The sequence below is a fragment of the Pseudomonas sp. SZ57 genome, from assembly GCF_009495975.1.
Classification (GTDB): Bacteria; Pseudomonadota; Gammaproteobacteria; order Pseudomonadales; family Pseudomonadaceae; genus Aquipseudomonas; species Aquipseudomonas syringae.
This window is the reverse complement of record NZ_WIBD01000002.1, coordinates 288,082-344,332: the sequence shown is the minus strand read 5'-3', so window position 1 is coordinate 344,332 and position 56,251 is coordinate 288,082. Positions and strand designations below refer to the sequence as shown.

The window sequence follows — 56,251 nt, the reverse complement described above, 5'->3', positions numbered from 1 at the left end:
ATCTCGCACCTCTCGACCCCACGGAACCCCGTCTATGCGTGCCCTCGCTGAGCTTTCTTTCGATTTCGTCTGGCATTTGATGTTCACGGATGACAAGCAGCTCGACCAGGATCTGGCGGTGCGCTCGCTGGAAAATCTTTCCGATTACTTTTCGTTGATGTCCGACGAAGAGAAAAGGGCGTTCATTGCTGTGGCTCATGAACGCAAGGCGCGCCTTTTCGCTGTGCCCGATGCCGACGGCTACTCGCCGATACGTCTGGCCACCGAAGAGCAGGCGCAGTTTCTCGATCATGTGGTGTCCGGGCAGTTTTTCCAGCATTTCGAAGAGCCTTTGGCAGCGGATGCAAGCGAGCGCGTGGTGCCGATTCGCCGCTGAGCGGACCTGCGCCGCCCGGTTATTGCTCGACGGCTTCCGGCAGCCTGGCGATGACCTTGATCTCGAAATCGAAGCCATACAGCCAGGTCACACCGACGCCGGTCAGGGTCGGGTGCGGCGCGTCGCCCCAGAACTCGGGAATCACTTTCCATATCCGCTCGAACCTTGCCTCGGGATCGACAATGAACACCGTCACGTCGACCACATCTTCGAACGTGCAACCGGCCGCCAGCAGGATGGCATTCAGGTTGTTGAACGCCAGGCGCACCTGCTTTTCCAGATCCGGCTCGGGTGAGCCGTCTTCGCGGCTGCCGACTTGTCCGGACACGAATAGAAAACCATTGGAGCGTAGGGCGGGCGAATAGCGATTGCGCTCGTAAAGCGCCTGGCGGCCAGCTGGAAAAACGACGTCACGTTGGGTCATGGGTGTCTCCATCAACACTTGGGTACGAAAGCTGAAATCAGCGTTGAAGCCACAGTAGGGTCTTGCGTCAGCGCGATAAACGAGCAACCGTACTCAGCACTGTTTGGGAAACCCAAACAATCGACAGGCTGATGAGGCAAGACAGGCGGGGGCGAGGATGGATCGTTTCGACGCAATGCAAGCGTTTGCCCGCGTGGTGGAAACCGGCAGTTTCACCAAGGCTGCGGCTACGCTGCACATGAGCAAGACCAGCGTGACGCAACTGGTGCAGCAACTGGAGGCCCGTTTGCGGGTCAAGCTGCTCAATCGCACCACGCGCCGGGTCAACGTGACTGCCGACGGTGCGGTGTTTTACGAGCGCGTGGTCAGGCTGCTGGCCGACATGGATGACGCCGAGACCAGTCTGTCCAGTGCAGCGTCGCTGCCCAGAGGACGATTGCGCGTGGACGTGCCCAGCCCGCTGGCCAGCATGCTGCTGATGCCCGCCTTGCCAGGCTTTCATGCGCGTTATCCGGACATTCAGATCGATATGGGCGTCAGCGACCGTATGGTCGATCTGATTGGCGAGAACGTCGACTGCGTGGTGCGGGGTGGCGAAATAGCCGATCAGTCGCTGATGGCGCGGCGGGTGGGCGACCTGCAACTGGGCGTTTACGCCGCGCCGGAGTATCTGCAGCGCATGGGCACGCCTGTTCATCCGCAAGAACTCGAAGACTCGGCCCATCGCATCGTCGGCTATCTGTGGGCGCGCACCGGCAAGGCGCTGCCCTATGCCATGCACCGCGACGGGGAAAAGGTCCATGTACAGGGGCGCTATACGCTGGCGGTGGATGATGGCAATGCCTACGTTGCCGCAGGGTTGGCCGGAATGGGCATTCTCTGGCTACCGGACTATATGGCCAAGCCGTATCGGGAGCGCGGAGCCCTCATCCCGTTGTTCGAAGACTGGCAACTGGACAGCATGCCGATGTACGTGGCCTTCCCGCCGAACCGGCACATCAGCATCAAGGTCCGCGTGTTTATCGACTGGATCACCGAGCTGATGGCCGAGCATGCGCCTGTCACTCGGCCACCGACACGTCCTGCGCAATAGCGCGCCGCGGGTTCAACGCCGTGCCGACAGTTGCTGCGGGGCCAGAAATGCGTCATGAAAATAGTTGCGGAAGGCCTGCATGGCCGGGCTCAATTCACGTTCGCGGTGCCAGGCCAGGCCGACGCTCATGGGCGTTACCGTGTCGGTGACGGTGATCGTTTCGATACGCTTGCCTTCCAGCGACCAGGGGCGATGCACCAGATCGGAAAGGATCGCCACGCCGCTGCCGTTGGCGACCATGCTGCGTACGGCTTCCACCGAACTGGTGCGGATTCTGACGTTGGGCTGTTGCCCGGCCAGTTCCCAGTAGCGCATGGCGCTTTGTTCGGCTTCGTCGACGGTCAACAGGATATAGGGCTCCTGCGCGACGTCGGCGAGGCTGACAGAGGCGCGTTGGCACAGTGGGTGATGGCTGGACAGCCACAGGCGGCGCTCGGAGTTGAACAACGTTTCCGAGATGATATCCGGGTGAGTGATGTTTGCCGTCAGCACCACCGCCATGTCGAAGCGACCTTGCAGCAGGCCTTGTTCGATGGCTTGTCGTTCCTGCTCATGCACCTCGATGGCGACGTCCGGGTGCCAGTGTTCCAGGCGCTGCAAATGATGCGGCAGGAAGTAGCCGATGACCGTGTAGCTGGCGGCCAGGCGCAATACGCCGCTGGCGCGGATATCGGGCAGCGGGCTGTTCAGCGCATCATCGACGCTGCGCAGGATGACGTAAGCCCTGTTGAGAAAGTGGCGGCCTGCTTCAGTCAGGCTCATGCCCTGCGCCGAGCGCTGAAACAGCAGGGTGCCGAGCATGCCCTCCAGTTCCTTGATCGCCGTGGTGACCGCCGATTGGGAAATGTTCAGGTGAATAGCCGCCTGCGATATCTGCCCGATCTCGGCAGTTGCCACGAAATAACGGACCTGGCGCAGGGTCAGGGACATAAGCACTCCAGACAGAGGTTCTACTGGTCGGGGTATCTGTTTTTCAGAAGATAGCGTATCTGTTAATAGATCTACCCAAGGGGTGCGACTGAATTTAACGTGGTTTGCATGAAGCCGGATAGCCCTTTGTCCGGCCAGCCACAGGAGCAACAGCCATGCAGGTGGATTTCAACTCGGACATGGGTGAAAGCTTTGGCGCGTGGACCATTGGTGACGGCGTCGATACTGAATTGATGACCTTTATCAGCTCCGCCAATGTTGCGACCGGTTTTCACGCGGGTGACCCTGGCACCATGCGCCGCACGATCGAGCAGGCGAAACGCCTGGGCGTTGCCATCGGCGCACACCCGGGGTTCCGCGATCTGGTCGGCTTTGGTCGCCGGCATATCAACTCGACGCCTCAGGAACTGGTCGACGACATGCTCTACCAACTGGGAGCCCTGCGCGAACTGGCGCGGGTGCAGGGCGTGGCCTTGCAGCATTTCAAACCCCATGGTGCCTTGTACATGCACCTGGCCAGAGACGAAGCCGCAGCCCGCCTGCTGGTGGAAAACCTGCAGCGCCTGGAGCCCGATTTGCTGCTTTACTGCATGCCCGGTTCGGTTATCTGCAAGATCGCCGAGGAGCTGGGCCAGCCGGTGATCCGCGAGTTCTACGCTGATCGCGCTTACGACCTCAGCGGCTCCATCGTCTTCACCCGTCACGTACGCGCCCTGGACCCGACCGAAGTCGCAGCCCGCGTGGTGCGCGCGTGCCTGCAAGGTCTGGTGCGTACTGTCGAGGGTGAGGACCTGAGCATCGAATTCGATTCGATCTGCCTGCACAGCGACACGCCGGGCGCGCTGGACCTTGCAGAAGCGACACGCCTGGCGCTAGACGCTGCGGGCATCAAGGTGCGTGCGCCGCGTTGAATAAAAGGCATCGTGTGCACAGACGCACGAGCCGTGTTACTGATTTTTGCCTGCCGTTCTACAACGATTTCAAGAAAGGAACAGACATGGCTGATCCGATTCGCTACAGCTTTGGCGCTGATGAACATCTGTTCGCCGAGGTCAGTGACAGTATGTCGCTGGAGGCATTTTTCAAGGGGCTGGCGGTGACCCGTGCGGTCGAGCGTCTGGCGCTGGACGGTGTGCTGGACGTGTGCCTGGCCAACGCGTCATTCCAGATTCGTTTTGACCCGGACCGTATCGCACCGCACGTCTTACTCGAAGCGGTAAGGGCGGCCGAGGCCGGTGCGGTCGCCGAACGTACCTTGCAGACCCGGATCATCGAAATCCCGGTGCTGTACAACGATCCATGGACCCACGAAACCCTGATGCGTTTTCGTGATCGTCATCAGGACCCCGGTTCCACCGACCTGGAATACGCTGCACGCATCAATAACCTGGCGGATGTCGATGCCTTCATCGCCGCGCACAGCGGTGCACCGTGGTTCGTTTCGATGGTCGGTTTTGTCGCCGGTCTGCCGTTCATGTTCCAGATGGTGGAGCGCGAGCGTCAGCTGCAGGTGCCCAAATACCTGCGTCCGCGCACCGATACGCCCAAACACACACTCGGCCACGGCGGCTGCTTCGGCTGCATCTATTCGGTACGCGGAGCGGGCGGTTATCAGATGTTTGGCGTCACTCCCGCGCCGATCTATGACCCGCAGCAGAAGCTGGCCTACCTGAAAGAGCACATGGTGTTCTTCCGGCCGGGCGATATCGTCCAGTTCAAACCGCTTGACCGGCAAGCCTATGACGAGGCTGTCGCAGAGGTGGAAGCCGGGCGCTTCGACCTGCTCATCCGCCCGGTCGAGTTTTCGCTGGATGCCTTTCTGGCCGATCCGGTGGGCTATCCCAAGTCGTTGCAGGAGGTGCTGGCATGATCAAGGTGCTCAAACCCGGTCTGGCCACCTCGGTTCAGGACCTCGGTCGCGAGGGCTATTATCACCTGGGCATTCCGCCCTCCGGTGCGCTCGACCAGTACGCCCTCAGCGCCGCCAATCAGCTGGTCGGCAACCCACCCGGCGCTGCGGGGCTGGAATGCACACTGCTGGGGCCGGAACTGGAGTTCCAGTGCGATACATTGGCTGCAGTCTGCGGCGCGCACATGGCGGCGCGTCTCGACGGCGTGGAAATGCACCACGACACCGCCTTTGCGGTGAAGGCTGGGCAAGTGCTGCGTTTCGACTTCCCCAAGGACGGTGCGCGTACCTATCTGGCCGTCGCCGGCGGCATTGATGTGCCGCTGGTGCTGGGCAGCCGTTCGACTTACACATTAGGTGCGCTTGGCGGTTTTCAGGGTCGCCGACTGGCCGCTGATGACCAGTTGCCGATAGGCACACCCAGTGGCAAGGGACGCGCCGGGGCCAGCCTGCCGATGGCCTTGCGCCAATCGTTGGGCGGGGAAGTGTATCTGCGGGTGGTGCCGGGCCTGTATTACGAGCGCCTGACCGAATTTGCCGCCACCAGTTTTTTCTCCGAGCCCTGGAGCGTAGGGTCGGAAGCCGACCGCATCGGTTATCGCTTCAAGGGGGGCAGGGCGCTGACCTTCCAGCCCAGGGAGCAGCCCTTCGGCGCCGGTTCCGATCCATCCAATATCGTTGACAGTTGCTACCCGATCGGCTCGATTCAGGTGCCTGCCGGGCTGGAACCGATTGTGTTGCACCGTGATGCCGTGTCGGGCGGGGGCTACGCGATGATTGGCACGGTGATCAGCGCGGACCTGGACCTGATCGGTCAGATGCAACCCAATCAGACCGCCCGATTTGTGGCCGTAACGCTGGAGGAAGCGCTGGTGGCGCGCAAGTCCTACAAGAAGAAGCTGGCCTGCCTGAGCAAACTGTTTCCTTCCTGAGACCGTCAGTCGGTCTGCCCGGACTCCAGTTGTGCCCGCATCTTCGCGCGGCACACCTCGAGTATTTCGTCCGCCAGCGGCGAGTCATTCGGGCAGCTGCGTGACAGCAGCAACGCCCCCAGCGCATGGGCAAAGCGGTCGATGGTGTTTGCCCGCGCCTGTTTCCATTCTTCGTCGCCGGGTGCTGCCTGGTCGGGAGCAAGCGCTGCAAGCAGGCTTTCGATGCCGTCGGCGAAGGTCGCTTTGACCTCGCCCGACTGGCGCGCTGCATCGCCGCTCAGCGCGGCCATGGGGCAGCCCGTGCCAAGGTTGTCGCGGTGCTCTCGGGACAGGTAGTAATCGATGAACTGCGCTGGATCGATGCCGGTCGAGTTCGCCACCGTCTGCGAGAAGGCACAGGCCGCCGACTCGGCCATCAAGTCGGATTTGGAACCGAAATGCTTGTAGAACCCGCCGTGGGTAAAGCCCGCCGCTGCCATCAGGTCGGCCACCCCGACACCGTCATAGCCATGCTCGCGAAACTGGACGGACGCCGTCTCGACGATGTGTGCCCGGTTGGCCTGGGCCTGCGCCTTGGTGACTCTCATGCAGGTTGCCTCTTTGCCTGTCTGGTGGTGGCCATCTGGGCCTGGAAGAGGGTGAATATAGCATTGATGCTGACCGTCATCAAAACCGCTGATCGTCAGGATGCTGGCTGCAGGAGATGGCTGGCAAGCAACACGGATCTTCGCCCTCGCGTTGAAAGTGTTAGCGTGTTACCCGCGTTTTTCTTTGTAACAAGAAAGTTCAGACTAGTCGTCAACCTGTTTATGGCACACAAAGCCCCCAATGCTGATGGGCAGTTAGCCCCTCAGGAGAGAGCACTATGCATCGAACGAAAATTTCCGCCGCACTTGCCATGATTTCCGCAGCCACACTCGCTAGTTCGCTGGCCTACGGCGCGACCGCCATTCCATTGCCTGCCAGTGCGCCTGCTGACAAACCGATTGGCAAGCTCGAGCAGGTTCATGCCTTTTATGACGCGATGCCCACCGGTGTGACGGTGACTGAAACCGGGCGAATTTTCGTCAATTTTCCGCGTTGGGGTGACAAGGTGCCGTTTACCGTGGGCGAGATTCGTGACGGCAAAGTGGTTGCCTACCCTGATCTGGCGGTCAACAAGGAGAACCCCAAAGACCCCGGCGACGGGCTGATCAGCGTGCAGAGCGTGGTTGCCGATGGCAAGGGGCGTGTCTGGCTTCTGGACACGGCCGCACCGGGCTTTGCGTCTCCGCGTCGAGGCGGCGCCAAACTGGTTGCGGTGGACCTGGCCACCAACCGAATCGTCAAGCGCCTGGTGTTTCCGGATAACGTCATATTGCCCGGCACCTATGTCAACGACATGCGCTTTGACTTTCGCAAGGGAGCGGAGGGGACGGTCTATGTAACGGACTCATCCTTGAGCGGGCCGGGTGCGATCATTGTCATGGACATCGCCAGCGGTCACGCTGTGCGGCGCTTGAACGGGGCGCAGTCAACATCTGTCGATCCGGCTTTCGTACCCGTCGTCGAGGGTGTGGCCGTGCTGGGCGATGGCCCGAACGGAACGCGCAAACCGGTCGGCGTCGCCTCGGACGGCATTGCGTTGTCGGCAGACGGCAAGACACTGTATTTCTCGCCATTGTCCAGCCGCCATCTGTACGCCGTGGCCACCGAGTTGTTGAACGACAGCAAGGTCAGTGAGCAGCAGTTGGCAGCGGCGGTGCAGGACCTTGGTGAAAAAGGTGCTTCGGATGGCCTGGAAGCCGATGCCAAAGGCGCGGTATACGCAGGCGACTACGAGCATAATTCGATTCGCAAACGCCTGCCGGATGGTACCTGGCAAACAGTGGCACACGATCCGCGCATGCTGTGGCCTGACACCTTGTCGATCGGCCCGGATGGCTACCTGTACTTCATCGTCAACCAATTGCACCGCCAGGCCAACTTCAACGCCGGCCACGACAAGCGCGAAAAACCCTACAGCCTGCTGCGTTTGAAAATAGACGCTGCGCCCGCACCTACCCACTGATCGAATCGAATACCGGAGTATCGATAATGAACACACCTGCAAAGCCATTGGCCTTGATGGCAGTCCTGAAAGCCAGTGCCGGCAAAGAGTCGGCCCTGAAAACCGCATTATCGGCACTTGTGGAGCCGACCCGGGCGGAGCCAGGCAATATCGAGTACACACTGTTCGAAGCGCGCGATGAGCGCGGCACGTTCTATATGCGTGAATGTTTCAAGGATCAGGCAGCACTGGACGCCCATGTCGCCACGCCGCACTACCAACAGTTCGCGGCAGTCAGCGGCGAGTTGCTGGCAGAGCCGCCGCAGCTGATATTTCTCGATCAGGTATCGAGCTGAGTGTCCGAAAGGGCCCGGTCAGTCCGGGCCCATCCGCAGTGAGTTGATCAGTTCTGCGAAAGGGATGATAACGCACCGGACAGCGCAGCCACCCATTGCACAGCCAGCAAGATCACCAATCCCTTCGGCGCCCGCCGAATGAACCAGTACACCGTATTGAGCACCGCCGATATCAGATTGGCGAACCACAGTGCGGCAGCTGCAAGCACTCGATTTATTTGAGGCCAGTCGCCGTCCAGATTCAGAAAAAAGATAGCGATACAAACGCCAATAGCCATAATGGCAATTGATGCAAAGGCAATGTACCTGCTCAGGTAGAACGAGCTGAAGGGCATGCCCGTCTGGTTTTCCAATCCAGGGTAGGGTGCGGCAGGCATATCCATAAAGGCAGGGTGAATGGCTTTGTGAGGTGTCGCCTGGACGCCTGCGTGAGGCGCGGACGGTTCCGACTCAAGAAGACGGGTTTCAGGCTTTACTGAAGGTGGCGGACGGGCTTGATCAGATGCGTCATCCGGATGTGTACTGTTCATGGTGTTCGCTTCCTTTGCATGCTGCAGAGGTTATAACGAATGATTGGCGAATACGAGCCAAGGTAACCATGTCGGTTCGAACAGCAGACACGTCCTGCATCTGCTGTCCCGTTGCCTTAGAAAATATTGATCGGGTAACTCACGATCACCCGATGCTCATCGGAATCACGCTGGCTGGCGAATTCGGTGCGCAGTTGCGCGTGGCGTAGCGCGACGCTGAGGTTCTTTGCCGGACCGGACTGCACCACGTAACTCAGGGTGACGTTGCGTTCCCATTCCTTCTTGTCGCCGTCGGACGTCTGGATGTTCGAGCCGCTTTCATACATTGCCAGGAAGTTCAGGCCGGGGACGCCCAGTCTGGCGAAGTCGTAGCCGTAGCGAACCTGCCAGGTACGTTCCCCGGCGCGCTGGAATTTACCGATCATTGACTCGGTCATGAAGTAGGCAGTCGAGCCGTCACCCTGATTCAGCCAGACCGCGTCGCTGTCGCCGGTCACGGCCTGGTAACCCGCGGCGAACGTATGGCCATTGATCAGGTAGGTGAACTGGGCGCTGGAAAGGCGGCTGTCGACTTCACCCTTGGTGACGCCGTTGCCGTAATAGCCAACCGTGTAGAACGCCGGGTCGTGACCGTTGGCGCCGTCCGAGCGGTTGTCGAAATGGCGCAGGTCGGTGCGCAGGGTGCCCGGGCCCAGTTGCATGTCGTATTTCAGGCCCAGAAAGTTCTGCTTGTAGAAGTTTTCCAGGTTGCCGTAGTAGTACTGCAAGGTCAGGTCTTTGGTCGGTTTGTAATCGACGCCTGCGTAGTAGAACTTGTTGACGAACTCGCCGGTCAGCGGGTTGTTTGCACCCGGAATGGACATACCCATCTGATTGGTCGAACCACGGCCCATGACATGTTCCAGCTGGCCTGCGGTGAAGGTGAAGTCCTTCAGGTCGCCAGACTGAATCTGCCCGCCACGAAAAGTCTGTTGCAACATGCGGTCGGTGGACATCACCACCGGCAGCATGGGCACCAGCGTGCCGTATTTCAGTTCGGTCCTGGAGACGCGTGCCTTAAGCGTTGCCCCCAGGCTGCTGAATTCGTCGACCGCACGACCGTCGCTGTCTGTGGGGAAGATATTGCCGTTGAACGCCGTGCTTTGCGGGTTATAGTGACGGCCTTTGCCCGAGTCCAGACGAATGCCCAACTGGCCGAGTGCATCGACACCGAAGCCCACCGTGCCTGGCGTATAGCCCGACTGGTAGTTGAGCATGAAGCCCTGGCCCCACTCCTGCGTGTAGTTCGGATCGGCGGCGCCGCTGCGGTTGTCTGCGTTACTGAAGAAGTTGCGCGCAAGAATACTGGCCTTGCTGTCCTCCAGAAAACCTTCGGCGTAGCTCTGCTGAGCGATCAGCAGACCACAAAAGCCCGCAACGAAAGGGGTGGCGCGATTGATACGCTCCATCGGGATCATCCTCATGCTGTAATTAAGTGTTTTTTGAGAGGCAGAGTCAGGCGGCAGTCAGGTTTCTTGTTGTTTTTCAGGCGCAGGTGTTGCACATGAATCCGTTACAGGCGTTGCTGCACGGGGTACCTGGTGAAGGGTGACGCGAGGCAGACGATGCAGAACCAGCAGCGCGAGCACGCCCAGTCCGGCGCATGTCAGCAGCCCCGTGCCTACCGCCTGGGCGAGGGCGGTGCGGGCTATCAGCAGCGCCGCATCGACATTGGCGGGCGTGTGCTGCAGCAGAACCTGAGGGTCAGCCAGGCGCGGTAAGGCCGACGCCTGATCTGCTGCGTTCAGCGCACTTTGCAGGTTGGCGACATACAGCACCTTGACCAGCACGCCCATGGCCGCCGTACCCAGCAAACCGCCGACCAGCCGCAAGGACTGGGTCAGTGCCGTGGCAATGCCGAGAAATTGCCGTTCGGCGAGCGTCTGGGTGAACACGGTCAGGTTGAGCAGAATGAAACCCAGCCCCAGCCCCGCCAGCAGAATGAGCCCCAGCAAGGTGCTGAACCCGGCATGCAGCCCGACCAGTGCCAGGGCAATGCAGGCGACTGACAAGGCCGCGAACCCGGCGACCGGCAGCCGGTTGGGGTTGGCCATGCGTGTGACGATCCGGCTGTTAACGATGGCGCCCAGCGTAATGCTCAGCGCCAGCGGGGTAAGCAGTAACCCGGCGTCTTTTGGCGAGTAGCCGTAGCTGCCCTGCAAGAGCAGCGGCAGGTAAAAAAGAAGGGTGAACATGATGGCGCCGGCCAGCAGCGACATGATGAACAGCAGGCGGATGCTGCGGTTGGCGAACAGCCCCGCAGGCAGCAAGGCAAAGGCACAGCGGCGCTCCTGGAACCAGAGGCCGGCCATGGCCGCGAGGGTCACGGCGCCACAGGTCAGACTGATCGACAGAGAACGCTGGCCCAGCCATTCGACGAACAGTTGCAGGCTGCCCAGCGTCAATACGATCAATAAAGCCCCTAGCCAGTCGAGCCGAATCGCACCGGCAGAATGGGCTCGATACCCTTGCGGGCGATACCACGGCAGAAAGCGCCAGGCAAAGAACAAGGCAACCACGCCCAGGGGCAGGTTCAACCAAAAAACCGAACGCCAGCCAAACTCGCCGGACAGATAACCGCCCAATCCTGGGCCGATGGCATTGACCACGCTGAACATGGCGCTCAGCAACACCTGCCAGCGCAACCGCTGGCGAGTGTCGGGAAACAGCTCGGGCACACAGGCAAAGGCGGTACCGATCAACATGCCGCCGCCCACGCCTTGCAAGGCTCGCCCGATCACCAGCACCAACATGCTGTCTGCCAGTGCGCAGAGCAGCGAGGCCAGCGTAAAGATGACTGTTGCGGCCAGTACGAACGGTTTGCGTCCATAAAAATCGCCCAGCCGGCCAAAGATCGGGATGGTCACGATAGAGGCCAGCAGGTAGCCGGTGGCGACCCAGGCGTACAACTCGAAACCGTTGAGCTCGGCGACGATGCTGGGCAGTGCGTTGCCGATGACCGTCTGATCCAGCGCGGAAAGGCCCAGCACCAGTGATATGCCGAGCATGGCCAGCAAGGCCTGTTTGAAGGTCAGGGCTGGATGGCTCGGCGTCGTCATGTCGAGGTGCTCAGCGCAATGCAGCGACAGCAGTCGCCATGCGCGCGCAGCCGTCTTCAAGGGTTTCCAGGGCAGTAGCCGTAGACATCCGGAAAAACGGTGCCAGGCCATAGGCGGTGCCTGCGACAACGGCCACGCCCTGACTTTCCAGCAGGTACAGCACCACGTCTGTATCGGCTTCCAGTACCGAACCTGACGGTGTGGTTTTGCCGATCAGCGCGCCGCAATTGACGTAGAGATAGAACGCGCCTTCGGGCTTGATGCAGCTCAGGCCGTCAATCGCGTTGATCAGCTCAAGGCAACGATCGCGGCGCTGTTTGTAGACCTTGACGCTGTCGCTGACAAAAGACTGGTCGCCGTTGAAGGCAGCGACTGCGGCGGCCTGGCTCACCGAGCAGGCGTTGCTGGTGGACTGTGATTGCAGGGTCGCCATCGCCTTGATGATATCGTCGGGGCCTGCGGCGTAGCCGATGCGCCAGCCGGTCATGGCGTAGGTTTTCGACACGCCGTTGATGATCAGCACGCGTTCGCGCAGCGCCGGCTCGACAGTGAGCAGGTGGCTGAGCGGAGCGTGGTCGTAGCGGATGTGCTCGTAGATGTCATCGGTCATGACCAGCACGTGCGGGTAATCGAGCAGTACGTCGGCCAGCGCGCGCCATTCGGATGCGCTGTAGGTGGCACCGGTCGGGTTGCTCGGCGAGTTGAGCAGCAGCCAGCGGGTGCGCGGCGTGATCGCATTGCGCAGTTGCGTGGCAGTCAGCTTGAACTGATTTTCTTCCGGGCATGCCAGGGTCACAGGGCGACCGTCGCAGGCCAGAACCATGTCCGGGTATGACACCCAATAAGGCGCGGGGATCAGCACCTCATCGTCGACACCCAATGTCGCCGCGAATGCATTGAAGATCGCGGCCTTGGCACCACTGGTGACCACGATCTGGCCGGGCGCATAAGCAAGGCCGTTTTCACGTTGCAGCTTGGCGGCGATTGCCTCGCGCAGCGCCGTGGTGCCCGCGTTGAGCGTGTAGCGGGTTTCACCGTTCTCGATGGCGGCACAGGCGGCCTGACGAATGTGCGCCGGCGTGTCGAAGTCCGGCTCGCCAACCACCAGATTGATGATCGATTTGCCTGCGCGCCGCAGTTCATTGGCCCGATCGGCAGCAGCACTGCTTGGCGACGGTTTGATGCGGAGCACGCGGGCAGCGATGCGAGATGCGGTCACGTTGGCATTCCTCGTTGATGGCCTTGATGAGGAATACGTTACGAGCCAGCGAAGCGCTCGCCATAAGACGAGTTCGTTCTGGGTTGATAGGCAGCGCTTATGACCGCAGATGAACCAGCGTTGCACCAAAAACGGGCGGGCAATGGTTGCAGGGGGATCAGAGCCTGGGAAACCCGATCAGCGGAGACTGACATAGCAATTGCTTATGTCTGGTTTTCTGGAGCTGGCCTGGGTCTTGCTGAAGCCTCCTGATCGCGACTCTGGAGTGCAGCACCTTGAACCTTCGCCGTTTGAAATATTTCGTGAAAATTGTCGATATCGGCAGCCTGACTCAGGCTGCCGATGTGCTGCACATCGCACAACCTGCGCTGAGCCAGCAGTTGGTGACACTGGAGGCCGAGTTGCAGCAACAGTTGTTGATCCGCACCAAGCGCGGCGTCACCCCGACCGAGGCGGGCAAGGTGCTGTATGGGCATGCTCAGGTGATCCTGCGCCAGTGCGAGCAGGCGCAGAGTGACGTCAACGCCAGCGGTCTGGCTTTATCGGGGCCGGTGTCGGTAGGGCTGGCACCCGGCACTGCCGCTTCGACGCTGTCGCTGCCGTTGCTCAAACGCGTACGCGAGCGTCATCCGGGCATTCTGCTGTACCTCAATGAGAACTTTGGCACCACCCTCAGCGAGTTGATCATGAACGGGCGCATGGACATGGCCGTTCTCTATGGCGGGCGAGAGGTGCATGGCCTGAGTTTCGTGCCGTTGATACGCGAGCAACTGTATCTGGTGAGTGCCGAAGAGGCGCTCCAGGGCCGCGAGGAAATTCCGCTCAGCGAGCTGGCCGATATCGACCTGCTGTTGCCGCGCACCTACAACACTGTCCGTCGTCTGGTGGATGAGGCATTTGTGCGTATCGAGCGCAGTGCCCGGGTGGTCGCAGAAGTCGAATCTTCGACGACGCTGGCCGCAGCAGTGGCCGATCGATTCGGCTCGACCATTCTTCCCGAGTCTGCTGCACGGGTGCTGGCAGACACGCATGCGGTCAACCTGAGCCGCATTGTCGAACCCGAAATCGAAGCACCTCTCGCGCTGTGCCTTTCCGGGCACTTGCCGCTGTCGGTTCCGGCCCAGGCGGTCAAGGCGATCCTTCTGGAACTGGTCGCAGAGATGCGCGGCAACCGCCGCGCTCAATGATCCCGACGTCATAAGGGGCGCTTATCACCCCACAGTCAAACCGTCTTGGCGGTCAAAAACCTGCCTCGTTACATTGCCCTCAGCCACATTTCATTTGCCAGGCAAGGGCTGTTGCATGAAACCGGAACGTATCAAAGCACTTATCGACCTGATGGCCGAATCGGACCTGAGCGAACTGAGTCTGTGTGAAGGCGACGCGCAGTTGCGTTTGCTGCGCGAGCCCGCTCAGGTCGCCAATCGCGTCAATCCGGCTGTTGCGACAGCGCAGATGACGCCCGCAGCGCGCCCTGTTTCTGCGGCTCAGGCAAGTACGACGGCCGCCGTGCAACAGACACAGGCCTGCGCTTCGCTGTACGGGGTGTTGCACCTGACGCCGGCACCCGATCAGCCGCCTTTCGTCGAGATCGGCACGTCCGTCGAGGTGGGGCAGACCCTGGCCGTGGTCGAGGCCATGAAGATGTTTCATCCGGTGAAGGCTGAAGCGGCAGGGGTCGTGACTGCCATTCTGGTTGCCAATGGCGAAGAAGTTCAGGCCGGTCAGGCGTTGTTCAGCATTGCTTGATGGCCTTGAGCTGCCTTGCAGAGCGTCTTGCGGGTTCACCGATCAGGGGTTTTTGATGTTCGATAAAGTGTTGATCGCCAATCGTGGCGAAATCGCCCTGCGCATACAGCGCGCCTGCAAGGGCCTGGGCCTGCGTACGGTCGCGGTGTATTCCGAAGCGGATCGCGATGCCGGTTATGTACAACAGGCCGACGAAGCGCTGTGCATCGGTCCTGCCGCCGCAGGGCAGAGTTATCTGAATCAGGCGGCCGTGCTCTATGCAGCGCAACTGACCGGTGCTCAGGCGATCCATCCCGGCTATGGGTTTCTGTCTGAAAATGCCGCGTTCGCCGAACGCATCGAGCAGGCTGGCCTGACCTTCATCGGCCCCAGCGCTGCGTGCATTCGGGTGATGGGCGACAAGGTCGCAGCCAAGCGGGCGATGCGCGAGGCTGGCGTGCCGTGCGTACCCGGTCCGGACACCAGCATGCCCGACGATCCGCACGTCATCCTGCAAATCGCTCGCGACATCGGTTACCCGGTCATCGTCAAGGCCGCGGGCGGCGGCGGAGGGCGGGGCATGCGCGTGGTTCGGGAAGAGTCTCAGTTGCTCGATGCAATTGCGCTGACCCGCGAAGAAGCCCGACACGCCTTCGGCAATCCCGAGTTGTATATCGAGAAGTTTCTGGGTCAGCCGCGCCATGTCGAGATTCAGGTGTTATGCGATGCCTACGGCAATGCCGTCTGGCTCGGCTCGCGGGATTGCTCGATGCAGCGCCGCCACCAGAAGGTCCTTGAGGAGGCGCCTGCACCCGGCATCGACGCAGCAGTGATGGCCAGAGTAGGCGAGCGTTGCGCGCAGGCCTGCCGCCAGATCGGCTATCAGGGCGTCGGCACGTTCGAATTCCTCTTCGAAAAGGATGAGTTCTATTTCATCGAGATGAACACCCGCCTGCAGGTCGAGCACCCGGTAACGGAAATGACCTCCGGCATCGACATTGTCCAGCAGCAGATCCGCATGGCGATGGGCGAGCGGCTGAGTTTCAGTCAGGCCGACGTACGCGTTTCGGGCCATTCGCTGGAGTGCCGGATCAACGCCGAGGACCCGCGCAGCTTCATGCCGACGCCGGGGTTGGTCACCGGCTGGCAGATCCCCGGTGGTTTCGGTGTGCGGGTCGATTCACATGTCAGCCACGGCTACTGCGTTCCGCCTTATTACGATTCGATGGTGGCCAAGGTCATCACCCATGGCGCCAGTCGCGATGAGGCGTTGGCACGCATGCGTCTGGCACTGAGCGAAATGCACGTCGAGGGCATCTCGACCAACATCGCGCTGCATCGCGACATTCTGCAGGACCCGGTGTTCTGCAAGGGTGGCATGGACATTCATCACCTGGAGCGCTGGTTGCAGACAAGGAGCCAACCATGAGTCTCGTGCAGGCGCCTAATGCGCCAAGAATCACCTTGCTGGGAACCACCGCGTTGCTGTTCGAAGCACCCGGCGAGCTCGACCTGGCACCGCAGCAACGGATATGGGCACTGGCCCGTCTGAGCAAGGACTGGCCGCAGGTACGCGAGGCGGTGCCGGGGATGAACAACCTGATGCTGACCTTCGCGGCGCCACCACGGGACCTGGCCGGTCTGAAAACCCGTTTGCTGGAGACCTGGGAGCAGTGCCAGCCGCTGCCATTGCAAGGCCGGATCATTGAATTGCCGGTGGTGTACGGCGGTGATGGCGGCCCGCACATGGCTGATGTCGTCGCCCATACCGGGCTGGATATCGAAACCATCGCCAATCTGCACTGCGAGCCGCTGTACCCGGTGTACGCCTTGGGCAGCCATCCGGGTTATTGCTACCTGGGCGGCATGGACCAGCGCCTGGCAACGCCTCGGCGCAAGGTGCCGGTACTCGATATCGGTGCCGGGTCGGTCTCTATCGGTGGCGTTCAGACAGGTATTTCCGCGTCGGCCGGCCCCAGTGGCTGGAACACCATAGGACGCACGGAGATGGTGTTTTTTGATGCGGGCCAGCAGCCTCCGGCGCTGTTGCAACCCGGCGATCAACTGCGCTTGCGCATCGAGAGGATCATCCGATGATCGAAGTTATCAGCGCTACGGCACTGGCGACCGTTCAGGATCTTGGGCGACACGGCAGCCTCGGTTACGGCGTCGGCACGTCTGGCGCGATGGACACGCTGTCACTGCGGCTCGGCAACCTGCTGCTGGGCAACGATGAAGACGCGGCGGGCATTGAAATTCCGCTGTTCCCGTTCGAAGTTCGCTTTGCCGATGACTGCACCTTTGCGATCACCGGCGCCGCCTGCGCTGCGTCGCTCGATGGTGAGCGGCTGCCGGGCAATTGGGTCGCCCAGGCACGCAAGAATCAGGTGTTGCGGCTCAATTACCCGACAATGGGCAGCCGCGTGTATCTGTGCCTGGCCGGTGGCGTCGATGTGCCGTTGGTACTGGGCTCGCGCAGTACGCAATTGCGTGGGGCTTTTGGGGGCTGGCAGGGCCGTGCGTTGCAGCAGGGCGATGTGATTCCTGCGGGCGCTGCCAATGAGCCGCGTGCCAGTGATTTCGGGGTGCAATCGTCGGTGGCAGCCTTGCCGTTGTTGCTTGACGGGCTGCCGGCCATCCGCGTGCTGCCGGCTGCCGAATTCGACTGTTTCAGCGCCGAGGCGCAAGCAACGTTTTTTGCCGGCGAATGGAAAATCACCACGCAGAGCAACCGTTACGGCTACCGCATGGAGGGCACGCCCTTGCTTGCGCGCGAGGAGCTGGAAATCCGCTCTCACGGCATCGTGCCTGGCGTGATTCAGGTGCCCCACGGCGGACAGCCGATCGTGCAGATGCGTGATGCCCAGCCCAGTGGCGGTTATCCCAAGTTTGCCACGGTCATTGAAGCCGACCTGTGGCGCCTTGGGCAGGCGCCGATTGGCAGCAAGGTGCGTTTTGTGCAGTGCAGTTACGACGAGGCGGTCGAGGCGCTGGACACCAATCACGCTTTCATCGAAGACGCCCGGCGCATGCTCGCGCTGCGCAGCCTGCAAGGACATCGCTGATGAACATCAAAGAGATTCGCCAGCTGGCAGCATGGATTCGGGACGCCGGGCTTACTGTACTGGAACTGAAACGCCCGGGGTTCGAGCTGTTGATCCGCCGTGGCGAGCCTGTGCAGGCCTGTGCTGCGCCTTCTGCGCCACAAGTTGCCGCTGAACAGTCTGCGCTGACTGCGCATGTGGTGAGTGCCGATAACCCCGGCGTATTTGTGTCGAGTCATCCCGATGAACGCGACAGCTACGTGAAACCCGGCGATGCAGTGGCTGTGGGGCAGTTGCTGGGGCTGTTGCGTATCGGCCTGTTGTATCTGCCGGTGCGCAGTCATCAGGCAGGGCGCGTACTGCGCTTCCTGGCCGCCGAAAACGAGCGCGTCGGTTATGGCCAGCCGCTGGTCGAACTGGAGGAACATGAGCATGCGCATTGATCTGAATGCTGATCTGGGCGAGGGCTTCGGCCCTTGGACCATGGGCGAGGACGAGGCGTTGATGCCATTGATCTCCTCGGCCAACGTCGCCTGCGGCTTTCATGCCGGGGATCCGCTGATCATGGACAGTACGGTGCGCCGCGCCAAGGCGTTGGGCATCGATCTCGGTGCGCACGTCGGTTTTCCTGATCTGCAGGGGTTCGGCCGCCGCAGGATGAACATCGAACTCAAGGAGTTGTGCGCCATTGTGGTGTATCAACTCGGCGCTCTGGCCGGCCTTGCAGCCGCTTCCGGTTATCGCGTCACGCACATGAGTTTTCACGGCGCGCTGGGCAATATGGCCGCAGCCGATGCCGAACTGGCCGGGCCTTTGGTCAGGGCGGTCGCAGCTTTTGACCCGCAGTTGATCATCAGCTCATCCAGCAGCGCGGCCATCGAGCAGGCCGCCGAGGCGTGCAACCTGAGGGTGGCAACCACCTTTCTGGCTGACCGCGCCTATGACGAAAACTGTTTGCTGGTGCCGCGTGGCATTGCCGGTGCGGTGGTCAAGGACCCGGAGCAGGTCCGGGCCAGGGTTGCGCAACTGCTGCAGGACGGCACGGTCACGACCCTGAGTGGCAAGCGTGTGGCGGTCAACGCCCAGTCGATTCTGTTGCATGGCGACACGCCGGGGGCGGTGGAGCTGGCGCGCAGTATTCGCCTGAGTATCGAAGAGCAGGGCGGTGTCATCACCCCGGTTTCACAGTTGCTCGGGTCATAAGCGCAGCTTATCGCCACACAACCATTGTGTCTTGGTCGCTGCCCGTGACGCTCGTTAAAGTCCAGTACAAGGCGATCAGCATTAACAGCCAAGCGGCTGATCGACGCTTATTCAAGGAAACCCTGACATGCCTTTTTCCGATTACCAAACCGCGCTGGTCACCGGCGCTTCTTCCGGCATTGGCGAGGCCGTCGTCGAGCGGCTGTGTGCCGAAGGTCTGCAGGTCCATGCGCTGGCGCGCAGTGCAGACAAGCTGGCGGCACTGGCGCAGCGCACCGGTTGTATCGCGCACGCTATCGACGTAACGGATCTGGCTGGCCTGACGGCCCTGTTTCAGGCCCATCATTTCGATGTCGTGGTCAATAATGCCGGCGTCGACCGGCCCGGCTCGCTGCTCAAGGCGGACGCTGAAGGGATCGATCTGCTGGTCGATGTGAACCTGCGCGCGGTATTGCAGATCGCCAGGCTCTCGTTGCCAGGGATGGTCGAGCGTGATTGCGGGCACATCATCAACATCAGCTCGATCGCTGCCGCGTACAACTTCGGTGGCAACTCGACGTACCACGCGACAAAGGCGGCGGTGAGCATGCTGTCCCGGCAGTTGCGCATCGATGCCTTCGGCAAGCGCGTGCGGGTTACCGAAATCTGTCCGGGGCGCGTGGCGACGGATATCTTCGCCCACGTGCATGGCGACTCCGAGGAAGTGCGCAAGCGTTTCATCGAGGGCTATGAGCTGCCGGTGGCCAAGGACATTGCCGATGCGATCGCCTATGTGATTGCCGCGCCCATCGCAGTCAACATCGGCCACATGGAGATCACCCCGACGCTGCAGGTCCCCGGCGGATTGTCGACGGCGCGCCCGCAGGACTACGAAGGCTGAGGCTGCGTCTTCGAGGGCTGTACCCATCACGAGAGCGGCACCAGCCGCCATGCCATACCCGCGCCAGACTCACTGGCGCCTTGCTTCTGCCCTGGCTGAATGTCTATGGGAACAACCATGACGAGTAAATTCGATCTTTCAGCGATCCTGCAGGGCGAGTACGCCGAGCTGATCGTCAAGGGCATAGAAACGACCCTCCAACTGGCCTTGGTTGCCTGGTGTCTGGCCATGGCGGTGGCCCTGCTGCTGGTGTCGATTCGCCTGACCGGCAACAAGTACGCCGAGCGCCTGGTGGCGGCCTATGTGTCCTACCACCGCAATGTGCCGACGCTGGTGCAACTGATGCTCTGGTATTTCGGTATCCCCACCTTGCTGTCCGAAAGCACGCAGATCTGGCTGGCCAACTACAGCACCGAGTACCTGTTCTCGGTCATCGCCCTGGGGCTTTGCCAGGCGGCTTATTTCAGTGAAGACATCCGCAGCGGGTTACGCGCGATTCCGGCCGGGCAAGTCGAAGCGTCGCGCGCCCTGGGCCTGGGCTATGTGCGTTCGATGCGCTACGTCATCCTGCCGCAAGGGGTTCGCAACTGTTTGCCGTCGTTGATCAATCACACGGTCCTGTTGTTCAAGAACACCAGTCTGGTCATGGCCATCGGCGTGGTGGAGCTGACTTATGCCACCCGTGAGGTCGAGAACTACACCTTCCGCACTTTCGAAGCGTATCTGGTGGCAACCGTGGTCTACCTGGCCATTTCACTGATGCTGATGGGCCTGGGCGCGTTGCTGGCCCGGCAGTTCAGCAAAGCCATGGCGAGGTAGGCGGCGATGTTCGATGTCTTCACGATTGTTCGCGATAACTGGACCTTGCTGCTGGTCGGTCAATACCCCCATGGCCCGATGGGCGGCCTGATCTCGACGCTGATGCTGGCGGCGCTGGCACTCTTGCTGGCCTTTCCCCTGGGGCTGCTGTTGTCGCTGGCGCGGGTCTCACCGTGGCGCTGGCTGCGCTACCCGGCGACGGTCTGGGTCTATGTGATGCGCGGCATTCCGCTGCTGATGGTGATTTTCTGGACCTACTTTCTGGTTCCGTTGCTGATCGGGCATAACATCACCGGCTTCACCACCATGCTCTGCACGCTGGTGGTCTATCAGAGCGCTTATCTGTGCGAAATCATCCGCGGCGCTATTCAGGCGCTGCCCACCGGTCAGTACGAAGCCTCCCGCGCACTTGGAATGGGCTACCTGCGCACCACGGTCTGGGTGATCCTGCCGCAGGCGCTGTACAACGCCTTGCCGAGCCTGATCAGCCAGTTCATTTCGATCATCAAGGAAACGTCGCTGGGCTACGTGATCAACGTCCAGGAAGTGACCTTTGCTGCCAATCAGATCAATAACCAGCTGCTGACCAAGCCGTTTCAGGTGTTCTTCATCCTGGCGATCACTTACTACGTGCTGTGCTACGGCCTGACCCGTCTCGCCGCTGTGGTGGAGCAGCGGATTGCCCGCAAACGTGAAGGCGATGTATCGCCTGCGCCCATTCCCCGGCCTTTGACTACCGATAATTGAGGGTTGCCCAATGCATCCGATGATCATGTTTTCCAGGATCAATAAATGGTATGGCGAGTACCAGGCCCTGACCGATATCACCGCTGAGGTGCAGCGCGGCGAAGTGGTGGTGCTGTGCGGGCCTTCAGGCTCGGGCAAGTCGACGCTGATTCGCACCGTCAATCGTCTTGAGGACGTGCAGCAAGGCCAGATCCTGTTTGATGGCCGTGACGTGAACGGCACCGACGCCAACGTCAATCGGCTGCGCAGCCGCGTGGGTTTCGTGTTCCAGAGTTTCAATCTGTTTCCGCACCTGTCGGTGCTCGACAACATCATCCTGACCCCGACCAAGGTCCGTGGCCTGAAGAGCAGCGAAGCGCGCGCCCGCGCCATGGAGTTGCTGGATCGGGTAGGGCTGGCACACAAGGCCGGTGCCTACCCGGCGCAGTTGTCCGGTGGCCAGCAGCAGCGGGTGGCGATTGCCCGCGCGCTGGCCATGGAGCCGCCCGTCATGCTGTTTGACGAGCCCACCAGCGCACTTGACCCGGAAATGGTCGGCGAGGTGCTTGGCGTCATGAAAGGCCTGGCCAAAGAGGGCATGACCATGATGTGCGTCACCCACGAGATGAATTTTGCCCGGGAAGTGGCCGACACCATCTGGTTCATGGATGCGGGGCAGATCCTCGAAAAATCCAGCCCTGAGGTGTTCTTTCAGCAACCGAGCCATCCGCGTGCCCAGCGCTTCATTGCCGACCTGCGCAGCCATTGAGCGCAGGCACTGATTTCAGCGAATCACTCAATTCATTTCCAGGAGTCTCACCATGCGTATCAAGTCTGTATTGGCTGCACTGGCGTTGTCGCCGTTGGCTGTTTCAGCGGTCCATGCCGATCAGCTCAGCGATGTGATGAGCAAGAAAAGCCTGAGCTGTGGCGTGTACGCCGACGTTCCGCCGTTCTCGGCACCGGACCCTCAAACCCGCGAACTGGTGGGCATGGACGTCGATCTTTGCAAAGCCCTGGCCAAACACATGGGCGTGGAGCTGGAACTCAAGCCGCTGTCGGTCGAAGCACGGATCCCGGAAGTCAAAATGGGCCGCGTGGATGTGATTTTCGCCAACCTGGCTTACACCAAGAGCCGTGCAGAGCAGATCCAGTTCAGCGACCCTTACTACATCGCCAAGGAAACACTGGTAGTCCGTGCGGCGAATGCCGATCAGCCGAAATCGTTCTTCAAGGGCAAACGCATCAGTTCGACCAAGGGCTCTACGTCCGAGCAGTCGATCCGCCTGGCTGACGCAACGCCAGTGACCTTCCAGGACACCGGCTCTGCCTACATGGCACTGCAACAGAACAAGGTGGTGGGCCTGGTGACCAACACCATGACTGCGATCAAGCTGGTCGGGCAGGCCAAGGCCGGCGGCGTGGAATTGGCAATCGCCAAGGAACCGATGGCGCTTGAGCCCATTGGTGCCGGCATGCGCCAGGGCGAACCGGCCTTTCTGGCGAAGGTCAACGAATCACTGCGCGAAATGGAAGCCGCAGGCGAGATCGACGCAATCTGGGCGCACTGGATCGGCCCGAATACCGAATACAAAATGGTTCGCGAAGACAAGGTGCAAAGCCTCAGCGAATTGAAGTTTGATCCGTTGCCTTGATCAACGGTATGAAGCCGACCAAAAGTATGCGTCCGGCCAAGTCATCTACCCAGCCCCGCGAGGCCAGGACATGGTGTGCACTTAAATTTAGGTGGACACCAGTTCTAGCCTTTTAAGCGGGTATTTCATGCAGCCACAACGCCGTTCCTACTCCAAGTCCTTCAAGGCCCAAGTCATTCAAGAGTGTGCCCAGCCCGGCGCTTCTATTGCCAGCATCGCGCTCAGCCATAGCCTCAACGCAAACCTCTTCCATAAATGGATACGGGTACAAGCGCAGAAAAACACGGCGCCGCAACCTGCATTTAACGGCGCCGAATACGGCAAGAAAAAGCCGTACCGGTGATGGACATGGTGCATGCTTGGATGATCGCCCAGCGCGATCTCGTGCTCGAAGGTTCGGCCATCAGTAGAGCACTCGATTACAGCCTGAAACGCTGGGCAGCGCTGTCGCGCTACCTCGACGACTGAGCCGTACCCATTGACAACAATTGGGCCGAGAATCAAATCCGTCCATGGGTTCTTGGACGTAAGAACTGGCTCTTTGCATGGTCGCTACGCAGCGGAAAAAGGGCGGCGGCGATCATGAGTTTGATCCAATCTGCGCGGCTCAACGGGCATGATCCGTATGCTTATTTGAAGGACGTTCTTACACGCCTGCCGACGCAGCGGGCGAGCGAGATCGAGCAACTGCTGCCGCATCAGTGGGTGGCGGCAGAAACCACGTAACCCCTGATGATTTGGGACTTGCAAGGATGGCGCAATTAACGGAGTAGTCATAACGATGATTTTGGTTGTTGAAGGAATCAGCGCCAGCGGGAAAACGACTTGGTGCGCTAAGCATGGAGGGCAACATGTCATTCCTGAAAACGGCCGTTTTGAAAACGAACCGGATCGGATAAAAGATCCAGTCGGAGCAGCAACTTTTTGGGCAGAGCGAAACGTGGATCGTTGGCAAAAAGCGTTGGCCATGGAAGACATTTCTTCGTGGGCTTTGTGTGACAGTGACCCTCTCAAGCTCCACTACATTTGGAGCCTTTGGCAGATCGGCGAGACGAGCGAACACACCTGGCGAATAGAGTTGAACGCCACAAGAGAAACAATCGTACAAGGACGTATTGGCTTTGCTGACTGTTACATTGTTGGCCGCATAGACCCTCAGCTCGCGCGCGAACGAGCCAAAGCAGACACCACCCGCCGACGGAGTGGATTCGAGCTACACGTGCGCCTCCAACAAGCTCTGCTGACCTGGTACTCAGCTATGGATCAAGTGCTTCCCGGCAGAGTGAGATTCGGGTTTCCTTCAGCAATGCCAACCTTGAAAAGCCTTGATGGAAGATATGCGGTGGCGGCCTTTGATCAAATGATCGCATCGCTCCCACTACCTACTCACACCTCTTAGCGAGACGGAGTTTATATAGCAGTTGGAAGCAGATCGATGTGAGGACGAAGTAAAGATGTGTTCGCCATCCGCTTACGACCAAAAGGTCGGCTTCATGCAAGACCACACGATGGATTCCCGCCGCAACGGCACCATCGCATCTTGATCAGATCTTGATATTTCCTTGATGGTTTATTTATAGCCGAGGTTCAGAGTTCGACCGACAGTATCAATCGTCGGCATGACCCCGTGTGGGCGTCTCAGAGGAAAAAATGTCTGATCGCTCAGGTTCGGTTTCTGCATCGGCAGTCGGCGCTTCACTCTCCCGAAACAGACGTTTCGGCGTATCCCCGGTTTGGCTGGTTCCGCTGCTTGCTGCCTTGATAGGCCTTTCGCTGCTGATCGGCAGCACACTGTCCAAAGGCCCGAGAGTCTTCATCACCTTCCAGAGCGCCGAGGGGCTTGAAGCTCAAAAGACGAAGGTCAAGGTCAAGAATGTCGTGATTGGCGAGGTATCGGCCGTGGTCTTGAACAACGACCGCACAGGCGTGGTGGCGACGGTGGACCTTGATGCCAACGCCCGTGCGTTCACTGCCGAGGATTCCTTGTTCTGGGTGGTGCGCCCGCGTATAGGCGCCACCGGTGTGTCGGGCGTGGATACCTTGCTTTCCGGGCCATTTATCGCTGCGGACAGTGGCACGTCCGGGCGTACGAAAAAACACTTTGTCGGTCAGGAAACTGCGCCACCCATTACCTACGGTACAAAAGGCACACGTTTTACCCTGCATGCCGGGGACATGGGCTCACTGGAGGTGGGGTCTCCTGTGTACTACCGACGCATTCAAGTCGGACAGATAGCGGCCTTTCATTTATCCGATGACGGCAAGAGCGTGGATGCGGAAGTTTTCATCAATGCGCCCAACGACAGGTTCGTGACCACCGATACGCGCTTCTGGAATGCCAGTGGCATCGGCATGACGGTGGACGCCGATGGTCTGAAAATAAAGACTGAATCAGTTTCGACGATACTGGCGGGAGGGGTGGCCTTCGTCGAGCCGGATTACAGCACGAAGGCACCCAGGGCTGCAGAGCATGCACGCTTTACGCTGTTCGACGATCAGCAGAAGGCGCTGTCGCCGCCCGACGGCGAACCGGGTTACATCCGCATGATATTCAGTCAGTCGCTGCGGGGGCTTGAGGTCAATTCACCGGTCGAGTTCATGGGTATAACACTGGGGCGAGTCGTCTCGGTAGACCTGGATTACGACGCGGCCAGCCAGTCGTTCACCAGTATTGTCGAGGCGGTGATTTACCCGGATCGCCTGGGTATGGCCAATGAAAAAATCGTAAAGACATTGGGCGTTACCGACGATGCACGTACGGCGCAGTTGATAGCCGACTTCGTCAAGCGAGGCCTGCGTGCACAGCCTCGCAGCGAGAGTCTGCTGACCGGACAACTGTATATTTCGCTGGGTTTTATCGCCAACGCTACGCCGGTACCGTTCGATGTCAGTGCGCAGCCGCTGATAATCCCGACCGTGCCGGGGGAGCTTGAAAAGATGCAGGAGCAGGTACAGCAGATCATCGACAAGGTCGGCAAAGTGCCGGTGCAGGAGATCGCCGGCAACCTGAATGGCAGCCTCGGCGAGGCGCAGAAGACGTTCAGGCTTTTCAACGCGCAGGTGATGCCTGAACTGCACGGCGTTCTGCTGCAATCCCGAAGCACGCTGGACATTGCCGGCGCAGCGCTCGCCGAGGACTCGCCTGTGCGTCAACAGATCGACCGGACAATGGATGAGGTTCAGCGCATGGCCCGCTCGGTAAGGGTCCTGACCGATTACCTGGGCCGCAACCCCGAAGCCTTGGTCCGTGGCCGCACCCGGCAGGATCCACCGGGTGTCTACCAGAAGACCGCGCCTGCTCAGCAGGCCGATTAAGCCGAGCCGGACGGCTTCAGTACCTCGGTTTGACCGCCTTCCAGTCCGGCTTGTACTTTTGCATCTGCTTCACGTCATCGCGCTGCCGAATGCCACAGCTGTGATACTGGTCGTTGAGCTTGCCGAGCTGGTCATGGTCCAGTTCCAGCCCCAGACCGGGTGCGCGGGTGATGCTGACACAGCCGTCGACAATCGGCAGTTTGCCGCCCTTGATGACTTCCTCGTCCGGCTCCTGCCACGGGTAGTGCGTGTCGCAGGCGTAGTCCAGATTGGGCACCGACGCTGCGACGTGGGCCATGGCCATGAGGCTGATACCCAGATGCGAGTTGGAGTGCATCGACACGCCCAGGCCAAAGGTGTCGCACATCTTCGCCAGCGCCTGAGTGTCGCGCAGGCCGCCCCAGTAATGGTGGTCGGCGAGCACGATCTGCACGCTGTCGAGGGCCACGCTGCGGCGGAACTCGTCGAAATCGGTCACCACCATGTTGGTCGCCAGCGGCAGGCCGGTGCGTTTGTGCAATTCGGACATGCCGTCGAGGCCCGGCGTCGGGTCTTCGTAATATTGCAGATCATCGCCCAGCAGTTCGGCCATGCGAATCGAGGTCTCCAGCGACCAGTTGCCGTTGGGATCGATGCGCAGCGGATAACCGGGGAAGGCTTTTTTCAGCGCCTTGATGCACGACACCTCGTGTTCCGGCTGCAGCGCACCGGCCTTGAGCTTGATGCTTTTGAAGCCATAGGCTTCGATCATGCGCCGAGCCTGGGCGACGATCTGCTCTTCGCTGAGCGCTTCACCCCAGCTGTCGGGCGCGTAAGGGGCATCGGCATGCTGCGCGTATTTGAAGAACAGGTAAGCGCTGAAGGGTATCTGGTCACGAATGGCACCGCCGAGCAGGTCCACCAGTGGCAGGTTCATGGAACGTGCCTGCAAATCCAGAAACGCCACTTCGAACGCAGAATAGGCATTGCTGACCGCCTTGCTGGCGTGTGAGCCCGGCGCCAGTTCGGCACCGGCCAGGCTGGCAGGCTTATGCGCCGCCACGGTCGCCTGCACGATGCTGCGCAGCTGATTGAGGTTGAACGGGTCGAGCCCGATCAGCTGGGTCTGCACCTGTTGCTGAATCGCCAGTGCCGGGGCATCACCATAGCTTTCACCGAGGCCGATGTAGCCGTTGTCGCTTTCCACCTCGATGATCGAGCGCAGGGCAAAGGGTTCGTGAATACCACTGGCGTTGAGCAGCGGCGGGTCGCGAAAGGCGATAGGGGTCACGGTTACACGGATGATTTTCAAAGGGCGGTCTCCCGGAGGTCAGGGTTTGAGGCTGGAAGGGGTGCCAGTGACGGCAGGGCTGAGCGCTGCGGGCCGCTCAGCCCTGGACGGGCGGCCACGGTCACCTCGTGGCGTAGTGCGGGCGAAGAAGATCACCACCGCAGCCAGCAGCGATGTCGCTGCCAGCCCATACAGGCCGCCTTGAATCGAACCGGTGGTCTGCTCCAGAAAGCCGAACGTGGTGGGCGCAACGAAGCCGCCCAGGTTGCCGATGGAGTTGATCAGCGCAATGACCGCAGCGGCAATGCGTGCATCCAGATAGCCCTGAGGGATTGGCCAGAACAGCGCAGAGGCAGCCTTGAAACCGATTGCCGCGAAGCAGATGGCGACAAAGGCGAACACCGGACCGCCCACGGTGGACATGAACATGCCGGCTGCAGCGATGACCAGCGTGACCGCCACCCAGGCCTGTTGGTGCTTGAAGCGTGCCGCCAGTGCTGCAAAGCCGTACATGGCCACGATGGAGATGATCCACGGGATCGAATTGAACAACCCGACCTCGAGATCGCTGAAGCTGCCCATCTTGCGGATCATGCTCGGCAGCCAGAAGGTGGCGCCGTAGATGGTCAGTGCCACGGAAAAGTAGATGAAGCAGAACAGCAGGATCTGCCGGTCCGCCAACAGTCGGAAGACCGAGGGTCTGACGGTTTGTGAAGCTTCGCGCAGCCGTTGCTCTTCGGCGATGGCGGTGCTGAGGGCGGTTTTTTCTTCGTCACTGAGCCAGCGGGCTTCATGAGGATGTGATTGCAGCCAGAACCAGACGAAACCGCAGAGCACGATCGACGCGAAGCCTTCGATCAGAAACATCCATTGCCAGCCATGCAGGTTCAGGCCCTCGATGCCGAGCAGGGCGCCGGACACCGGTCCGGAAATCACCGACGCTATCGCCGAACCGCTTAGAAACAGCGCCATGGCCTTGCCGCGGTCGCTGGAAGGCAGCCACTGGGTGAAGTAATAGATGATGCCGGGGAAGAAACCGGCTTCGGCAGCGCCCAGAATGAAGCGCAGCACGTAGAAACTGGTTTCGCCTTGCACGAACGCCATGGCCATCGCGGCCGCGCCCCAGGTAAACATGATGCGGGTCAGCCAGGCGCGGGCACCGTAGCGCTGCAAGAGCATGTTGGAGGGGACTTCGAACAGTGCGTAACCGACAAAGAACAATCCGGCACCCAGCCCGTAAGCTGCTGCGCCGATACCCAGATCGGTTTCCAGATGGCTGCGTACAAAACCGATATTGACCCGGTCGATGTAATTGACGATGAACATCACCACGAACAGCGGCAGCACGTGGCGTTTCACCTTGGCGGCCGCACGGGCAAGCACCGTGGCGTCCGTAGTACCAGGGACGGTATTCAAGAGGCGACTCCCATTCATTGTTTTTTTGGGGATGAGTCGATCATGGAGGCGTGTATTATTCCTGTCCAATCCAGCTTTTGACTTGATTGATACCGGGAGTGGATCAATGTTCGAGCTTTCCCAACTGCGTTGCTTCACCACGGTGGCCACGGAGCTGAATTTCCGCCGTGCCGCCGAACGGCTCAACATGACACAGCCGCCGTTGAGTCGGCAGATTCAGATACTGGAGCACAATCTGGGCGTCGAGCTGTTCACTCGCAGTACCCGCAGTGTGGCCCTGACTGCAGCGGGCAGGGCTTTTTTCATCGAGGCGCAGACCTTGCTGGAGCGCGCGCAGCAGGCGGCCATTTCCGCGCGGCGCTTTGCCGAGGGTGACATCGGCTCGGTGACCATCAGTTTCGTCGGCAGCGCGGTGTATGAGTTTCTGCCCAGGGTGATCGCCGAGGCGCGCCTCAAGCAGCCGCAGGTGAAGATTTCCCTGACGGAAATGAACACCTATCAGCAGCACGAAGCACTCAGGGCGCGGCGCATTGACCTCGGTATCGTGCGAGCGCCACTGTTTCAGCCGGGTTACGAGAGCGAATGCCTGGTTCGCGAGCCTTTTGTGCTGGCCGTCCCGAGCAATCATCGGTTGGCGCATGCGGACTCGGTCGCGGTGGCCGATCTGGATGGCGCGCCGTTCCTGATGTATTCGCATTCGGCGTATCCACCGTTCAACGAACTGCTGACCGGTATGTTTCGCTCCGCACAAGTTGCGCCGGAGTATGTCCAATGGCTTGGATCGTCACTGACTATTCTGGCGCTGGTCAACGCTGGAATGGGCCTGGCATTGGTGCCGCGTTGCGCAACCAATGTGGTGTTCAAGGACGTCGTGTTTCGTGACATTGACCTGGGCGAAGGCGTGCAGAGCGAGTTGCACCTGGCCTGGCGTACCGACAATGACAATCCGGCGTGCCGGATGCTGCTCCAAGCCATTCGTGCGGCCGTCAGGGCAGATGAAAATTGAAGCGAAAAACCTTGCAACGTAGTGGCATCAACTATCATTCATTCAGTCGATAGTCATCATCAAGCAAGGCAAGTTCTGTTTTTCCGGCAAAGGAGGAGGATGGCGCCATAGCCACCTGCTCCAAAGGGAGACGACGCGATGAGAATCTTCAATCTGTTGACGTTTGCTGCCGTGTTCAGCACCAGCATTGTGTTCACTGCCCCCGTCAATGCTGCCGTCTCCCCGGTCTCCGAACAGTCCTGCCATTTCATGCCCGTCGTCGACAGCGCCGCGAGCCTGCAACACACTCAGTCGGTGGGCGTGCTGTACAGCGAAAATACTCTCAGCAACCTTCAGTATTTGAACAACTACCATTCGGTTGCACTCAGGAGCGGCAGCAATGGCGCACTCGATGCGCGTATCCGCAATGCATTCATCAACAGCTCGGACCCTCAACTTGCGACCGACTGGCTGGTGGGTTCATTAAAGAAAGAGTTCGCCTCGGTAACCGTTTACGACAATCTCGATGCGCTGATGCAGGCGCGGCCGGACGTGGTGGTCATGCTCGACACTTACAATCGTCTGGTGAGCAAGCGCAACAGTCAGGTCGAGGCGCGGTTCATGGCGCGCTTCTATGACAATGACCTGCAATACATCGGCAAGGCTGAAGGTGAGGTGGTTCGGGAAATGACCTCGGTCTGGGTGCAAGGCAAGGCCGCTCCGGAGATCGCTGCACAAATCGATCAGCAGCGTGATTTGCAGGTGAATGCCTTGAAACAGTTCGACGCTTCGCTAAAAGCATTGGTCATGCAGGCCGACCGGGCGCAGGTGGCGGCGAACTGATGGAGTGACTGCGTCAAGCCTGAGAGGCTGCTGGCCGACAGAAACTGCTCATCGACTTTCGCTGCTTCAATACCGCCAGCCATCAGCATGGTCGCCTGCAAATGGAAGATCGGCACGTTAATGCCCTTTATCCGTAGCGGACGCTTGAAAGGTGTACAAGCGTCATTAATCCAGGCGCGCGCAGGGGGAAAGTGACCGGCGGATTTTTTCAATTAAACCGATGCACGGCTCGGTTTTACCGTAAAGAATTAATCACATCCGCCGAGAGCCTGACAAGCGAACCGACAATTAGCTGTCCGGTTCGCATGATGAGCAGCAAGCCACGTGTGCTTTGACTGTGGTAACAGAGAAGCCTTGCGATGCTGAAAAAACTACCGGGTGCCTTGCGTGCCCTGATGTCTGTGCCCGCTGATAACCCCAGGTTGTTGCAGGCCCAATACGTTGCGTTGTCCCGACAACTGCCGTTGATGTACTTCGTGCTGCTGGTCAATACCTGGGCGTTGGCGTTCACCCATTGGCGAACAGCCCCGATGTGGTTGACGCTGCTGGTTCCGGCGCTGCTCACGATTATCTGTGCTGTCCGTGCACGCAAATGGTTGCGCACGGTAAACCGGCCGCCACCCGCTCCTGCGATCATTCTGGCCACGCTGCGTGGAACCCATGGCCTGGCGGGCGTGATAGCGGCGGGGTTTGCCGCCTGGTCCCTCTCGCTTTACCCCTATGGCGATGCCTATTCCCAGGCACATGTCGCGTTTTTCATGGGCATTACGGTAATTGTCTGCATCTTCTGCATGATGCACTTGCGGCCCGCCGCGCTGACCACCGCGCTGGTCGTCAACACCGCCTTCGTCATCTTCTTCGCCTCGACCTACAACATTACCTTTATCGCCACAGCGGTGAATATCGTGCTGGTGTCGATCGGCATGCTGATCATTCTTCATTACCAGTACCGCGATTTCACCAGCCTGGTGAATGTGCAGGTAAAGACCGAGCAACTGAGTAACGAGAACCTGCTGCTGGCCAATCAGGACAGCCTGACGGGCCTGCCCAATCGTCGGCAGTTCTTTCAGACCCTGGATGCTGCGATGACCGAGGCAATGGCGCAACGTAGCGGGCTGGCAGTGGGCGTGTTGGACCTGGACGGGTTCAAGCCGGTCAATGACCTGTATGGTCATCGAATCGGCGACCGTCTGTTGATGCTGGTTGCTGAACGCCTGACCAGCGCCTCTAGTGACAAGGTGCATGTATCGCGACTGGGCGGTGACGAGTTCGCGCTGGTGATCAAGGGTGACATGGACAGCGCCGCGTTGCTGGCGTTTGGCAAGCACCTGTGTGACCTCATGCGCGAGAGTTTCGAGCTGTCGGACATGCCGATCCAGATTGGCGCGACACTGGGCCTGGCGACGTACCCGGCCACGGCGGATAACGCGACCCAGCTGTTCGAGTTTGCCGATTACGCGCTGTATCAGGGCAAGAACCATAATCCCGGCACCACCTGCCTGTTTTCCGCCAGCCATCGTGAGCAATTGCATGCTGACGGCGTTACCGAACAGGCCTTGCGGCGCGCCAATCTGGAAACCGAGTTTCACGTATTGTTTCAGCCGATCATTGAAAGCTGCACGCGCGAAACGGTGGCTTTCGAGGCACTGGCGCGCTGGAACAGCCCTGAACTGGGGGCCGTATCGCCGGCGCATTTCATTCCGATCGCCGAGCGCATCGGCATGATCAACAAGCTGACTGCGCCCTTGCTGACCCGCTCGCTGCACATGGCCCTGTCCTGGCCTGCGCCCGTCAGGCTGTCGTTCAATCTGTCCGCGCACGACTGTGCGTCTCTGGAAAGTGTCAGCCGAATTGTCGAGATCATCAAAAACAGCGGCTTCGATGCGTCGCGGCTCGATCTGGAAATCACTGAAACGGCGGTCATGCAAGATATTGCTCAGGTGCAGCAGGCCATTACCCAGTTCCGCAAGCTGGGTTGCGGCATCTCGCTGGATGACTTCGGCACCGGTTTCTCCAGCCTCAGTCAATTGCACGCGCTGGCGCTGACCAAGCTGAAGATCGACCGCAGCTTTGTCACCGGCGTGCATCACAACCCGGCCAGCTACAAGATCGTCAAATCGCTGGTTGCCTTGAGTCTGGACATGTCCCTGGGCTGCGTGATCGAAGGCGTCGAAACGCAGGATGAGTTGAATGCACTGACCACCCTGGGTTGCACGATGGTGCAGGGTTACTTCTACAGCCCGCCGATCAGTTTTGCAGAGACGCTGGCGTGGATTGAAATACCCGATGAAGAGCGCACCTTCGGTTACGCCGCCTCGTGCCCCCTCTGATCGATTGCATGTGGGCGATTCACTCGGGCGCGCGTGGGGTAAGATGCCTTTTTTGATCCCCACGGAAGCCTTTTGATGAGCAAACCCGGGCAGACCGTCCTTGTTGCGTTGCGCAAGATGATTGCATCAGGCGAGCTGGCTGCCGGCGAGCGCCTGATGGAGGTGCCGACCGCCGAGCTGTTCGGCGTTTCCCGTATGCCGGTGCGCATGGCGTTTCGTACGCTGGAGCAGGAGGGGCTGCTGGTGCCGTTTGGCGGGCGTGGCTTTCAGGTGCGCTCGATCAGCCCGATGGAAATCGCCGGCGCGGTGGATGTCCGCGGTGTCCTCGAGGGGCTTGCAGCGCGGCAAATGGCTGAGCGCGGCGTGACCCAGGAGGCGCGCGACGAGCTTGAGGCCTGTCTGGTGCAGGGTGACGCGGTGTTCGAGAAGGGCCATGTCACTGAAGATGACCTTGAGGTCTATCACGACATGAACATGCGCCTGCACCGCGTGATCGTCGAGGGCAGCGGCAATCGCGCGATTGCCGATGCACTGTCGCGCAACGACCATCTGCCTTTTGCCTCGGTAACCGCGCTGGCCGTGGATCGCGACAACCTGATTCGCGAATACCGGCGGTTCAATTTCGCCCACATGCAGCATCACGCCGTGGTGGATGCGCTGGTCAACGGGCAGGGCGCTCGTGCCGAGGCCATCATGCGCGAGCATGCCAATGCCACCTTGCGTTATGCGGAAATCTTCGGCGCCGGGCAGAACGAGCGCATGAAGGTCATTCAGCGCCCGGACTGATCAGATGTCGAGCACCAGCACGGGCGTCTTCGAACGTGAGCAGCAGGGCGTGAACTGATCGTTGAGCGCCTGCTCGTCTTCGGTCAGAAACAGATCGCGATGATCCGGAATGCCTTTCAACACCCGCGTCAGGCAGGTGCCACAGACACCTTGCTCGCACGACAGCGGAATATCGATACCGTGGCTTTCGAGTACCTGAGCGACCGTCTTGTTGGCCGGAATGGCAATGACCTGGCCGGTGCTGGCGATCTCGATCGAAAAACTGCCGTCGTTGCTGGTGTCCACCGGCTCTGCGGAGAAGTACTCGCGGTGCAGAGTGTCCTCGGACCAGCCAGCGGCCCGCGCGCTGTCGAGGATGTATTGCATGAAACCGCCTGGCCCGCACACGTACAGATGGGTATCTGGCTGTGGGTTGGCGAGCACTTTGGCAGCGTTCAGCGCGGTTTTCGGCTGTTCATCGAAGTGCAGCGTGATGCGCTCGGCAAATGCGGAATGCTTCATGCGTTCGATAAAGGCGCCGCGCTCGGCGGAACGCACGCAGTAATGCAGCTCGAAATCGGCAGCCTCCAGCGTAAGCTGTTCGGCCATGCACAGGATCGGCGTGATGCCGATACCGCCGGCGAACAGCAGCGTGCGCCGGCTGTTTTCAGCCAGCGGGAACAGGTTGCGCGGTTCGCTGATACGCAACGGTGCGCCAGTCTGAATCTGTTGATGCAGGCTGCGCGAGCCACCGCGCGAAGCCGGGTCGTTGAGGACGCCGATCAGGTAGCGGTGACGCTCGTTCGGGGCATTGCACAGCGAGTACTGGCGGATCAGCCCGTCCGGCAGGTGCACGTCAATGTGCGCGCCTGCGGTGAACGGCGGCAACAGCGCTCCGTCCGCTCGCACCAGTTCAAAGCTGCAGATATCCAGTGCTTCATCGTTCCGTGATAACACCGTCACGTCGATCATGGTAGGTCCTCGGGTGACCGCGGCATGGGTCACTTCTGATTGTTGTCTTGGTGTTTCGACGGGCAATGGCCGGTCATTTTGTTGCCATCACGGGAATCTGCTCGCCGGGACCGGCCTGCTCGGCAGCGATCAGCCGCTCCAGAATCTTGCGTGACTGCACGCCACCGGCGTCGATATTGAGCTTGAGCAGGTTGCGATGCGGGTGTTTGAGCAGGTTCTGTTGCTGGCGCTCAAGCATTTCCAGGTCTTCGGTGAAAATCTTGCCCTGGCCTTCACGGATGCTGGCGGTCAGCGCTTCGTCAGCGGGATTGAAGTTGCGCGCCATGCCCCAGAAGTACCAGATGGACGTGTCGGTCTCGGGGGTGATGAAGTCGACGACGATGCTCGACGCCTTGAACTCTTTAGGCGCGTTATAGCCGCCTTTGCCCGCATGGGCGACGCCGACTTCGATCAGCACATGACTGGGCGGCGTGAAGCGGCAGATCTGCCAGCGATCGACCGGCACGTCATCGGCCAGGTTGTTGCCACGCAGTGCCATCTGCCAGAACGGCGGCGGCATGATGTTTTCCATGTGCCGGGCGGTGACCACTTCTTCGCCTTCGACCGTTGTAACAGGCGCGGCCTCGTCGATTTCCTTCTGGCCGATGCTGGACGCATGCACGTAGGTTTCGTGGGTGAGGTCCATCAGGTTGTCGATCATCAGGCGGTAGTCGCACTGGATATGAAACAGCCCGCCGCCGTAGGCCCATTCGTCGCTGACGGCCCACTCCAGATGATGAATGAGCGCCGGGTCGGCTTTTTCCCGGTCACCGGGCCAGACCCAGATGAAGCCGTAGCGCTCGACCGCGGCGAAGGTCTTGTTGCAAGGGAAGCCTCGAACACGCTGGCCGGGCATCGAAACAGTCTTGCCGTCGCCGCCCATGACCAACCCGTGGTAACCACACACCAGCTGGCCGTTCTCGACATAGCCCAGCGAGAGCGGGGCGCCGCGATGCGGGCAAAAGTCTTCGACGGCAACGACCTGCTGGTTCTGGTCGCGATAGAACACCATTTTTTCGTTGCAGATCTGCCGGCCCAGAGGCTTGTCGGCGACTTCATCCGCTGTGCAAGCGACGTACCACGCATTTTTCGGGTGCATGATGGTTCTCCACGGTTCGATTATTGGTCTTATGGATCCACAGAATGAATCAAGTTGTTTCCTCGCGATTATTAATGCCACAAGATCGCGATTAATCCAATGATTAATTCAGTTAACTATTATTTAATGGATCCACAGAGATCGATCAGCCGGGGCTCGATACCTGCAACGCTGCGCGCAGGCGCGGGGCGAGGGCTTCCAGCAGGGTCTGCACGGAACGCAATGCGCGACAGTCGGGGCGGGTCAGCAGCCACAGGTCGGTGCGGCATCCTTCCAGCGGGCCACTCAGGCGTTCGACCGCTCCAAGGCCCTCGACCGTGAAGCCGGTCAACGCCGCGACGCCCAGGCCGGCAGCGACCAACTGCGAGACAGCCGACATGTTGCTGCAGCGGTAGCTCGGTAATACCCCCGGAAAGGCCTGTTTGCGCCAGATCACCGAGGTATGGTCGGGCATCGAGTCGTCGGGGCTGATCCAGGGGAGCGAGGCAGGGTTTTGCGTCAAGGCCTCGCGGTATTCGGGGCGACCGCAGACAAAGTAGTCGGCACTGCCCAGGCAGCGCCCGATCAGGTGCTCGGGTGGCGTATTGGTCAGGCGCAGGGCGATGTCGGCATCGCGACGGCTGAGGTTGGCAAAAGCATTGGAGGTGGCCAGCTCCAGCGTAAGGGCAGGGTACTGCGGCATGAAGTCCGCCAGCGCCGGTAATAGCAGGCTATGCAGTACTGCATCGGTACAGGTCAGGCGTACCGTACCGCTAACCACTTGTTCGCCCTGTTGCAACGCGATGCGCGCAGCGGCAAGTGCCTGTTCGGCGCGCTCGGCCTGCTCGGCCATGGCCTGCGCGGTATCGGTCGGTATGTACCCGCGCCGGTTCTTTTCAAACAGCGCTGCACCAAGGGCTGTTTCCAGGCGACGGATCGAGCGGAATACGGTCGATACATCAACCTGCAACAGATCGGCGGCACGGGCCAGCGTGCGGCCGCGAACCAGAGCGAGCACCAGTGACAGGTCGGCGTGGCTGATTTCATATTGCATTGGTGCATTGTTCCTTTGCCTGAACGCCTATGTTTGTTGCGCAGGTGACTATCCTAGACTGGTTTCATTCCCGCTGGATAGCGTCCAAATGGCGCTGACCACTCAGATTTCACACAGGATTCAAGCTATGTCGCGACCTCCCTTGATCGGTGTCACCGCCTGCCGTCAGCAGTTGGGCAAGTATTCTTCTCACACCGCAGGCGACAAGTACGTCGAGGCCGCAGCCTTCGCCGGTGTGCCGGTGATTCTGCCCGCACTCGAGGTGCCCACCGAGCCTGCGCAATTGCTCGCGTCGCTGGATGGCCTGCTGTTTACCGGCTCGCCGTCCAACGTCGAGCCGCGTCACTACAATGGGCCGGCGAGCGTGGAGGGCACCGCTCATGATGTATTCCGGGATCGCACCACACTGCCGCTGCTCAGGGCTGCCATCGCTCAGGGCGTGCCGGTGTTGTGCATTTGCCGCGGTTTTCAGGAGCTGAATGTAGCCTTGGGCGGCAGCCTGCATCAGCGGGTCCAGGAGTTGCCTGGCTATCTGGATCACCGTGAGCCGCAGAGTGAGGTGCTGGCGGTGCAGTACGCGCCAAAGCATCCCGTGCAGGTGCAGATGGGCGGTTTGCTCGACTCGCTCGGGCTGGCGCCGGGGTTCGAGGTCAACAGCCTGCACAGCCAGGGTATTGACCGCCTGGCATCGGACCTGCGCGCAGAAGCGCTGGCCCCCGATGGCCTTGTGGAAGCGGTGTCCATGCCTGGTGCGCCAGGCTTTGTGCTGGGCGTGCAGTGGCATCCGGAATGGGAGTTCATGGACAACCCTGTTTCGCTCAGCCTGTTCAAGGCCTTTCGCGAGGCCTGCCAGAGCTATGCGCGCAGCAGCCGCTAGAGCGATGAGCTGCTGAGTGTTGTGGGCAAACGTGATTTAATATCCGGCTTGACGGGCGTCGGGTAATGGACGATCCATTGCGCCGGGGCGCTGCCTCATTCACCGGATATCTTTCACATAAGGCCACTATGGATACGGGAGCACGACTCAAACTGGTGCGTGAAAGCTACAAGCTGTCACAGCGTGAGCTCGCCAGACGCAGTGGTGTGACCAATGCCACGATTTCCCTCATCGAACAAAATCGTGTCAGTCCTTCCATCAGCTCGCTGAAAAAGCTGCTTGAAGGGATTCCCATGACACTGGCGGATTTCTTCACGTTCGATCAGCCTCCTGGGCAGGATCAGTACGTGTTTCGAGCCGGTGATCAACCCGACCTGGGGCGCAACGGTGCCCGCCTGCTGCTGGTGGGCGCGACCCTGCCGAGCCGGCAAATGCGTTTTCTGCGTGAGCAGTACGCGCCGGGCGCCGACTCGGGGGATGAACCCATCGTCCACAGCGAAGGCGAGGAGTGCGGTCTGGTGACGCGCGGCACTGTGGAGCTGACTATCGATGGACAGGTCAACATCCTCGGTCCAGGGGACGGCTATTACTTCCCGACCACCTTGCCGCATCGTTTCCGCAATATCGGCCAGGACGAAGCCGAGATCATCAGCGCCAACACGCCGGCCAACTTCTAGGCGCTGACAGCCAACAATGCCTTGCGCCTAACGAAGGCTCCAGGAAATGCCCGCATAAATCCCCATCCCGTCGCCGGGTGTCGAGCGCGCTATGTCTTTGCCGTTGTCGTCATAACCGGGTGTCACGGTGCTGGCGTAACGCTGGTTAGTCAGGTTGCGCAGGTCCAGCCAGGTCTGCCAGTCCTCGCCGGGTGACGCGTAGCCCAGTGTGGCGCCCAGCAACGTGTACTGATCGGCGTAAAACGAGTTGGCGTAATCGACCGCGATCCTCGACGCGTGCTCGGTATTCAGCGCCACATAAACACCGACAGGATGGCTGTAGCGCAGCTCGGCCTGATAGTAATGCCGGGGGATGCCCGGCAGCGTGTTGTCGCCGAAGCGGTCGTCGTTACGGTAGTGGAAGTCGCTGAACGTGTAGGCCTGGCGCAAATCGACCTTGCCCGCAGTGCCTCCCTGCCACAGCGGGCTGTCCAGGCTGAGTTCGATACCGGTGTGGATGGTCGGGCTGGCGTTGGACTCGGCAATGACTTGCGAGCCTGTCGCGCTGGCTGTCTGGGTTTCGACACTGAGCAGTTCATGCCTGACCTGCGAGTAATACCACCCTGCGGTCCAGTCGCCTGCTGCGCTGTTACCCTTGCCGCCGAGCTCCAGCGTAGTCGCGGTCTGATTTTCAAGTTTGACGCCGACACTCTGCAGACCGGTGGCCGCACCGCTGCCTGCAGGGAAGAAACGGTTGGAGCCCCAGATCATTGACCACGCGTGGGGCGGCTCGACCGAACGACTCAGATTGCCGTAAAGCTGCAACTGCGGTGTGAAGTCGTAGCGCAGGCCCAGCCGGGTGGCATAGTCCCAGGCATGAGTGCTGACGGCTTGTTGGGTGGCGGGGTAGGTGACCTCGGTTTCGCGACGGGTATAGAGGGCGGCAACACCCGTTGTCAGCCACAGGTCCGGTAACAGCTCCAGATCATTGCTCAGGTGCAGCACGCTGTCCGAGCCCAGATAGCTGTAATCCCGGGTTCTGGTCCCCGGCGCATAGCCTGCGGTGTTGCCGGCAGGCACGCGGACGAATTCCGATGCGCCGTTGTTGGGCAGCCCCTTGGTGGTTCGCAGCCCCAGCGTGGTAATGCTCTGACGGCCGAATACGGTGTCCTGACGTATGTAATTGAGCGTGCCGCTGATATCGGTGTAAGCGACTTTCAGGCGATTGGTGCCCTCGCGCAGGTCCATGGGGTAATCGTGATAGACCAGCCCCGTTTCCAGGCGTGAGCTGTCATCCAGGTAGACAGTGGTCTTGTTGCCGAGCCAGGTGCTGCCGGGTTGCAGTCGTTTTGAGTCGCGCGCACGGTTGAGCGCATTGGCCGCCTGCGGATCATGGCGGATCTGCTCGCGGGTCAGCCTGCCCGGCGAGTCGTTGTCGGTTTCCCGGTAACGAAAGAAGAAGCGGGTTTCCAGGTACGGGTTGAAACGGTAACCGACGTTGGCTGCGATGCCTTGGCTGCCGCCTGCACTCTGGTCCTGGAAGCCGTTGTAGCCTGAATCGGTCAGACTGACGTAATAGTCCAGATCGCCCAGTACCTGGCCCGAGCTGATCTGCCGTTTCGAGTAGCCGTGGCTTCCTGCTTCATAGCGCAACTGCAGCCTGGGTGCGTCATAACCGGTGTGGGTGACATAGTTGACCGCGCCACCCAGCGCCAGCGAACCCAGCTCAAAGCCATTGGCACCGCGTCGCACTTCCACATGGCTCAGCCATAACGGTTCCTTGAGCTCGTAGGGCGTGCCGCCGGGGCCGGTCAGCGGCAAGCCATCGAGCATTTCGAACAGCCCGGAGGCGTGCGCGCCGGGCGCCCGATTCAGGCCCGAGCCGCGAATCGAGATTTTTGCCCCCTCACTGTTGGCGGCCTTGGCGTATATACCGGGCTGGTACTTGAATACGTCTTCATTGTTGGCGACCCGTCCTTGCTCGACGGCGCTCATATCGACGACGTTGGTGCCGCCCGGAACTTCCCGTAACGCGTCGCGAGCGATTTGCGCCGGGCTGTCGGTACTCGAGCCGTCAACTTCGATGTTGGACAGACTGACAACATCAGCCTCGGCGACGCAGGCAAAAGCAAGAGCTGTACTGAAACCGAACAGTTGCAGCGTCAGCGCCAGGGGGGAAAGCAGAAACGGTGGGTGGTACTGCAAGTGCATACGCCTTGTGGTTCACGGCCGGCGTCAACAGCCGGCCCTGCGTGCTCTGAAAAAAGGGACAGGTGTTCGATGCCTGATGTGTGACAGGCGTCACTAATCGGGTGAGTGAACAGGCGACGCCGGGGGATAATTCGAGCCTGTTCAATGCCCTAAGTGAATATAATTTGATTTTCGTCTGCTCAGTGAGAACCCTTTGAGGCTTCGCCAGTCCTAGCCATTAGAGAGCAGGCGCAATAGCCCAATAAACAGTCGTGGAGTTTCTGGAGTGTCGGAAAATAAAGCCCGGGTCGACAATGCGGCGACGGGAGATATCAAGCATCAGGGGAAAGATATCTTTTTCGCGGCCGTAGAAACGACTCGGATGCCGATGGTCGTGACGGACCCCAATCGCCCGGACAACCCCATTATTTTTGCCAACCGGGCATTTCTGGAAATGACCGGCTATTCGTCTGAGGAAATCATCGGTATCAACTGCCGGTTTCTTCAAGGGCCGGACACTGACCGGGCAGCGGTGCAGTCGATTCGCGATGCAATCGAAGAGCGCGTCGATATCTCCACTGAAATTCTCAACTATCGTAAGGACGGCTCATCGTTCTGGAATGCGCTGTTTATTTCCCCGGTCTATAACGATGCGGGCGACCTGATTTATTTTTTTGCCTCGCAACTGGACATCAGTCGCCGTCGAGATGCCGAAGAAGCATTGCGTCAGGCTCAAAAGATGGAGGCCTTGGGTCAGCTTACCGGTGGCATCGCGCACGACTTCAATAACCTGCTGCAAGTGATGGGCGGTTATATTGATTTGATCGGCAGTGCGGCAGAGAAACCCACCATTGATGTACAGCGTGTCCAGCGCAGTGTTCATCACGCCAAGTCTGCCGTCGAGCGCGCCAGTACACTGACCAAGCAACTGCTGGCGTTTGCCCGCAAACAGAAACTGCAGGGGCGAGTGCTCAATCTCAATGGCCTGGTTTCCACGACAGAACCGCTGATCGAGCGTACGTTCGGTCCGGAAGTGGTTATCGAAACCGATCTGGATCCGGCACTGAAGAACTGCCGTATCGATCCGACCCAGGCAGAAGTTGCCCTTCTTAATATTTTCATCAATTCGCGCGATGCACTGATTGGCAGGCCCGACCCGAAGATATTCATTGAAACCCGCAATCTGATCGTCGACGAGTTGGCCAATATGTCTTACGACGGCCTGTTACCCGGCCGTTATGTCTCTATTGCAGTCACGGACAACGGCATTGGCATGCCTGCGAGTATCCGTGATCGGGTAATGGACCCGTTCTTTACTACCAAGGAAGAAGGCAAGGGCTCCGGGCTCGGTCTCTCCATGGTCTATGGCTTTGCCAAACAGTCGGGGGGTGCGGCGCGTATTTATACCGAAGAAGGTGTCGGCACCACGCTGCGCCTGTATTTTCCTGTAGACGAAGCGGTGCTTAGCAAAAACGATCCGCCGAAAGCCTCGGAAAGGCGCGTTGGCAGCTCCGAGCGGATTCTGATCGTGGAAGACCGTCCTGACGTGGCCGAGCTGGCGAAGATGGTGCTGGATGATTACGGCTATGTGTCGGAAATCGTCCTCAATGCCCGTGAGGCACTCAAGCGCTTCGAGGCTGGCAGCATGTATGATTTGCTGTTCACTGACCTGATCATGCCGGGCGGCATGAATGGTGTGATGCTCGCGCGTGAAGTGAGGCGCAGGTACCCGAAGGTCAAGGTGCTGTTGACCACCGGCTACGCTGAGAGCTCGATCGAGCGAACCGACATTGGCGGCTCCGAGTTTGAAGTGGTGTCCAAGCCCTGTATGCCGCAGGACCTCGCCAGGAAGGTCAGGCAGGTCCTCGACGGGCCGAACGGTATCGCCTGACGATACTGACAATGAACACATGAAGGCCTGCCTGTTCTCAGTCGGGCCTTCATGCTGTTTGGCGCTGTCTTTATTACGATACCTGCGCACACCCTTGTCAGGTTGGGTATATCCAGTGAGTGTCGGTATTCAAAAAGGCGGACAGCCGGTTAATGCCCGTCTGTTATTAACGGACATCAGACAACTCCTAATAGTTAGAGCAAACAACCTAATAAAACGGAACGTTTGTAACTCGCTTGGAGCATGGCGCATAGGTAACGTTCCTTTGATGTGCGTCACTATCAATACAGTTCTATTGTGCTTTTTCAAGCCTGAAAAAAAGTCTATAAAAATTTTAAACTTCTTGAACGTCGCTCGGGTCATTGAAGGGTACGCCACACATGTGTGCGTTTACTGCCAATGACTCAAAGGACTATGACTATGATTCGCGACGACCGTATCGCCCCAGGTGCCCCCGTGTACCACGAAACTCATGCAGCGGCTCCGCTGCTTAAACGAATCTCCTGGAGTGCGATTCTGGCCGGTGTTGTTCTGGCCATGGTTGTTTCGCTGTTGCTGAATCTGTTGGGTACGGCAATCGGAAGTGCCAGTATCGATCCCATGCAGGAAGCCAATCCGTTGTCCGGCATTGGTACGGGTGCAGGTATCTGGGTGGTGATCAGCTCGGTGATCTCGCTGTTCGTCGGCGGCTGGGCCGCTGGACGTCTGGCGCAGCGTGAAGGTGCATTTCATGGCCTGCTGGTATGGGCGAGCGTCTCGCTGATCACGGTTTATCTGGTCTCCAGCGCAGTGACTGGCGTGGTGCGCGGCGGCCTTAACCTGGCGGGCAGCGGCATGTCGGCACTGGGCAGCGGTATCGCACAGGTGGCTCCGGCCGTTGGCAGCAAGATTCAGGATCAATTGCGCGCCCAGGGCATTGATTTCAATCTGGACGATATTCAGGGCGAGATCGAAACAGCCATGCGTCAGACCGGCAAGCCCGAACTGAACCCGGATAACGTCAAGCAGGAAGCTCAGGCGACTCAGCAAGACGCGCAGAACACTGCCAAGCAGAGCGCACAGAATCCTCAGCAAGCCGACCAGCAATTGAGCGGCCTGATGGATCGCATCAAAGCCAAAGGCGACCAGGCATGGGATGCCGCTGACCGTCAGGCGCTGGTCAATCTGATCAAGGCGCGTGGCAACAAGACTGATGCTGAAGCCAACCAGATCGTCGATCAGGCTCAGGCCAGCTATCGTCAGGCTTATGCCAAGTATCAGGAACTGAAAGCTCAGGCCGAACAGAAAGCCCGCGAAGCGGCTGAAGTGACCGCCAAGCGTGTTTCGCAAGGTGCCTGGATTCTGCTGATCACGCTGGTGATCTCGGGTCTGGTAGCTGCGGGTGCAGGTGTACTGGGTCGTCGTACTCAGCCGCCAGCCAAGGTTGTTGCTGCGGTCTGATTCACTGCAATAAGACTTGAACTGAAGCACCAGACGGGGAGCGTTGATCGCTCCCCGTTTTTATTCATGATGCAGGTGATTGATGGCGTGCAGTTGATACTGATGCAGTCGACATTTTTTGATTGAGGTTACCTTTCGGCACATCCTCAATCTTCCACCACCTCATCATCCTGTCCTGCAGTCTGCTCAATAAAAGAGCGTTCAAAGAGCAAGCGTTCTGCCAAAGAGCTACCAGGAATATCGTCGATTTCAACGGTGGCCCCCGTGTCATCGGCATGGGTCACTCTGATTCGCTTCCCGGATAACACATCGTCTGCCGACCCACCTTGCCGCAACGGAGCGTCATTCATGCCATGTATGCCTGATGGCGTTGTATCCACGAGCGTGTTGGAGACGGAGTTGCCATTAAAACGAGCGATTCTCACAACCACACCATTGACAAACGGATCGTCAGTTGGCCAGTTTTCAAAGCCGGGTGAAGGCTTGCGGAATTCCAGCGTGAGATAACTGCCATCGCTACGAAACAGGCGTAAGCCTTTGACCACTTCGGGATCTGCCGCTCTGAACAAGGGTGCAATATTATAGGTGCCATTTTTCATCACTTCAGGAAATTGGTCATCAGTGAGCCAGCCCGCGTAGTACAAATAAGGAATGGGGTAAAGACGTGACCCTCCACCATTCAGGGTATCCGAAGGGTCAGCGCTATTAGTGACTGCGCACCCACTGCCGCCGATTTGCACAACTTCCCGATTATTGTAAGGGCAACGCTCCAGCGAGGTCGCATGAGGTCCGCCGAAGCTATGACCGAATTCGTGTTGCCACATCCATGGCTTGTGGCCCGAATTATTTCCCATGGCCCACCAGCCCGGCATTTCAGCAAGCCCACCCCAGGAGCACGAAGTAGAAGGAATCTCAACGGCGACATAATCGTAATTATCCCTGTCAGTTCCCTTGTCGCGTGCGAGTTCTATCGCTTTGTTCCTCAGTTCAGTGGACGGGCAACCTGAAGGTCTTGGGCCCAGGTCTAGACCGGTCACCGCATCCCCGATGAACTTCAGATGATCGCCGGAGGAAAAAGAGACCGCGTTGACAAATGATTTGTTATCACCAGGCGCTCCGAAGAAGGCCGCCCTGGTGGCCTCGAACTCGGTTTCTGGCTTGTCACTGTATCGGGTGTGCAGCAGGAGAACTTTTCTATCGCCTACGATGGGGCGTCTGGGGATTTTAGGTACTGCCAATTCAAAGTTCCATGTCACTGCCTTCGACCGTGACTCCGGTACCATCTGGATGGTGTTACCTGCAAAGCCCAGAACTTCGTTGGGACCGACAAGATCGTTGCGATATTTATTAGCCAGTACAAACCCTTCTATGAGGGGAATGAAGTTCCTGTTGTAACTCCAGGAACGCTCCGAGGTATACCCGGTACCCTGGCAGTTGATCATTTTACTATTTGACCCTAAGCACTTTTCTGTATCCCTGTCCAGCAGCGCGCGATTGGTCAATTTGTCATACCCCGGTGCGATGACGGACATTCGCCAGTCTTGGCCGGGCACACTTTTACAGGGAGAAAACTCGACGCTGACTTCATCTGCAGACAAAGCGAGGCACGTTTCCTGCCCTTTTTCAACGTTCCTGATGTAACCGTAACGCTTGGCGATACTCCAGCTCGCCGAGCCTTGTTCTTTGCCACCAAATATCAACTGTTCGCTGGCATTGATTTGTAGGTAGTTAGCCATTCCCAGATCACTGATATATTTGTTTGACAGCTGACTGGGGGTGTTGCCGTCCCGGTTCCACAGTCGCCTGGACTGATAGTCATGACTGCCCGCGCTGGCACACGCGGCCATTTTTACGCTGTTTGCATTCGCCGCAAACAAACACATTTCTTGTGCTGATGTGGACAGCAGTTTGTTTTTTACATAAAGCCTTTTTTCCTTGGGCGTAAAAGTCCATTGCTGACTGTCCCTCCCCAGGCACTTTTGCAGTACCACACTGGTCATGTCACCCGCCAATGTTAAACAGGCGTCCGGGCCATTCACTGTGCTGATGATTTCTTCGTAAAGAGGTTGGGTGATTGTCCATTGTGATGAGGCTCCCTCTGCAGGGCCAAATACCAACTGCTCGCTTTCATTACTGAGCAGGTAGTTATCAAACCCTAAATCCTTGATATATTTATTTGATAACAGGCTGGTGTGGTCACCGTCTCTGCTCCAGAGTCGCAAGGATTGATAGTCGTTGCTGTCGGCGCTGGCACAGGTTTTCATGCTGACGTGACTTGGGTTCGACGCCGACAAACACATTGCCTGCGTTGACCCGCCTAACGCCTTGTTTTTTAGGTACAGCATGGGCCCTGATGACACAAAGATCCATTGTTGGTAATCGGTGTTGACACACTTCTGCAGTGAGACAGAACTTAAATCACTGTCGAGGGTTAAACAGACCTGCTCACCTTGCGCAGTGCTGATGATCTGCTCATAAGGATTCATCTCTGTAGAGAAGGCGTTTGAATGGAAAAAACCCAAGAAAAACACGTACGTGAAAGCCGGCATTGTTTTCATAACTCTCCCTGTTGCTTGTGTCGGCGCATCCCTTGCGCCGTCTGTATTTTGCTTGCCCTATAACTATTTCTGAACTAAAAGTTCGCGGTTAATACAGGATTGACCAACACGGCCAGGTCACGCTTAGGCATGACCTGCATCAGGCTGGCTTATCTGTAATATTAGTAGACCTGCGAAGAGATTTATTGGGCCCGATCACCGGTCGCATCCTGCATGTCGGATGCGTTCTGGGCCACGGGGGATCTGCGCCAGGTCAGGCGTTCACGGCCGACTTTTTGCCGAGCTTTTGAACAAGCGTTGAGTGGCTGTCTGGTGTGCCGCCGGTTAACAATTCTTCAACAATTGGCGACTTATACTTCGCCAGACCGATTCGCTTGTTTGCTTGCCCCCCGTCAACCCGGTACCTACCTTGATGACTTCTCGTGTGCTTTCACCGTTGCTGTTGTTGCTGGGTGCAATGCTGTTTTTCCTCGCGTTGGGCAATCACCAATTACAAAACTCGACAGAACCCCGCGTGGCCGGCATCGCCATGGAAATGCACCTGAGCGGCAACTGGGTTACCCCGAAACTGAACGATCAACCGTTTCTGGAAAAGCCGCCGATGAGTGTCTGGCTCGACGCCGCGTTCATCGGGGTGTTCGGCGCGACTCCCTGGGCGGTCAGGCTCGCATCCGCCTGTGCAGGGTTGTTCAGCGTGTTGCTGCTTTACAGCATGCTGTGGCGTTTCGGGCGACCTGCCTCCATAGCGTGGGTGGCTGCATTCATGCTGGCGACCCAGGCCAGTTTCTGGAGCAATTCGCGACAGGTGGGCGAGGACGCGTTGCTGGCGCTGGGTGTGAGCATGGCGCTACTGGGGTTCTTTCACGCCAGTCAGCGTCTGCGCAGCGACGGATCTTCTGCAGGGGCCTGGTTGCTCTTCGTATTGGGGATTGCGCTGGCAACCCTGAGCAAGGGCGTGCTGGGCCTCGCGATGCCGGGTGTGGTCATTTTCGCCTGGCTGGTGTGCGAGTCGGTGCAGAGCAAACGCATTGTTCTCGCCCACTGGCTACGCCCGGCGATGTTCACCGTCCTGGCTTTGGTGCCTTTATTGGTATGGCTGTGCTTTCTATACGGTCAGGGCGGTACGCAGTCGTTGAAGGACGTGCTCTGGACCAACAGTGTCGGACGCTTCAGTGGTTCGTTCGAAGAGGCAGGGCATTACGAGCCCGTGCATTATTACCTGAGCAAACTGCCTGAAGCCTTTTTGCCGTGGAATGTGCTCGTCTATCTGGGGCTGTGGCATTTCCGCAAACAGTTGCTGGCCAATCGTTACCTGCTGTTTTTCAGCCTGTGGCTGATCGCGCAGTTTCTGCTGTTGTCGCTGGCCTCGAGTAAACGCATGGTTTATCTGATGTCACTGGCCCCTGCGGCGGCGGTCATTGCGGCGGAATATACCTTTATGTTGGGCGAGCGACTCAAGGCACGCTCGCAGCGCTCTCCGTATGCGGCGTTCGTTGTACGAAACGCAAGGGCGATGACGGTTGCCGCTGCCGTTTTGATTGTGGCGGGGTATCTCGGCGCAGCCCTATGGCTGGAACCGCGAGCGGATCGGCAGTTGTCGTTCCTGCCGCTGACCGACAAGGTTCATGCTCTGCAGGTCCAGGGACGGCATGTTGTCTTGTTTCAGCCCAGTGAACGGCTGGCAGGCGCCAGCGTGTTCTACAGCCAGAGCTTGCTGGACACGTTCACGTCCAGTGCTGAATTGAGCGCCTTTTTGACCCGTGCCGACGGCAATGTGGCGATCATGGAAAGCCTGCAGCCTCCCGAACCACCCCTGCGAGTGATCGACAGCGTCAAGGTCGGTGAGCGTATCTACTATTTCGTCAGCCAGGCTCCGGTGGCTGTCGGCAACTGACGGTCACCGGAGCAGGGCCGTTACACAGCCTGGCTGCTGACAAGCGGGTTACAGGCCGTCCACTGTTTTTGCGGGATTGGCAGGTCGCACGATTCGCCACGGCCGATGGGGAAGTAGTGGAAGCCGCGTTTTGCCAGTCGTTCAGTGTCGTACAGATTGCGCCCGTCGAAGATGACCGGGGCGTTCAGCCGCTGCTGGATCAACTCGAAATCCGGAGCTTTGAACTGTTGCCATTCGGTGCAGACGATCAATGCATCGGACTCGTTGAGCGCTGACTCTGGCGTGCCCATGAGAATCAGGTCCTTGCGATGGCCATAAATACGCTGGGTTTCTTGCATGGCCTCGGGGTCGAACGCCCGCACGCTGGCGCCAGCCTCCCACAACGCTTCCATGAGTACGCGGCTGGGGGCATCGCGCATGTCGTCGGTGTTGGGCTTGAACGCCAGGCCCCACAGGGCAAACGTCTTGCCACGCAGGTCGCCCTGATAGAACGCGTTGACCCGCTCGAACAATTTGTTCTTCTGCCGTTCGTTGATCGCCTCGACCACCGACAACAGATCGTTGGAGCAATGGGCCTCCCGGGCGCTGTGAATCAACGCGCGGATGTCCTTGCCGAAGCATGAACCACCGTAACCGCAACCGGGGTAGATGAAGTCGTAACCGATCCGTGAGTCGGCACCGATGCCCAGCCGCACAGACTCGACATCCGCGCCCAGGTGCTCGGCCAGTTCGGCGATCTGGTTGATGAAGCTGATCTTGGTCGCCAGCATGCAGTTGGCGGCGTACTTGGTCAGTTCGGCGCTGCGCAGGTCCATGAACATGATCCGCTCATGATTGCGGTTGAACGGCGCATACAGCTCGCGCATGACGTTGCGCACGGCTTCATTTTCGCAGCCGATGACAATACGGTCCGGGCGCCGGCAATCGTTGACCGCCGAGCCCTCCTTGAGAAATTCCGGATTGGAGACGATATCGAACTGCAACAGCCGGCCCGCCTGACGCAGCGCCTTGTCGATGTGGCTGCGCAAGGCGTCGCCACTGCCGACCGGTACGGTGGACTTCTCGACGATGATCAGTGGTTCGCGTCGATGCCGGGCGATGGCTTCGCCCACTGCGAAAAAGCCGCTCAGGTCGGCCGAGCCATCGGCACGGGAGGGCGTGCCGACCGCGATGAACAGGACCTCGGCATGTTCCACTGCCATCTGCTCGTCGGTGGTAAAGCACAGACGCTGCTGGTCCAGGTTTTCACGCACCAGGTTGGCCAGGCCAGGCTCGTAGATATGCACCTGGCCCTGACGCAATTGGTCGATCTTGGCCTGATCAATGTCCATGCAGACCACATCGTGGCCGACTTCGGCAAGCACCGTCGCTTGCACCAGGCCGACATACCCGCTACCGAAAACGCTTATTTTCATGGGAAAGATCCTGAAGTGATGGCCGGGGGATGCGCCGGAGGTTGATGGTCAAGACACCTGCCACGATCAGGGTGACACCCACAGTTTTCGATACCGTGAACGTCTCGTGGAAAAACGGCAGCGCTGCGGCGAGCGTATAAACCAGCGCGTAGCTGACACTGAGCAGCGAATAGGCACGGCTCAGGGGCAAGACCCGAAGAGCCAGCAACCAGAAAAGCATGGAGAGCGCATAAGCGGTGATCGAGGCGCAGACGACCATCAGGGCACTGAGATCGAGCTGCGTCGAATTGTGCAGTTCGAGCCATTGTGCGGGCGAGGGCAGGCGGGTCATGCTCCAGCGCATACCCAGCTGTGCTGCGCTGACCAGCGCCACACTGGCCATGGCGCACAGGGTTGCCCGGCAGCGGGTCACGCTTGATGCCCCAACTGAAATACCCCGACAAGAATCAGCGCGATACCCAGCCAGTGCTGTGCGTCAACCGGCTCGTTGAACAGATAGCGACCTGCCAGCGTGATCAGCACGAAGTTAGCACCCAGCATCGGATAGGCGATGCCGACGTCCAGGCGTTGCAACACCAGCAGCCAGACCAGCAGGCCGGACCCAAGGCAGGCCAGCGCCAGCCACAGCCATATCGAGCGCAGCGCTGCAAACGCGCCGGGAAATGCTCCGCGCCAGTCTTGTACCGCGTACTTCTGTGCGATCTGGCCCAGGCAGGTCAGCAGGCATGCGCTTGCCAGCATCAGCCAGGTCACGATTCGGGTTTCTCGTAAACGAGGATGGCCAGGTTGCCTTCGTCATAGCGCTGACCATCCTTGGGGAGACTTTCGAGCTCTTTGAGCTCCTCATCGCTCTTGCCGCGCATGATGACGCCGATCCGGCCTTGGCTGCGAGCGCTCTTCATCCAGACATCGATGTCCTGCAGGCGGACTTCGCGGCCCTGCACATCCGGATAGCCCAGGCCGTATTCCAGCTCGCCCCAGGTGTTGAACAGTGCAACATCAGGCCGTTTCAGGCGCCACGCCAATGCTGAGGCAGCGCCCAGGTCGTTGCTCAGCAGATGCGTGCAGTCCGCCAGTTCGGCCTGGTGCCTGACCACGAAAGGGTCGGGAGTCTTGTTGTTGATCACATCGTTCGGCAGTGCTGCGGGCAGCAATGCAATCAGCAGCCAACTGCCCAGCGCCGGCGCGGCCCAAAAGGTCAGGGGGCGCAAGCCTTGCAGGGCGTTGGCGAGTGTCCATCCGAGAAGCACGATGACCGCCAGTGACAGATGCATCGGTTCGTTTTCGTAGACGGGCTGCTTGAGTTGCAGGTAGATCAACGCCACAAGCCCAAGAAAAGTGACGGTCGCGTTGAATATTCCGTTCGCGCGCAACGCTGTGCTGTGGCCTTGATCGAGGCGCTCGACCAGAGTGTTGGCCATCAGCAGCGCCAACGGCAGCAGACACGGCAGTATGTAGGTCGGCAATTTACCTTTGCTCAGGCTCAGAAACGCCAGTGGCAGCAGCAGCCACAGCAGCAAAAAGGCAATGTCAGGGCGGCTTTTTTCTTGCCATGCCTGTTTCAGTGTTACCGGCAGCAGCAGCGCCCACGGCACACAGGCCGCCACCAGCAGCGGTATATAGAACCACCAGGGCTGGGCATGCTGGGCATTATCCCCGGCAAAGCGGCGAATATGCTCGTGCCAGAAGAAGTAACGCCAGTAGTCGGGCTCTTGCTGGTGGATCGCCAGCGCCCACGGCAGGCAGACGGCAACGGCAATCAGTACCGCTAGCGAGCCGAATCTGAGCAGCTCGCCCAGGCGTCGCTGGCACAGCATATAGGGCAGGGCGATGATGACTGGCAGTGCCCAGGCGAGAAAGCCCTTGGTCATGAAGCCCATTGCGCAGGCCACGCCGACTAACGCCCATGCCGCCAGACGCGCTCGACCGACGCTTCGCACGGCGTACCAGAATGCCAGCAGTGTCACGTTGGTCCAGAAGGTAAATTGCGGATCAAGATTGGCGTAACCGGCCTGGCCGGCGACAAAGCCGAAGCTCATGAACAGCAAGGCGCTGGCGAACTGCTTGCGCGGGTCGTTCCAGATCTTGCCGGCCAGCAGATAGGCCAGCAGCACGCTCAAGCCGCTGGCCAGCGCCGATACAATGCGCACGCCGAACAGGTTCTCGCCAAAGACCTGCTGCCCCAGTGCAATCAGCCAGTAACCGGCAGCCGGTTTTTCGAAGTAACGCAGCCCCATGAAGTGCGGCGCGATCCAGTTACCGCTGTGGAGCATTTCCTGGCTGATCTGCGCATAGCGGGTTTCATCGGGAATCCACAGGCCGTGAAAGCCCAGCGGCAGCAGATAAGCCAGCACGAACGCCAATAACAGCAGTGCAAGATGACGATGCCTGACGTGCATCACTGCTGCACCCCCAGCCAGCCTTCGCGGCCAGGCAGGTGGCCGCGAACGATATGCCCGGAAGGCAACCGTTCGATAGCATCGGGCAGCAGATGACCCAACGGCGCGAAGTGGATGCCTTGGGTATTGGCCCGCTTTAACAGTTGCCTGAAACCGTCGGCCATGATGATCCCTTCCACTTCGGCGTGAAGGGTGTAGACATTGAGCCGTCGTGCGGCGAAGCGGCCGAGAATGTAGTCGTTGAACGCATCCGGCTTGAGGTGCGCGCCGATCACCTCATCGAAGGTCGGCAGGTTCACTGGAATCTGAGCGGTACCGGGGCTACCGTCGGCCAGCAGCGGGCGAAACAGGCTGGCGCCACGGCAGTCGCTGTTGTAGCGAAAGCCAAACGCCTCTTTGGCCTGCACGACGCGCTGGTCGGCGCGCCAGCCTGCCGCTGCGGAGCAGACCACCGGATGGCTGAGGATGTCGCTCAGGCAATCGACCCCACGTTGTATCTGGGCGGTCAACTGTCTGTCGCTCCAGTGTCCGGCATTGGCTTGCCAGCCATGGTGATCCCAGGCATGCAGGCCGATTTCGTGACCTGCATCCAGCGCGCGGCGCATCAGCGGGCCAAGGTCCCGGCCGATCGGTTTGCCCGGCCATGCGGTACCGGCCAGCAGAATATCCCAGCCATACAGGCTCGCCGCCCTGGAGCGAAGCATCTTCCAGAAGAACGTGGGCCTTACCAGGCGCCATAGATGGCGCCCCATATTGTCGGGGCCGACACTGAAAAAGAAGGTCGCCTTGACCTGCGCTTCGTCGAGTATGTCCAGCAGCCGGGGCACGCCCTCACGCGTGCCCCGGTAAGTGTCGACATCGATTCTCAAGCCTGCCTGCATCAGCACTGATCCGCTTTTTCAGCCATGGCTTGGCGCAGGAAGAAATCCAGGGTTTTGCCGATGGTTTCGCTCAGCTCGATACCCGGCGTCCAGCCAATCAGCTTTTTGGCGTTGTCGATGCTCGGCGTGCGATGGCTGACATCCTGGTAGCCCTTGCCATAGAAGGACTGGCTTTCGACTTCACGAAAGCCCGCGAAAGGCGGGAAATGGCCGCGCAACGGATGGGCTTCAAACTGGCGAAGCAGCTCTTCACCCAATTGACGGATGCTGGCTTCGTTGTCGGGGTTGCCGATGTTGATGATCTGTCCGTTACAGCGCCCATCGCGGTTTTCGATGATCCGCGCCAGCGCCTCGATGCCGTCGACGACATCGGTGAAACAGCGCTTCTGGGCGCCGCCGTCCACCAGGCGAATGGGCGTGCCTTCGACCAGGTGCAGGATCAGTTGGGTGATGGCCCGCGAACTGCCAATGCGCGCCGAATCCAGGCGGTCCAGACGCGGCCCCATCCAGTTGAATGGGCGAAACAGGGTGAATTGCAGGCCTTTCTGGCCATAGGCCCAGATCACCCGGTCCAGCAGTTGTTTGGACACCGAGTAGATCCAGCGCTGCTTGTTGATCGGGCCAACGACCAGGTTGGACGTGTCTTCGTTGAAGTTTGCGTCCTGGCACATGCCATAGACTTCGGACGTGGAGGGGAAAATCACGCGCTTGTTGTACTTCACGCAGTAGCGGACGATCTTCAGGTTCTCTTCGAAATCCAGCTCGAAAACCCGCAGTGGATTGCGCGTGTATTCAATCGGCGTTGCGATGGCCACCAGCGGCAGCACGACATCGCATTTCTTGATGTGGTATTCGATCCATTCGGTATGGATGCTGATGTCACCTTCGATGAAATGAAAGTTCGGCTTGGCACGCAGGCGCTCGATGGCGTCCGAGCCGATATCCATGCCGTAGATTTCGTAACGGTCATCCTGCAACAGACGCTCGGACAGGTGATTGCCGATGAAACCGTTGACGCCGAGGATCAACACTCGGGTACGACGAACCGGCCGGCGCTTTGCCTTGTCGAGCAGTTGCGAGCCTGCTACCAACCCGAATTCGCGTGCCAGTTGTGCACCACTGAGGTACAAGCCGCTGTCACCGCGTTGCCCTGCGGTGATGACCAGCGAGCCCTCGCCACAGGCGATACGCAATGGCTCGTGACTGATGACCGTGCCGGGCGCCTCGCCATTGCTGCTCGTGTCCACGCTGGCAGCCCAGACGATCAGCTTGTTGTCGCCGACCGGGCAAAACGCGCCAGGGTAGGGCTGTGTTACCGCGCGGATGAGGTTATAGAGCTGAGTGGCTGGCAGCGACCAGTCAATCAAACCGTCGGCCGGGGTGCGCCTACCGAAATACGTCGCACGGGATTCATCCTGGGGCGTAGCTGGCAGTTGCCCTTGCGCGGCCAGCAGGGGCAGTGTTTCGCAAAGCAGGTCAGCGGCGGCGTCACGCAATTTGCCATGCAGCGTCAAGGCAGTATCGGTGGCACTGATCGACACCCGCTGCTGAGCGACTATCGGCCCGGCATCCGCGCGTTTGACCATCTGATGCAGGGTAACGCCGGTTTCACTTTCGCCGTTGACCAGCACCCAGTTGGCCGGCGCGCGTCCGCGATAACGCGGAAGCAGCGAGCCATGCAGGTTCAGCGCAGCTTTTTTCGCGCAGGCCAGCAGCGAATCGCCGAGCAGCTGGCGATAGTAGAAGGAGAAAATGAAGTCCGGCGCCAGTTTGCCGATGCGCTCTACCCATAGCGGGTGATTCGGGTCCTCGGGGGCATGCACCGCAATGCCGTGCCGGGCGCACATCTGCGCCACAGAGCCGAAAAAGGTTTTTTCTTTGGGGTCGTCGGCATGGGTGAACACCGCCGCAATCTCATAGCCCGCGTCCAGCAACGCCTGCAGGCCGACACAGCCAATATCGTGATAAGCGAAAACGACAGCTTTAGTGCTCATGGCGCGACCTTGTTCATATAGGGAGTTACAGAGGAATCAATGCTGTCGGTGGCAACCGGTGACGAGCTGCGCACGACCTTTTCGATAAAGAACCGCGGACGCGCACGCACATCGCTGTACATCCGGCCCAGGTATTCACCCAGCAGTCCCATGCCGATGAACTGCCCTCCGGTGAACACGAACAGCACGGCAAACAGTACGAACATGCCGTCCCCGGCCCATGACGCGCCGAAGATCAGGCGCAGAACGATCAGCAGGGCCGCGAACGAGACACCGAGCAACGCCATGCTGAAGCCGATGATGCTGAGCAGGCGCAGGGGCGTGGTGGTCATGCAGGTGATCAGGTCGAACATGAGGTTGATCAGGCGCATCGGGCTGTATTTGGAGTCGCCGTGCTTGCGTTCGGCGTGATCGACCAGCACCTCGGTGGTGTGTCGCGCAAAGCCGTTCGCCAGAATCGGAATGAACGTACTGCGCTCCCGGCAGGCGAGCATGGCGTCGACAATCGTGCGCCGGTATGCGCGCAGCATGCAGCCGTAATCGTTCATGGCCACGCCGGTGGAGCGCTGCACCGCCAGGTTGATGAGTTTCGATGGCCAGCGTCGCCAGGCGGAGTCCTGACGATTGCTGCGCACCGTGCCGACTACGTCGTATCCCTGTTCAGCGAGCTTTACCAGACGAGGGATTTCCTCGGGTGGATTCTGCAGGTCGGCATCGAGGGTAATGACCACGTCGCCCTGGCACTGCTCGAATCCGGCCATGATGGCGGCGTGCTGACCGTAGTTTCGATTCAGGATCACTGCGACAAAGGGGCTATCGGCGCGCTCGGCAGCCCGCTGGAGAATGTCTGCCGAGTCGTCGCGGCTACCATCGTCGACCAGCACGACTTCGAAGCGGTGGTCGAGCTGTTTGCAGGCCGCTTCAGTACGGCGCAACAACTCTGGCAGGCTTTGTCGTTCGTTGTAGACAGGGATGACGATCGACACGAACTTGATGGGATACGGTTTCAATGGCTGGATTCCACGGTCGATTCAATGG

Annotated in this window: 53 protein-coding genes and 2 pseudogenes (1 of these 55 cut by a window edge); 32 read left to right on the top strand and 23 right to left on the bottom strand. The window is 59.6% G+C overall.

What is annotated here, in order from left to right; translation table 11 throughout:
* The first annotated feature begins 34 nt into the window (after positions 1-34).
* A complete protein-coding gene (locus tag GE543_RS01625; RefSeq protein ID WP_003410688.1) occupies positions 35-376 on the top strand; it encodes a hypothetical protein in 342 nt (113 codons plus the stop codon).
* Between the two features lie 19 nt (positions 377-395).
* Here the strand turns inward: GE543_RS01625 and GE543_RS01620 are convergent, their stop codons facing one another.
* Positions 396-800 carry a RidA family protein gene (locus GE543_RS01620; RefSeq protein ID WP_046270906.1) on the bottom strand — a complete coding sequence of 135 codons (405 nt, stop codon included), beginning with the start codon at positions 798-800 and terminating at the stop codon, positions 396-398.
* A 157-nt stretch (positions 801-957) separates the two neighbouring features.
* Between GE543_RS01620 and GE543_RS01615 the strand changes: the two genes are divergently transcribed.
* The gene (locus GE543_RS01615) at positions 958-1,893 is read left to right on the top strand and encodes a LysR family transcriptional regulator (protein WP_153220354.1); all 936 of its coding nucleotides are present in this window, start codon (positions 958-960) and stop codon (positions 1,891-1,893) included.
* A gap of 12 nt (positions 1,894-1,905) precedes the next feature.
* On the opposite strand, the gene GE543_RS01610 is transcribed toward GE543_RS01615, so the two are convergent.
* Positions 1,906-2,823 (bottom strand): LysR family transcriptional regulator, encoded by a 918-nt coding sequence (locus GE543_RS01610; protein WP_003410683.1) that lies wholly within the window; start codon positions 2,821-2,823, stop codon positions 1,906-1,908.
* Between the two features lie 155 nt (positions 2,824-2,978).
* Between GE543_RS01610 and GE543_RS01605 the strand changes: the two genes are divergently transcribed.
* The 3 genes from GE543_RS01605 (at position 2,979) to GE543_RS01595 (ending at position 5,664) form a co-directional block, all read left to right on the top strand.
* The gene (locus GE543_RS01605) at positions 2,979-3,734 is read left to right on the top strand and encodes a 5-oxoprolinase subunit PxpA (RefSeq protein WP_010404858.1); all 756 of its coding nucleotides are present in this window, start codon (positions 2,979-2,981) and stop codon (positions 3,732-3,734) included.
* Positions 3,735-3,820: 86 nt separating this feature from the next.
* The gene (locus GE543_RS01600) at positions 3,821-4,693 is read left to right on the top strand and encodes an allophanate hydrolase subunit 1 (protein WP_003344902.1); all 873 of its coding nucleotides are present in this window, start codon (positions 3,821-3,823) and stop codon (positions 4,691-4,693) included.
* Entirely contained in the window at positions 4,690-5,664 is a 975-nt protein-coding gene (locus GE543_RS01595) for a biotin-dependent carboxyltransferase family protein (RefSeq protein WP_003410676.1), read from the top strand. Before GE543_RS01600 ends, GE543_RS01595 begins: the two co-directional genes overlap by 4 nt.
* Positions 5,665-5,669: 5 nt before the next feature.
* Here GE543_RS01595 and GE543_RS01590 read toward each other — a convergent pair whose 3' ends face one another.
* Complete coding sequence (locus GE543_RS01590; RefSeq protein ID WP_153220352.1) at positions 5,670-6,251, bottom strand: TetR/AcrR family transcriptional regulator; 582 nt, start codon at positions 6,249-6,251, stop codon at positions 5,670-5,672.
* 278 nt (positions 6,252-6,529) lie between these two features.
* Here GE543_RS01590 and GE543_RS01585 point away from each other — a divergent pair, with 278 nt between their 5' ends.
* Both GE543_RS01585 and GE543_RS01580 read left to right on the top strand, forming a co-directional pair.
* Positions 6,530-7,714 carry an L-dopachrome tautomerase-related protein gene (locus GE543_RS01585; RefSeq protein ID WP_153220350.1) on the top strand — a complete coding sequence of 395 codons (1,185 nt, stop codon included), beginning with the start codon at positions 6,530-6,532 and terminating at the stop codon, positions 7,712-7,714.
* 26 nt (positions 7,715-7,740) lie between these two features.
* Positions 7,741-8,049 carry a putative quinol monooxygenase gene (locus GE543_RS01580; RefSeq protein ID WP_003344909.1) on the top strand — a complete coding sequence of 103 codons (309 nt, stop codon included), beginning with the start codon at positions 7,741-7,743 and terminating at the stop codon, positions 8,047-8,049.
* Between the two features lie 47 nt (positions 8,050-8,096).
* On the opposite strand, the gene GE543_RS01575 is transcribed toward GE543_RS01580, so the two are convergent.
* The 4 genes from GE543_RS01575 to GE543_RS01560 all read right to left on the bottom strand — a co-directional run bounded on the left by GE543_RS01575 (position 8,097) and on the right by GE543_RS01560 (position 12,896).
* Positions 8,097-8,579 carry a hypothetical protein gene (locus GE543_RS01575; protein ID WP_060409630.1) on the bottom strand — a complete coding sequence of 161 codons (483 nt, stop codon included), beginning with the start codon at positions 8,577-8,579 and terminating at the stop codon, positions 8,097-8,099.
* Positions 8,580-8,695: 116 nt separating this feature from the next.
* A complete protein-coding gene (locus GE543_RS01570) occupies positions 8,696-10,027 on the bottom strand; it encodes an OprD family porin (RefSeq protein ID WP_003410668.1) in 1,332 nt (443 codons plus the stop codon).
* 57 nt (positions 10,028-10,084) lie between these two features.
* Positions 10,085-11,677, bottom strand: coding sequence for an MFS transporter (locus GE543_RS01565; RefSeq protein WP_153220348.1), 1,593 nt, complete (start codon positions 11,675-11,677; stop codon positions 10,085-10,087).
* A gap of 10 nt (positions 11,678-11,687) precedes the next feature.
* A complete protein-coding gene (locus GE543_RS01560; RefSeq protein ID WP_371927067.1) occupies positions 11,688-12,896 on the bottom strand; it encodes an aspartate transaminase in 1,209 nt (402 codons plus the stop codon).
* A gap of 275 nt (positions 12,897-13,171) precedes the next feature.
* Between GE543_RS01560 and nac the strand changes: the two genes are divergently transcribed.
* From nac to GE543_RS01480, 16 genes and pseudogenes are all read left to right on the top strand, one after another.
* Positions 13,172-14,083 (top strand): nitrogen assimilation transcriptional regulator NAC, encoded by a 912-nt coding sequence (nac, locus tag GE543_RS01555; protein WP_096126807.1) that lies wholly within the window; start codon positions 13,172-13,174, stop codon positions 14,081-14,083.
* Positions 14,084-14,198: 115 nt separating this feature from the next.
* Positions 14,199-14,645, top strand: a complete 447-nt coding sequence (locus tag GE543_RS01550) for an acetyl-CoA carboxylase biotin carboxyl carrier protein subunit (RefSeq protein WP_153220344.1) — start codon at positions 14,199-14,201, stop codon at positions 14,643-14,645.
* Positions 14,646-14,700: 55 nt separating this feature from the next.
* Complete coding sequence (gene accC, locus GE543_RS01545) at positions 14,701-16,053, top strand: acetyl-CoA carboxylase biotin carboxylase subunit (protein ID WP_153220342.1); 1,353 nt, start codon at positions 14,701-14,703, stop codon at positions 16,051-16,053.
* Positions 16,050-16,721, top strand: coding sequence for a 5-oxoprolinase subunit PxpB (gene pxpB / locus GE543_RS01540; RefSeq protein WP_010404797.1), 672 nt, complete (start codon positions 16,050-16,052; stop codon positions 16,719-16,721). Before accC ends, pxpB begins: the two co-directional genes overlap by 4 nt.
* Positions 16,718-17,689 (top strand): biotin-dependent carboxyltransferase family protein, encoded by a 972-nt coding sequence (locus GE543_RS01535; RefSeq protein ID WP_153220340.1) that lies wholly within the window; start codon positions 16,718-16,720, stop codon positions 17,687-17,689. Before pxpB ends, GE543_RS01535 begins: the two co-directional genes overlap by 4 nt.
* On the top strand, positions 17,689-18,111 hold the full coding sequence (locus GE543_RS01530) for a biotin/lipoyl-containing protein (protein WP_046270916.1): 423 nt from the start codon (positions 17,689-17,691) through the stop codon (positions 18,109-18,111). The genes GE543_RS01535 and GE543_RS01530 overlap by 1 nt, the downstream gene beginning before the upstream one ends.
* Complete coding sequence (locus GE543_RS01525; protein ID WP_153220338.1) at positions 18,101-18,871, top strand: LamB/YcsF family protein; 771 nt, start codon at positions 18,101-18,103, stop codon at positions 18,869-18,871. Before GE543_RS01530 ends, GE543_RS01525 begins: the two co-directional genes overlap by 11 nt.
* A 127-nt stretch (positions 18,872-18,998) precedes the next feature.
* A complete protein-coding gene (locus GE543_RS01520; protein WP_103688550.1) occupies positions 18,999-19,751 on the top strand; it encodes an SDR family oxidoreductase in 753 nt (250 codons plus the stop codon).
* Positions 19,752-19,868: 117 nt separating this feature from the next.
* On the top strand, positions 19,869-20,570 hold the full coding sequence (locus GE543_RS01515; RefSeq protein WP_046237444.1) for an amino acid ABC transporter permease: 702 nt from the start codon (positions 19,869-19,871) through the stop codon (positions 20,568-20,570).
* 6 nt (positions 20,571-20,576) lie between these two features.
* Positions 20,577-21,317, top strand: a complete 741-nt coding sequence (locus GE543_RS01510; RefSeq protein ID WP_153220336.1) for an amino acid ABC transporter permease — start codon at positions 20,577-20,579, stop codon at positions 21,315-21,317.
* Positions 21,318-21,336: 19 nt separating this feature from the next.
* The gene (locus tag GE543_RS01505; RefSeq protein WP_170963801.1) at positions 21,337-22,065 is read left to right on the top strand and encodes an amino acid ABC transporter ATP-binding protein; all 729 of its coding nucleotides are present in this window, start codon (positions 21,337-21,339) and stop codon (positions 22,063-22,065) included.
* 52 nt (positions 22,066-22,117) lie between these two features.
* Positions 22,118-22,951, top strand: a complete 834-nt coding sequence (locus GE543_RS01500; protein ID WP_003383767.1) for an ABC transporter substrate-binding protein — start codon at positions 22,118-22,120, stop codon at positions 22,949-22,951.
* 127 nt (positions 22,952-23,078) lie between these two features.
* Positions 23,079-23,294, top strand: coding sequence for a transposase (locus GE543_RS01495; RefSeq protein WP_024683471.1), 216 nt, complete (start codon positions 23,079-23,081; stop codon positions 23,292-23,294).
* A pseudogene (locus GE543_RS01490) lies at positions 23,258-23,677 on the top strand (transposase); the annotation flags it as partial. The gene GE543_RS01495 and the pseudogene GE543_RS01490, both read left to right, overlap by 37 nt.
* Positions 23,678-23,732: 55 nt before the next feature.
* The gene (locus GE543_RS01485; RefSeq protein WP_046237443.1) at positions 23,733-24,350 is read left to right on the top strand and encodes a hypothetical protein; all 618 of its coding nucleotides are present in this window, start codon (positions 23,733-23,735) and stop codon (positions 24,348-24,350) included.
* Positions 24,351-24,601: 251 nt separating this feature from the next.
* Positions 24,602-26,266, top strand: coding sequence for an intermembrane transport protein PqiB (locus GE543_RS01480; protein WP_153220334.1), 1,665 nt, complete (start codon positions 24,602-24,604; stop codon positions 26,264-26,266).
* A gap of 16 nt (positions 26,267-26,282) precedes the next feature.
* Here GE543_RS01480 and GE543_RS01475 read toward each other — a convergent pair whose 3' ends face one another.
* Both GE543_RS01475 and GE543_RS01470 read right to left on the bottom strand, forming a co-directional pair.
* Positions 26,283-27,557 (bottom strand): glucarate dehydratase family protein, encoded by a 1,275-nt coding sequence (locus GE543_RS01475; protein ID WP_046237442.1) that lies wholly within the window; start codon positions 27,555-27,557, stop codon positions 26,283-26,285.
* 18 nt (positions 27,558-27,575) lie between these two features.
* A complete protein-coding gene (locus tag GE543_RS01470; RefSeq protein WP_024960947.1) occupies positions 27,576-28,919 on the bottom strand; it encodes an MFS transporter in 1,344 nt (447 codons plus the stop codon).
* Positions 28,920-29,058: 139 nt separating this feature from the next.
* On the opposite strand from GE543_RS01470, the gene GE543_RS01465 reads away from it, so the two are divergent.
* Positions 29,059-29,958: a LysR substrate-binding domain-containing protein gene (locus GE543_RS01465; RefSeq protein WP_153220331.1), complete on the top strand. Its 900-nt coding sequence runs from the start codon at positions 29,059-29,061 to the stop codon at positions 29,956-29,958.
* 138 nt (positions 29,959-30,096) lie between these two features.
* On the top strand, positions 30,097-30,780 hold the full coding sequence (locus GE543_RS01460) for a hypothetical protein (protein ID WP_024648534.1): 684 nt from the start codon (positions 30,097-30,099) through the stop codon (positions 30,778-30,780).
* A gap of 26 nt (positions 30,781-30,806) precedes the next feature.
* On the opposite strand, the pseudogene GE543_RS27610 reads toward GE543_RS01460, so the two are convergent.
* Positions 30,807-30,908: pseudogene (locus GE543_RS27610) on the bottom strand (nucleoside hydrolase); the annotation flags it as partial.
* A 231-nt stretch (positions 30,909-31,139) separates the two neighbouring features.
* Between GE543_RS27610 and GE543_RS01455 the strand changes: the two are divergent.
* Positions 31,140-33,110, top strand: a complete 1,971-nt coding sequence (locus GE543_RS01455; protein ID WP_153220329.1) for a bifunctional diguanylate cyclase/phosphodiesterase — start codon at positions 31,140-31,142, stop codon at positions 33,108-33,110.
* Positions 33,111-33,185: 75 nt separating this feature from the next.
* Positions 33,186-33,896: a GntR family transcriptional regulator gene (locus tag GE543_RS01450; RefSeq protein ID WP_153220327.1), complete on the top strand. Its 711-nt coding sequence runs from the start codon at positions 33,186-33,188 to the stop codon at positions 33,894-33,896.
* Here GE543_RS01450 and GE543_RS01445 read toward each other — a convergent pair whose 3' ends face one another.
* From GE543_RS01445 to GE543_RS01435, 3 genes are all read right to left on the bottom strand, one after another.
* Positions 33,897-34,847: a PDR/VanB family oxidoreductase gene (locus GE543_RS01445; protein WP_153220325.1), complete on the bottom strand. Its 951-nt coding sequence runs from the start codon at positions 34,845-34,847 to the stop codon at positions 33,897-33,899. It lies immediately after the preceding gene.
* Between the two features lie 73 nt (positions 34,848-34,920).
* Positions 34,921-35,985 (bottom strand): aromatic ring-hydroxylating dioxygenase subunit alpha, encoded by a 1,065-nt coding sequence (locus tag GE543_RS01440; protein ID WP_057406826.1) that lies wholly within the window; start codon positions 35,983-35,985, stop codon positions 34,921-34,923.
* 145 nt (positions 35,986-36,130) lie between these two features.
* Positions 36,131-37,018, bottom strand: coding sequence for a LysR family transcriptional regulator (locus GE543_RS01435; RefSeq protein WP_153220323.1), 888 nt, complete (start codon positions 37,016-37,018; stop codon positions 36,131-36,133).
* Positions 37,019-37,145: 127 nt separating this feature from the next.
* Between GE543_RS01435 and GE543_RS01430 the strand changes: the two genes are divergently transcribed.
* Entirely contained in the window at positions 37,146-37,895 is a 750-nt protein-coding gene (locus GE543_RS01430; RefSeq protein WP_153220321.1) for a gamma-glutamyl-gamma-aminobutyrate hydrolase family protein, read from the top strand.
* A gap of 128 nt (positions 37,896-38,023) precedes the next feature.
* Positions 38,024-38,572, top strand: coding sequence for a cupin domain-containing protein (locus GE543_RS01425; protein WP_003344936.1), 549 nt, complete (start codon positions 38,024-38,026; stop codon positions 38,570-38,572).
* 27 nt (positions 38,573-38,599) lie between these two features.
* Here GE543_RS01425 and GE543_RS01420 read toward each other — a convergent pair whose 3' ends face one another.
* Positions 38,600-40,762, bottom strand: a complete 2,163-nt coding sequence (locus GE543_RS01420) for a TonB-dependent receptor domain-containing protein (protein ID WP_256664642.1) — start codon at positions 40,760-40,762, stop codon at positions 38,600-38,602.
* 265 nt (positions 40,763-41,027) lie between these two features.
* Between GE543_RS01420 and GE543_RS01415 the strand changes: the two genes are divergently transcribed.
* Entirely contained in the window at positions 41,028-42,632 is a 1,605-nt protein-coding gene (locus GE543_RS01415; RefSeq protein WP_371927066.1) for a hybrid sensor histidine kinase/response regulator, read from the top strand.
* 420 nt (positions 42,633-43,052) lie between these two features.
* Positions 43,053-44,072 (top strand): hypothetical protein, encoded by a 1,020-nt coding sequence (locus GE543_RS01410; protein WP_003416781.1) that lies wholly within the window; start codon positions 43,053-43,055, stop codon positions 44,070-44,072.
* A 146-nt stretch (positions 44,073-44,218) separates the two neighbouring features.
* Here the strand turns inward: GE543_RS01410 and GE543_RS01405 are convergent, their stop codons facing one another.
* Complete coding sequence (locus GE543_RS01405; RefSeq protein ID WP_153220319.1) at positions 44,219-46,630, bottom strand: lectin; 2,412 nt, start codon at positions 46,628-46,630, stop codon at positions 44,219-44,221.
* 412 nt (positions 46,631-47,042) lie between these two features.
* Here GE543_RS01405 and GE543_RS01400 point away from each other — a divergent pair, with 412 nt between their 5' ends.
* Complete coding sequence (locus GE543_RS01400; RefSeq protein WP_153220317.1) at positions 47,043-48,524, top strand: glycosyltransferase family 39 protein; 1,482 nt, start codon at positions 47,043-47,045, stop codon at positions 48,522-48,524.
* A gap of 20 nt (positions 48,525-48,544) precedes the next feature.
* On the opposite strand, the gene GE543_RS01395 is transcribed toward GE543_RS01400, so the two are convergent.
* The 8 genes in view from GE543_RS01395 to arnB are tightly spaced (at most 26 nt apart) and all read right to left on the bottom strand, a layout consistent with a single transcriptional unit that may run on beyond the window.
* Entirely contained in the window at positions 48,545-49,939 is a 1,395-nt protein-coding gene (locus tag GE543_RS01395) for a UDP-glucose/GDP-mannose dehydrogenase family protein (RefSeq protein WP_153220315.1), read from the bottom strand.
* Positions 49,917-50,321 (bottom strand): 4-amino-4-deoxy-L-arabinose-phosphoundecaprenol flippase subunit ArnF, encoded by a 405-nt coding sequence (gene arnF, locus GE543_RS01390; protein ID WP_256664641.1) that lies wholly within the window; start codon positions 50,319-50,321, stop codon positions 49,917-49,919. Before arnF ends, GE543_RS01395 begins: the two co-directional genes overlap by 23 nt.
* A 26-nt stretch (positions 50,322-50,347) precedes the next feature.
* Positions 50,348-50,692 carry a 4-amino-4-deoxy-L-arabinose-phosphoundecaprenol flippase subunit ArnE gene (gene arnE, locus GE543_RS01385; protein WP_371927065.1) on the bottom strand — a complete coding sequence of 115 codons (345 nt, stop codon included), beginning with the start codon at positions 50,690-50,692 and terminating at the stop codon, positions 50,348-50,350.
* A complete protein-coding gene (gene arnT / locus GE543_RS01380) occupies positions 50,689-52,338 on the bottom strand; it encodes a lipid IV(A) 4-amino-4-deoxy-L-arabinosyltransferase (RefSeq protein ID WP_153220313.1) in 1,650 nt (549 codons plus the stop codon). Before arnT ends, arnE begins: the two co-directional genes overlap by 4 nt.
* Entirely contained in the window at positions 52,338-53,219 is an 882-nt protein-coding gene (arnD, locus tag GE543_RS01375) for a 4-deoxy-4-formamido-L-arabinose-phosphoundecaprenol deformylase (RefSeq protein ID WP_153220311.1), read from the bottom strand. The genes arnT and arnD overlap by 1 nt, the downstream gene beginning before the upstream one ends.
* Positions 53,219-55,213, bottom strand: a complete 1,995-nt coding sequence (arnA, locus tag GE543_RS01370) for a bifunctional UDP-4-amino-4-deoxy-L-arabinose formyltransferase/UDP-glucuronic acid oxidase ArnA (protein WP_153220309.1) — start codon at positions 55,211-55,213, stop codon at positions 53,219-53,221. The genes arnD and arnA overlap by 1 nt, the downstream gene beginning before the upstream one ends.
* The gene (arnC, locus tag GE543_RS01365) at positions 55,210-56,223 is read right to left on the bottom strand and encodes an undecaprenyl-phosphate 4-deoxy-4-formamido-L-arabinose transferase (RefSeq protein ID WP_153220307.1); all 1,014 of its coding nucleotides are present in this window, start codon (positions 56,221-56,223) and stop codon (positions 55,210-55,212) included. The genes arnA and arnC overlap by 4 nt, the downstream gene beginning before the upstream one ends.
* A protein-coding gene (gene arnB / locus GE543_RS01360; protein WP_046269365.1) for a UDP-4-amino-4-deoxy-L-arabinose aminotransferase crosses the window boundary here: on the bottom strand, positions 56,220-56,251 show its 3' end. 1,117 nt of this gene lie beyond the right edge of the window; the window shows 32 of its 1,149 coding nt (coding positions 1,118-1,149); its start codon lies off the right edge, out of view; its stop codon occupies positions 56,220-56,222. The genes arnC and arnB overlap by 4 nt, the downstream gene beginning before the upstream one ends.

Bases quoted from the DNA above. Each gene is read 5' to 3' on its own strand.
- GE543_RS01445 (WP_153220325.1), bottom strand. From the start codon at position 34,847: ATGATCGACGTGACGGTGTTATCACGGAACGATGAAGCACTGGATATC.
- GE543_RS01465 (WP_153220331.1), top strand. From the start codon at position 29,059: ATGTTCGAGCTTTCCCAACTGCGTTGCTTCACCACGGTGGCCACGGAG.
- GE543_RS01420 (WP_256664642.1), bottom strand. From the start codon at position 40,762: ATGCACTTGCAGTACCACCCACCGTTTCTGCTTTCCCCCCTGGCGCTG.
- GE543_RS01620 (WP_046270906.1), bottom strand. From the start codon at position 800: ATGACCCAACGTGACGTCGTTTTTCCAGCTGGCCGCCAGGCGCTTTAC.
- GE543_RS01600 (WP_003344902.1), top strand. From the start codon at position 3,821: ATGGCTGATCCGATTCGCTACAGCTTTGGCGCTGATGAACATCTGTTC.
- arnF (WP_256664641.1), bottom strand. From the start codon at position 50,321: ATGGCCAGTGTGGCGCTGGTCAGCGCAGCACAGCTGGGTATGCGCTGG.
- GE543_RS01455 (WP_153220329.1), top strand. From the start codon at position 31,140: ATGCTGAAAAAACTACCGGGTGCCTTGCGTGCCCTGATGTCTGTGCCC.
- GE543_RS01580 (WP_003344909.1), top strand. From the start codon at position 7,741: ATGAACACACCTGCAAAGCCATTGGCCTTGATGGCAGTCCTGAAAGCC.
- arnA (WP_153220309.1), bottom strand. From the start codon at position 55,213: ATGAGCACTAAAGCTGTCGTTTTCGCTTATCACGATATTGGCTGTGTC.
- GE543_RS01610 (WP_003410683.1), bottom strand. From the start codon at position 2,823: ATGTCCCTGACCCTGCGCCAGGTCCGTTATTTCGTGGCAACTGCCGAG.
- GE543_RS01425 (WP_003344936.1), top strand. From the start codon at position 38,024: ATGGATACGGGAGCACGACTCAAACTGGTGCGTGAAAGCTACAAGCTG.
- GE543_RS01575 (WP_060409630.1), bottom strand. From the start codon at position 8,579: ATGAACAGTACACATCCGGATGACGCATCTGATCAAGCCCGTCCGCCA.
- GE543_RS01590 (WP_153220352.1), bottom strand. From the start codon at position 6,251: ATGAGAGTCACCAAGGCGCAGGCCCAGGCCAACCGGGCACACATCGTC.
- GE543_RS01405 (WP_153220319.1), bottom strand. From the start codon at position 46,630: ATGAAAACAATGCCGGCTTTCACGTACGTGTTTTTCTTGGGTTTTTTC.
- arnD (WP_153220311.1), bottom strand. From the start codon at position 53,219: ATGCAGGCAGGCTTGAGAATCGATGTCGACACTTACCGGGGCACGCGT.
- GE543_RS01440 (WP_057406826.1), bottom strand. From the start codon at position 35,985: ATGCACCCGAAAAATGCGTGGTACGTCGCTTGCACAGCGGATGAAGTC.
- GE543_RS01535 (WP_153220340.1), top strand. From the start codon at position 16,718: ATGATCGAAGTTATCAGCGCTACGGCACTGGCGACCGTTCAGGATCTT.
- GE543_RS01525 (WP_153220338.1), top strand. From the start codon at position 18,101: ATGCGCATTGATCTGAATGCTGATCTGGGCGAGGGCTTCGGCCCTTGG.
- GE543_RS01400 (WP_153220317.1), top strand. From the start codon at position 47,043: ATGACTTCTCGTGTGCTTTCACCGTTGCTGTTGTTGCTGGGTGCAATG.
- GE543_RS01505 (WP_170963801.1), top strand. From the start codon at position 21,337: ATGATCATGTTTTCCAGGATCAATAAATGGTATGGCGAGTACCAGGCC.
- pxpB (WP_010404797.1), top strand. From the start codon at position 16,050: ATGAGTCTCGTGCAGGCGCCTAATGCGCCAAGAATCACCTTGCTGGGA.
- GE543_RS01450 (WP_153220327.1), top strand. From the start codon at position 33,186: ATGAGCAAACCCGGGCAGACCGTCCTTGTTGCGTTGCGCAAGATGATT.
- accC (WP_153220342.1), top strand. From the start codon at position 14,701: ATGTTCGATAAAGTGTTGATCGCCAATCGTGGCGAAATCGCCCTGCGC.
- GE543_RS01530 (WP_046270916.1), top strand. From the start codon at position 17,689: ATGAACATCAAAGAGATTCGCCAGCTGGCAGCATGGATTCGGGACGCC.
- GE543_RS01605 (WP_010404858.1), top strand. From the start codon at position 2,979: ATGCAGGTGGATTTCAACTCGGACATGGGTGAAAGCTTTGGCGCGTGG.
- GE543_RS01410 (WP_003416781.1), top strand. From the start codon at position 43,053: ATGATTCGCGACGACCGTATCGCCCCAGGTGCCCCCGTGTACCACGAA.
- GE543_RS01595 (WP_003410676.1), top strand. From the start codon at position 4,690: ATGATCAAGGTGCTCAAACCCGGTCTGGCCACCTCGGTTCAGGACCTC.
- GE543_RS01565 (WP_153220348.1), bottom strand. From the start codon at position 11,677: ATGACGACGCCGAGCCATCCAGCCCTGACCTTCAAACAGGCCTTGCTG.
- GE543_RS01480 (WP_153220334.1), top strand. From the start codon at position 24,602: ATGTCTGATCGCTCAGGTTCGGTTTCTGCATCGGCAGTCGGCGCTTCA.
- GE543_RS01510 (WP_153220336.1), top strand. From the start codon at position 20,577: ATGTTCGATGTCTTCACGATTGTTCGCGATAACTGGACCTTGCTGCTG.
- GE543_RS01430 (WP_153220321.1), top strand. From the start codon at position 37,146: ATGTCGCGACCTCCCTTGATCGGTGTCACCGCCTGCCGTCAGCAGTTG.
- GE543_RS01460 (WP_024648534.1), top strand. From the start codon at position 30,097: ATGAGAATCTTCAATCTGTTGACGTTTGCTGCCGTGTTCAGCACCAGC.
- GE543_RS01625 (WP_003410688.1), top strand. From the start codon at position 35: ATGCGTGCCCTCGCTGAGCTTTCTTTCGATTTCGTCTGGCATTTGATG.
- GE543_RS01495 (WP_024683471.1), top strand. From the start codon at position 23,079: ATGCAGCCACAACGCCGTTCCTACTCCAAGTCCTTCAAGGCCCAAGTC.
- GE543_RS01570 (WP_003410668.1), bottom strand. From the start codon at position 10,027: ATGGAGCGTATCAATCGCGCCACCCCTTTCGTTGCGGGCTTTTGTGGT.
- GE543_RS01395 (WP_153220315.1), bottom strand. From the start codon at position 49,939: ATGAAAATAAGCGTTTTCGGTAGCGGGTATGTCGGCCTGGTGCAAGCG.
- GE543_RS01500 (WP_003383767.1), top strand. From the start codon at position 22,118: ATGCGTATCAAGTCTGTATTGGCTGCACTGGCGTTGTCGCCGTTGGCT.
- GE543_RS01485 (WP_046237443.1), top strand. From the start codon at position 23,733: ATGATTTTGGTTGTTGAAGGAATCAGCGCCAGCGGGAAAACGACTTGG.
- arnT (WP_153220313.1), bottom strand. From the start codon at position 52,338: ATGCACGTCAGGCATCGTCATCTTGCACTGCTGTTATTGGCGTTCGTG.
- GE543_RS01615 (WP_153220354.1), top strand. From the start codon at position 958: ATGGATCGTTTCGACGCAATGCAAGCGTTTGCCCGCGTGGTGGAAACC.
- GE543_RS01520 (WP_103688550.1), top strand. From the start codon at position 18,999: ATGCCTTTTTCCGATTACCAAACCGCGCTGGTCACCGGCGCTTCTTCC.
- GE543_RS01585 (WP_153220350.1), top strand. From the start codon at position 6,530: ATGCATCGAACGAAAATTTCCGCCGCACTTGCCATGATTTCCGCAGCC.
- GE543_RS01515 (WP_046237444.1), top strand. From the start codon at position 19,869: ATGACGAGTAAATTCGATCTTTCAGCGATCCTGCAGGGCGAGTACGCC.
- GE543_RS01435 (WP_153220323.1), bottom strand. From the start codon at position 37,018: ATGCAATATGAAATCAGCCACGCCGACCTGTCACTGGTGCTCGCTCTG.
- GE543_RS01550 (WP_153220344.1), top strand. From the start codon at position 14,199: ATGAAACCGGAACGTATCAAAGCACTTATCGACCTGATGGCCGAATCG.